General features: G+C 64.0%; 60 protein-coding genes (1 of these 60 cut by a window edge). 36 read left to right on the top strand and 24 right to left on the bottom strand.

Annotated features, from left to right (window positions below):
- On the bottom strand, positions 1-431 hold the start of the coding sequence (locus BWR18_RS12030) for an OmpA family protein (RefSeq protein WP_076630286.1). 1,486 nt of this gene lie to the left of the window's left edge; only the first 431 of its 1,917 coding nucleotides appear in the window; its start codon is at positions 429-431; the stop codon falls past the left edge of the window.
- A gap of 69 nt (positions 432-500) precedes the next feature.
- Positions 501-1,463, bottom strand: a complete 963-nt coding sequence (gene ubiA, locus BWR18_RS12025; protein ID WP_076628527.1) for a 4-hydroxybenzoate octaprenyltransferase — start codon at positions 1,461-1,463, stop codon at positions 501-503.
- Positions 1,464-1,475: 12 nt separating this feature from the next.
- Here ubiA and BWR18_RS12020 point away from each other — a divergent pair, with 12 nt between their 5' ends.
- The 9 genes from BWR18_RS12020 (at position 1,476) to BWR18_RS11985 (ending at position 10,482) form a co-directional block, all read left to right on the top strand.
- On the top strand, positions 1,476-2,198 hold the full coding sequence (locus tag BWR18_RS12020) for a 16S rRNA (uracil(1498)-N(3))-methyltransferase (protein ID WP_076628526.1): 723 nt from the start codon (positions 1,476-1,478) through the stop codon (positions 2,196-2,198).
- Complete coding sequence (locus tag BWR18_RS22285; protein WP_302622833.1) at positions 2,198-2,320, top strand: hypothetical protein; 123 nt, start codon at positions 2,198-2,200, stop codon at positions 2,318-2,320. Before BWR18_RS12020 ends, BWR18_RS22285 begins: the two co-directional genes overlap by 1 nt.
- Positions 2,320-2,853, top strand: a complete 534-nt coding sequence (locus BWR18_RS12015) for a hypothetical protein (protein ID WP_368073613.1) — start codon at positions 2,320-2,322, stop codon at positions 2,851-2,853. The genes BWR18_RS22285 and BWR18_RS12015 overlap by 1 nt, the downstream gene beginning before the upstream one ends.
- 107 nt (positions 2,854-2,960) lie before the next feature.
- A complete protein-coding gene (locus BWR18_RS12010) occupies positions 2,961-4,331 on the top strand; it encodes a glutamate--cysteine ligase (protein ID WP_076628524.1) in 1,371 nt (456 codons plus the stop codon).
- Between the two features lie 184 nt (positions 4,332-4,515).
- A complete protein-coding gene (locus BWR18_RS12005) occupies positions 4,516-5,220 on the top strand; it encodes a GntR family transcriptional regulator (RefSeq protein WP_076628522.1) in 705 nt (234 codons plus the stop codon).
- The gene (locus BWR18_RS12000) at positions 5,210-6,118 is read left to right on the top strand and encodes a dihydrodipicolinate synthase family protein (protein WP_076628520.1); all 909 of its coding nucleotides are present in this window, start codon (positions 5,210-5,212) and stop codon (positions 6,116-6,118) included. The genes BWR18_RS12005 and BWR18_RS12000 overlap by 11 nt, the downstream gene beginning before the upstream one ends.
- Entirely contained in the window at positions 6,115-7,593 is a 1,479-nt protein-coding gene (locus BWR18_RS11995) for an aldehyde dehydrogenase (protein ID WP_076628518.1), read from the top strand. Before BWR18_RS12000 ends, BWR18_RS11995 begins: the two co-directional genes overlap by 4 nt.
- Positions 7,590-9,140 carry a trimethylamine methyltransferase family protein gene (locus BWR18_RS11990; protein WP_076628516.1) on the top strand — a complete coding sequence of 517 codons (1,551 nt, stop codon included), beginning with the start codon at positions 7,590-7,592 and terminating at the stop codon, positions 9,138-9,140. The genes BWR18_RS11995 and BWR18_RS11990 overlap by 4 nt, the downstream gene beginning before the upstream one ends.
- 1 nt (position 9,141) lies before the next feature.
- Positions 9,142-10,482: an NAD(P)/FAD-dependent oxidoreductase gene (locus tag BWR18_RS11985; RefSeq protein ID WP_076628515.1), complete on the top strand. Its 1,341-nt coding sequence runs from the start codon at positions 9,142-9,144 to the stop codon at positions 10,480-10,482.
- A gap of 19 nt (positions 10,483-10,501) precedes the next feature.
- Here the strand turns inward: BWR18_RS11985 and BWR18_RS11980 are convergent, their stop codons facing one another.
- From BWR18_RS11980 to BWR18_RS11945, 8 genes are all read right to left on the bottom strand, one after another.
- The gene (locus BWR18_RS11980) at positions 10,502-11,125 is read right to left on the bottom strand and encodes a LysE family translocator (protein WP_076628513.1); all 624 of its coding nucleotides are present in this window, start codon (positions 11,123-11,125) and stop codon (positions 10,502-10,504) included.
- Positions 11,126-11,307: 182 nt separating this feature from the next.
- Positions 11,308-11,892, bottom strand: coding sequence for a hypothetical protein (locus tag BWR18_RS11975; protein WP_076628511.1), 585 nt, complete (start codon positions 11,890-11,892; stop codon positions 11,308-11,310).
- Between the two features lie 106 nt (positions 11,893-11,998).
- Positions 11,999-12,253, bottom strand: a complete 255-nt coding sequence (locus BWR18_RS11970; protein ID WP_076628510.1) for a hypothetical protein — start codon at positions 12,251-12,253, stop codon at positions 11,999-12,001.
- Positions 12,254-12,295: 42 nt separating this feature from the next.
- Positions 12,296-12,910: a glycerol-3-phosphate 1-O-acyltransferase PlsY gene (gene plsY / locus BWR18_RS11965; protein WP_076628508.1), complete on the bottom strand. Its 615-nt coding sequence runs from the start codon at positions 12,908-12,910 to the stop codon at positions 12,296-12,298.
- The gene (gene pyrC / locus BWR18_RS11960; RefSeq protein WP_157598907.1) at positions 12,911-14,188 is read right to left on the bottom strand and encodes a dihydroorotase; all 1,278 of its coding nucleotides are present in this window, start codon (positions 14,186-14,188) and stop codon (positions 12,911-12,913) included.
- Positions 14,188-14,730 (bottom strand): hypothetical protein, encoded by a 543-nt coding sequence (locus tag BWR18_RS11955; protein ID WP_076628504.1) that lies wholly within the window; start codon positions 14,728-14,730, stop codon positions 14,188-14,190. Before BWR18_RS11955 ends, pyrC begins: the two co-directional genes overlap by 1 nt.
- On the bottom strand, positions 14,727-15,194 hold the full coding sequence (locus tag BWR18_RS11950) for a hypothetical protein (protein ID WP_076628503.1): 468 nt from the start codon (positions 15,192-15,194) through the stop codon (positions 14,727-14,729). The genes BWR18_RS11955 and BWR18_RS11950 overlap by 4 nt, the downstream gene beginning before the upstream one ends.
- The gene (locus tag BWR18_RS11945) at positions 15,191-16,135 is read right to left on the bottom strand and encodes an aspartate carbamoyltransferase catalytic subunit (RefSeq protein ID WP_076630284.1); all 945 of its coding nucleotides are present in this window, start codon (positions 16,133-16,135) and stop codon (positions 15,191-15,193) included. Before BWR18_RS11945 ends, BWR18_RS11950 begins: the two co-directional genes overlap by 4 nt.
- A 129-nt stretch (positions 16,136-16,264) precedes the next feature.
- Here BWR18_RS11945 and BWR18_RS11940 point away from each other — a divergent pair, with 129 nt between their 5' ends.
- The 5 genes from BWR18_RS11940 (at position 16,265) to BWR18_RS21410 (ending at position 23,370) form a co-directional block, all read left to right on the top strand.
- A complete protein-coding gene (locus BWR18_RS11940) occupies positions 16,265-17,035 on the top strand; it encodes a uracil-DNA glycosylase (protein ID WP_076628501.1) in 771 nt (256 codons plus the stop codon).
- Positions 17,032-17,652 carry a LysE family translocator gene (locus tag BWR18_RS11935; protein WP_076628499.1) on the top strand — a complete coding sequence of 207 codons (621 nt, stop codon included), beginning with the start codon at positions 17,032-17,034 and terminating at the stop codon, positions 17,650-17,652. Before BWR18_RS11940 ends, BWR18_RS11935 begins: the two co-directional genes overlap by 4 nt.
- A complete protein-coding gene (gene moaB / locus BWR18_RS11930; RefSeq protein WP_076628498.1) occupies positions 17,649-18,191 on the top strand; it encodes a molybdenum cofactor biosynthesis protein B in 543 nt (180 codons plus the stop codon). Before BWR18_RS11935 ends, moaB begins: the two co-directional genes overlap by 4 nt.
- 94 nt (positions 18,192-18,285) lie before the next feature.
- Complete coding sequence (locus BWR18_RS11925) at positions 18,286-19,752, top strand: efflux RND transporter periplasmic adaptor subunit (protein WP_076628496.1); 1,467 nt, start codon at positions 18,286-18,288, stop codon at positions 19,750-19,752.
- Positions 19,753-23,370 carry an efflux RND transporter permease subunit gene (locus BWR18_RS21410; RefSeq protein ID WP_083957694.1) on the top strand — a complete coding sequence of 1,206 codons (3,618 nt, stop codon included), beginning with the start codon at positions 19,753-19,755 and terminating at the stop codon, positions 23,368-23,370.
- Here BWR18_RS21410 and BWR18_RS11910 read toward each other — a convergent pair.
- On the bottom strand, positions 23,367-24,179 hold the full coding sequence (locus tag BWR18_RS11910) for a protein-disulfide reductase DsbD domain-containing protein (protein ID WP_076628494.1): 813 nt from the start codon (positions 24,177-24,179) through the stop codon (positions 23,367-23,369). The two genes, BWR18_RS21410 and BWR18_RS11910, sit on opposite strands and share 4 nt — an antisense overlap.
- A 139-nt stretch (positions 24,180-24,318) precedes the next feature.
- Here BWR18_RS11910 and BWR18_RS11905 point away from each other — a divergent pair, with 139 nt between their 5' ends.
- On the top strand, positions 24,319-24,906 hold the full coding sequence (locus BWR18_RS11905; RefSeq protein ID WP_254684849.1) for a YqgE/AlgH family protein: 588 nt from the start codon (positions 24,319-24,321) through the stop codon (positions 24,904-24,906).
- On the opposite strand, the gene BWR18_RS11900 is transcribed toward BWR18_RS11905, so the two are convergent.
- Positions 24,903-25,838 (bottom strand): L-threonylcarbamoyladenylate synthase, encoded by a 936-nt coding sequence (locus BWR18_RS11900; protein WP_076628492.1) that lies wholly within the window; start codon positions 25,836-25,838, stop codon positions 24,903-24,905. The genes BWR18_RS11905 and BWR18_RS11900 overlap by 4 nt on opposite strands.
- A 135-nt stretch (positions 25,839-25,973) precedes the next feature.
- On the opposite strand from BWR18_RS11900, the gene BWR18_RS11895 reads away from it, so the two are divergent.
- The 5 genes from BWR18_RS11895 (at position 25,974) to BWR18_RS11875 (ending at position 30,072) form a co-directional block, all read left to right on the top strand.
- Positions 25,974-27,680, top strand: a complete 1,707-nt coding sequence (locus BWR18_RS11895) for an acyl-CoA dehydrogenase (RefSeq protein ID WP_076628490.1) — start codon at positions 25,974-25,976, stop codon at positions 27,678-27,680.
- Positions 27,680-28,726, top strand: a complete 1,047-nt coding sequence (locus BWR18_RS11890) for an MBL fold metallo-hydrolase (RefSeq protein ID WP_076628488.1) — start codon at positions 27,680-27,682, stop codon at positions 28,724-28,726. Before BWR18_RS11895 ends, BWR18_RS11890 begins: the two co-directional genes overlap by 1 nt.
- Positions 28,727-28,750: 24 nt before the next feature.
- A complete protein-coding gene (locus BWR18_RS11885) occupies positions 28,751-29,209 on the top strand; it encodes a DUF6173 family protein (protein WP_076628487.1) in 459 nt (152 codons plus the stop codon).
- Positions 29,210-29,287: 78 nt separating this feature from the next.
- Positions 29,288-29,422 carry an aa3-type cytochrome c oxidase subunit IV gene (locus BWR18_RS11880; RefSeq protein WP_076628485.1) on the top strand — a complete coding sequence of 45 codons (135 nt, stop codon included), beginning with the start codon at positions 29,288-29,290 and terminating at the stop codon, positions 29,420-29,422.
- Between the two features lie 44 nt (positions 29,423-29,466).
- Entirely contained in the window at positions 29,467-30,072 is a 606-nt protein-coding gene (locus tag BWR18_RS11875) for a hypothetical protein (RefSeq protein ID WP_076628483.1), read from the top strand.
- A gap of 27 nt (positions 30,073-30,099) precedes the next feature.
- Here BWR18_RS11875 and BWR18_RS11870 read toward each other — a convergent pair whose 3' ends face one another.
- Together BWR18_RS11870 and BWR18_RS11865 are read right to left on the bottom strand one after the other, a co-directional pair.
- Positions 30,100-30,420 (bottom strand): AzlD domain-containing protein, encoded by a 321-nt coding sequence (locus tag BWR18_RS11870; protein WP_076628481.1) that lies wholly within the window; start codon positions 30,418-30,420, stop codon positions 30,100-30,102.
- Positions 30,417-31,127 carry an AzlC family ABC transporter permease gene (locus BWR18_RS11865; RefSeq protein WP_076628479.1) on the bottom strand — a complete coding sequence of 237 codons (711 nt, stop codon included), beginning with the start codon at positions 31,125-31,127 and terminating at the stop codon, positions 30,417-30,419. The genes BWR18_RS11870 and BWR18_RS11865 overlap by 4 nt, the downstream gene beginning before the upstream one ends.
- A gap of 49 nt (positions 31,128-31,176) precedes the next feature.
- On the opposite strand from BWR18_RS11865, the gene BWR18_RS11860 reads away from it, so the two are divergent.
- Genes BWR18_RS11860 through BWR18_RS11835 form a run of 6 tightly spaced genes read left to right on the top strand, consistent with a single transcriptional unit; the run spans position 31,177 to position 35,902 of the window.
- Positions 31,177-32,064 carry a formate dehydrogenase accessory sulfurtransferase FdhD gene (locus tag BWR18_RS11860; protein ID WP_076628478.1) on the top strand — a complete coding sequence of 296 codons (888 nt, stop codon included), beginning with the start codon at positions 31,177-31,179 and terminating at the stop codon, positions 32,062-32,064.
- Entirely contained in the window at positions 32,061-32,675 is a 615-nt protein-coding gene (gene mobA, locus BWR18_RS11855) for a molybdenum cofactor guanylyltransferase MobA (protein ID WP_076628476.1), read from the top strand. The genes BWR18_RS11860 and mobA overlap by 4 nt, the downstream gene beginning before the upstream one ends.
- Entirely contained in the window at positions 32,672-33,163 is a 492-nt protein-coding gene (mobB, locus tag BWR18_RS11850; protein WP_076628474.1) for a molybdopterin-guanine dinucleotide biosynthesis protein B, read from the top strand. The genes mobA and mobB overlap by 4 nt, the downstream gene beginning before the upstream one ends.
- The gene (locus BWR18_RS22405; protein WP_076628473.1) at positions 33,160-34,035 is read left to right on the top strand and encodes a hypothetical protein; all 876 of its coding nucleotides are present in this window, start codon (positions 33,160-33,162) and stop codon (positions 34,033-34,035) included. The genes mobB and BWR18_RS22405 overlap by 4 nt, the downstream gene beginning before the upstream one ends.
- On the top strand, positions 34,022-35,266 hold the full coding sequence (locus tag BWR18_RS22400; RefSeq protein WP_076628471.1) for a molybdopterin-binding protein: 1,245 nt from the start codon (positions 34,022-34,024) through the stop codon (positions 35,264-35,266). The genes BWR18_RS22405 and BWR18_RS22400 overlap by 14 nt, the downstream gene beginning before the upstream one ends.
- 39 nt (positions 35,267-35,305) lie before the next feature.
- A complete protein-coding gene (locus BWR18_RS11835) occupies positions 35,306-35,902 on the top strand; it encodes a chemotaxis protein CheB (RefSeq protein ID WP_076628469.1) in 597 nt (198 codons plus the stop codon).
- A gap of 249 nt (positions 35,903-36,151) precedes the next feature.
- Here the strand turns inward: BWR18_RS11835 and BWR18_RS11830 are convergent, their stop codons facing one another.
- From BWR18_RS11830 to BWR18_RS11820, 3 genes are all read right to left on the bottom strand, one after another.
- Complete coding sequence (locus BWR18_RS11830; protein WP_083957693.1) at positions 36,152-37,162, bottom strand: hypothetical protein; 1,011 nt, start codon at positions 37,160-37,162, stop codon at positions 36,152-36,154.
- A gap of 4 nt (positions 37,163-37,166) precedes the next feature.
- On the bottom strand, positions 37,167-37,637 hold the full coding sequence (greA, locus tag BWR18_RS11825; RefSeq protein WP_076628466.1) for a transcription elongation factor GreA: 471 nt from the start codon (positions 37,635-37,637) through the stop codon (positions 37,167-37,169).
- Positions 37,638-37,797: 160 nt separating this feature from the next.
- The gene (locus BWR18_RS11820; protein WP_076628464.1) at positions 37,798-38,178 is read right to left on the bottom strand and encodes a VOC family protein; all 381 of its coding nucleotides are present in this window, start codon (positions 38,176-38,178) and stop codon (positions 37,798-37,800) included.
- Between the two features lie 91 nt (positions 38,179-38,269).
- Here BWR18_RS11820 and soxR point away from each other — a divergent pair, with 91 nt between their 5' ends.
- The 4 genes from soxR to BWR18_RS11800 all read left to right on the top strand — a co-directional run bounded on the left by soxR (position 38,270) and on the right by BWR18_RS11800 (position 43,189).
- On the top strand, positions 38,270-38,734 hold the full coding sequence (gene soxR, locus BWR18_RS11815; RefSeq protein WP_076628462.1) for a redox-sensitive transcriptional activator SoxR: 465 nt from the start codon (positions 38,270-38,272) through the stop codon (positions 38,732-38,734).
- A gap of 147 nt (positions 38,735-38,881) precedes the next feature.
- Positions 38,882-40,531 carry an electron transfer flavoprotein-ubiquinone oxidoreductase gene (locus BWR18_RS11810; RefSeq protein ID WP_076628460.1) on the top strand — a complete coding sequence of 550 codons (1,650 nt, stop codon included), beginning with the start codon at positions 38,882-38,884 and terminating at the stop codon, positions 40,529-40,531.
- Positions 40,532-40,689: 158 nt separating this feature from the next.
- Entirely contained in the window at positions 40,690-42,399 is a 1,710-nt protein-coding gene (locus BWR18_RS11805) for a tetratricopeptide repeat protein (protein WP_076630282.1), read from the top strand.
- The gene (locus BWR18_RS11800; RefSeq protein ID WP_076628458.1) at positions 42,389-43,189 is read left to right on the top strand and encodes a 4-(cytidine 5'-diphospho)-2-C-methyl-D-erythritol kinase; all 801 of its coding nucleotides are present in this window, start codon (positions 42,389-42,391) and stop codon (positions 43,187-43,189) included. Before BWR18_RS11805 ends, BWR18_RS11800 begins: the two co-directional genes overlap by 11 nt.
- Here BWR18_RS11800 and BWR18_RS11795 read toward each other — a convergent pair.
- Positions 43,186-44,184: a polyprenyl synthetase family protein gene (locus tag BWR18_RS11795; protein ID WP_076628457.1), complete on the bottom strand. Its 999-nt coding sequence runs from the start codon at positions 44,182-44,184 to the stop codon at positions 43,186-43,188. The two genes, BWR18_RS11800 and BWR18_RS11795, sit on opposite strands and share 4 nt — an antisense overlap.
- Before the next feature lie 56 nt (positions 44,185-44,240).
- Here BWR18_RS11795 and BWR18_RS11790 point away from each other — a divergent pair, with 56 nt between their 5' ends.
- The 3 genes from BWR18_RS11790 to BWR18_RS11780 all read left to right on the top strand — a co-directional run bounded on the left by BWR18_RS11790 (position 44,241) and on the right by BWR18_RS11780 (position 45,456).
- Positions 44,241-44,456, top strand: coding sequence for a putative signal transducing protein (locus tag BWR18_RS11790; protein WP_076630281.1), 216 nt, complete (start codon positions 44,241-44,243; stop codon positions 44,454-44,456).
- Positions 44,434-45,177, top strand: coding sequence for a tRNA1(Val) (adenine(37)-N6)-methyltransferase (locus BWR18_RS11785; RefSeq protein WP_076628455.1), 744 nt, complete (start codon positions 44,434-44,436; stop codon positions 45,175-45,177). The genes BWR18_RS11790 and BWR18_RS11785 overlap by 23 nt, the downstream gene beginning before the upstream one ends.
- Before the next feature lie 114 nt (positions 45,178-45,291).
- On the top strand, positions 45,292-45,456 hold the full coding sequence (locus BWR18_RS11780) for a YdcH family protein (protein WP_076630279.1): 165 nt from the start codon (positions 45,292-45,294) through the stop codon (positions 45,454-45,456).
- Here BWR18_RS11780 and yddG read toward each other — a convergent pair.
- From yddG to BWR18_RS11755, 5 genes are all read right to left on the bottom strand, one after another.
- Complete coding sequence (gene yddG, locus BWR18_RS11775; protein ID WP_076630280.1) at positions 45,437-46,321, bottom strand: aromatic amino acid exporter YddG; 885 nt, start codon at positions 46,319-46,321, stop codon at positions 45,437-45,439. The genes BWR18_RS11780 and yddG overlap by 20 nt on opposite strands.
- The gene (locus BWR18_RS11770) at positions 46,321-47,268 is read right to left on the bottom strand and encodes a transcriptional regulator GcvA (RefSeq protein WP_076628453.1); all 948 of its coding nucleotides are present in this window, start codon (positions 47,266-47,268) and stop codon (positions 46,321-46,323) included. The genes yddG and BWR18_RS11770 overlap by 1 nt, the downstream gene beginning before the upstream one ends.
- A gap of 353 nt (positions 47,269-47,621) precedes the next feature.
- Complete coding sequence (gene phbB, locus BWR18_RS11765; RefSeq protein ID WP_076628452.1) at positions 47,622-48,344, bottom strand: acetoacetyl-CoA reductase; 723 nt, start codon at positions 48,342-48,344, stop codon at positions 47,622-47,624.
- 161 nt (positions 48,345-48,505) lie between these two features.
- Positions 48,506-49,681, bottom strand: coding sequence for an acetyl-CoA C-acetyltransferase (locus BWR18_RS11760; protein WP_076628450.1), 1,176 nt, complete (start codon positions 49,679-49,681; stop codon positions 48,506-48,508).
- A 149-nt stretch (positions 49,682-49,830) separates the two neighbouring features.
- Entirely contained in the window at positions 49,831-50,679 is an 849-nt protein-coding gene (locus BWR18_RS11755; RefSeq protein ID WP_076628448.1) for an EAL domain-containing protein, read from the bottom strand.
- 119 nt (positions 50,680-50,798) lie between these two features.
- On the opposite strand from BWR18_RS11755, the gene BWR18_RS11750 reads away from it, so the two are divergent.
- The 3 genes from BWR18_RS11750 (at position 50,799) to BWR18_RS11740 (ending at position 53,000) form a co-directional block, all read left to right on the top strand.
- Entirely contained in the window at positions 50,799-51,389 is a 591-nt protein-coding gene (locus tag BWR18_RS11750) for a DNA-3-methyladenine glycosylase I (RefSeq protein ID WP_157598731.1), read from the top strand.
- Positions 51,390-51,577: 188 nt separating this feature from the next.
- Positions 51,578-52,198 carry a 30S ribosomal protein S4 gene (rpsD, locus tag BWR18_RS11745; protein WP_076628446.1) on the top strand — a complete coding sequence of 207 codons (621 nt, stop codon included), beginning with the start codon at positions 51,578-51,580 and terminating at the stop codon, positions 52,196-52,198.
- A 331-nt stretch (positions 52,199-52,529) separates the two neighbouring features.
- Positions 52,530-53,000: a DUF2867 domain-containing protein gene (locus BWR18_RS11740; protein ID WP_076628444.1), complete on the top strand. Its 471-nt coding sequence runs from the start codon at positions 52,530-52,532 to the stop codon at positions 52,998-53,000.
- Here the strand turns inward: BWR18_RS11740 and BWR18_RS11735 are convergent, their stop codons facing one another.
- Entirely contained in the window at positions 53,001-54,095 is a 1,095-nt protein-coding gene (locus tag BWR18_RS11735; protein WP_157598729.1) for a Hint domain-containing protein, read from the bottom strand. It abuts the gene before it with no gap.
- Between the last annotated feature and the right edge of the window lie 333 nt (positions 54,096-54,428).

Below are 54,428 nucleotides of genomic sequence, written 5' to 3'. Positions count from 1 at the left end.
ACGGGGGTGTCGCCCGCGATGGCCGTGATCCGGTCGATGACGGCGGTGCGGTCCGTCGCGGCCGGGATCAGCCCGATGATCGACAGGCCCGCGTCGTTGCGCAAGAGTTCAGCAGAAAAGCGGGGTGGCGCGATGGCGGCGGCGGCCTCGACCTGCATGTCGTCGATGACGCGGGCGGCGTCCACGATGCGGCCCGCGGTAGACAGCGCGGCAAAGCGCACCGCTTCGGTGGGTGCGATGCCCGCGAGCGTTACCTGCAGCCCGTCGGCTTGCACCTCGGCCCAGGTCATTCCCTCGTCATCCAGCGCGTCGCGCACGCCGATTTCCGAGTTTTCCTCGATCAACTGCACCGACAGGTTGGCGGTGACGAGTGCCAGGACGGCGGCCACGGAGAACGTGACAACAATGATCAGAAGGGACGACAATCGCATCATCGGAAAACCTGTCCTTGGGCGTCTTGCGCGGGCCTATGGTTTACGCCGCTTGGGCACCGGGTTCAATCACACGAGCAGGGCGGCGCAGAAAAAGACCAGCGGGATCACGCCCGTGTCCCGGTTGGCGCGAAAGAGTTGCAGGCATTTGGCTGGATCGTCGATGTCGAGACCGCGCAACTGCCAGGCCATGTGCCAGCCCATGGCCCACGGCCCGCCAAGCGCAATGACAAGGGCCAGCACGTTGGCCTCGTCGATGGCGGCAAAGATCACCGCGATGCCCATCAGACCCACGGTCGCCATCAGGAAGCGGCGCAGCCATTGCGGGGTTTGCGTGCCGAAGAGGCGCGCGGTGGATTTCACCCCGATCAAGGCGTCGTCCTCTGTGTCCTGATGGGCATAGATCGTGTCGTAGAACAATGTCCATGCGATCCCCGCGAGGTAGAGGACCACGGCGGGCGCCTCGAGCTGACCCGTATGCGCGGTCCAGGCCAGCAAGGCGCCCCAGTTGAAGGCGAGACCCAGAAACACCTGCGGCCACCACGTGAACCGCTTGGCAAAGGGGTACACGGCCACCGGCAGCAGGGCGAGAACGCCCAAGAGGATCGCGGCGGTGTTGAAGGTCAGGAGGATGCCGAAGGCCAGCACCGATTGTACACACATCCAGATCACGGCCCCGCGCACGGTGGCCTGCCCCGCGGGGATGGGGCGCGAGCGGGTCCGTTCGACCTGTCCGTCAAAGTTGCGGTCGGTGATGTCGTTCCACGTGCACCCGGCCCCCCGCATCAAGAGCGCACCGATGGCGCAGCCCACTGCGATCCAGAGATCCTCGAACCGCACCGACTGGTCATGCAGGATGGCCAGCGCCAGCCCCCACCAGCAGGGCAGCAGCAGAAACAGGACCGGCGTCGGACGGTCCAACCGGCTGAGCCGCAGGTAGGGCCGGGCGCCTTCGGGGGCGTAGCGGTCGACCCAGTTGCGATCTTCGGCATCGGCGACTTGTCCGTCTGGTGCAGGCGCGGGCTTGGTCATATGTAGGGGCTCATGAGTGACGCAAAGATACGCCTGTATGTAGATCACCCGCTGGGGCAGGGGCAATCGGTCCCGCTGTCGCGGGAGCAGGCGCATTATCTTTTTGGCGTGATGCGTTTGTCCGTGGGGGCGGCGGTTCTGCTGTTCAACGGCGTGGATGGCGAGTGGCGGGCGGAGGTGGCCGAGGCGGGCAAGCGCGGCGGCACGCTTGTCTGCGCGGCACGGACGCGGCCGGTGCAGATGCCGCCGGACCTGTGGTTGATGTTCGCCCCGATCAAGAAGGCGCGCACGGATTTCATCGTTGAAAAGGCGGCTGAGATGGGCGCGCGGCGGATCCTGCCGGTGCAGACCGAGTTCACGAATGCAGGCCGTGTGCAGCGCGACCGCCTGCAAGCCCACGCGGTCGAAGCGGCAGAGCAATGTGGCGGGACCTACGTGCCCGAGGTGGCCGACATGCAGCGGCTCGACCGCGCGCTGACGGGGCTGGGCGACCGGCGCCTGATGTTCTGTGACGAGGCGCTGGCGGGGGCGGAGGACACCTCCGCCTTACCGGACACGCCGGGCCCCTGGGCCATCCTGATCGGGCCGGAGGGCGGGTTTTCCGACAAGGAGCGTGCCCGGTTGCACAGGATGGACACGGCCCACGCCGTCCAGCTTGGCCCGCGCATCCTGCGGGCCGACACGGCGGCGGTGGCGGCGCTGACGGTCTGGCAACAGCGGTTGGGGGATTGGTGATGGCGCAGGATGCCTGCGCCTTACGATTGGCGCGCGCCTATGAAAGCATAGGCTTTCGCTGCATCGGCGCGTGCCGTGTGGTGATGTTCGATCCACCCGCAACGATCAAGGGGGACGTCTGATGTTCTTCCGACCCGAAGCAAAAGCCGCCCTCTGGCGCTGGCGCGAAGTGCTGGCCGGTGTTGTGCTTGCTGTCCTCGCCCTGTGGTGGCTGGCGCAGGCGCGCGGTGTGCTGGGCTATATCGCGCCGGTCATGCTGGTGGGCGCCGGGGCGCTGATCATGGTGGGGTTGCAGCGGGGGCGCTTTCGCGGTGCGGGCGGGGGTCTTGGCACCGTGCAGGTGGTCGAGGGCGAGGTGATCTATTTCGGCCCGCTGACCGGCGGGTCCGTGTCGTTGCGTGATGTGCAGCGCGTGATCCTCGACGGCGCGCAGAGCCCACCGCACTGGCGGCTTGACCAGCCGCAGCAACCCGCCCTGATGATCCCGGTGGACGCTGACGGGGCCGATGCGCTGTTTGACGCCTTCGCCGCGCTGCCGGGGCTCAAGACCGAACGGATGCTCGCCAAACTCAATGCAGGCGCCGACGCGCCTGTCCTGATCTGGGAACGCAGCGCGCCGACCCTGGCGCAGATGGAGCCGCGCGGGCACGCATAAATGCGCACATCTCCGTGACCCTGCGCACGACGCCTGCGCATTGACACCTCCGTAAATTCGCACCAAGGCTTGCACCTCAACGGCACGGCAAAAAGCGGAGCGCGCCCATGTCCATCCCCCAATCCGGCGGCGGCCCCATCGAACATCACGACCAGTTGGCGCAGTACCTCGCCGATGGCTGCAAGCCCAAGGAAGACTGGCGCATTGGCACCGAACACGAAAAGTTCGGCTATTGCCGCGACACGCTCAAGCCGCTGCCCTACGAGGGCGCGCGATCCATCGAGGCGGTGCTGAGCGCCCTGCGCGACCGCCACCAGTGGTCGGAGGTGCGCGAGGCTGGCAAATTGATCGGGGTCGAAAAGGATGGCGCGAATGTCTCTCTGGAACCTGGCGGTGCGCTTGAACTGTCCGGCGCACCGCTCGAGACCATCCATGAGACCTGCGACGAGGTGAACAGCCACCTGCGCGAGGTCATGGACATCGCGAATGAGATCGGCGTCGGCTTCATCGGCCTGGGTGCGGCCCCCATCTGGACCCACGAGGAAATGCCGCTCATGCCCAAGGGGCGCTACAAGCTGATGGATGCCTATATGGGCACGGTCGGCACGATGGGGCGCACCATGATGCGGCGCACCTGCACCGTGCAGGTCAACCTCGACTTCGGGTCAGAGGCGGACATGGTCCAGAAGATGCGCGTGGCCATAGCGTTGCAGCCGGCGGCCGTGGCGCTGTTCGCCAATTCGCCGTTCTTTGAGGGCCAGCCCAACGGGCACAAGTCCTGGCGCAGCCGGGTGTGGCGCGATCTGGATGCGTCGCGTACCGGCATGGTGCCGTTCGTGTTCGATGACGGTTTCGGCTTTGAACGCTGGGTCGAATATGCGCTCGATGTGCCGATGTATTTCGTCTACCGCGACGGCAAATATATTGACGCGCTGGGCCAGTCCTTTCGCGACTTTTTGCAGGGAAAGCTGCCCGCGCTGCCCGGTGAGACGCCGCTGATGAGCGATTGGGCGGATCACCTGACCACCGCATTTCCCGAGGCGCGGGTCAAGAAATTCATCGAAATGCGCGGTGCAGATGGCGGGCCTTGGCGGCGGCTTTGTGCGCTGCCCGCGTTCTGGGTGGGGCTGATGTACGATCAGACGGCGCTCGATGCGGCCTGGGATCTTGTCAAAGGGCTGGATGCCGAAACGCGTGACGGGCTGCGGGTTGCGGCGTCGGTCGACGGGCTGCAGGCCGAGGTGAACGGGGTCAGGATGCACGATCTGGCGCGCGAGGCGGTGGCGATTTCCCATGCCGGCCTGAAGGCGCGCGCCCGGCCCGGTGCGGGTGGCATGATCCCGGATGAAACCCATTTCCTGAATGCCCTACAAGAGAGTGTCGAGACGGGGAAAACCCCCGCAGATGAGCTGCTGGATCACTATCACGGCGATTGGCAGGGCGACATATCGCGCGTTTTTGCTGAGTATTCGTATTAGGCAGGGGCCGGGCCGACGGCGTCCGGCGTCTTTGCGCCAAAGGTTGCTTTTTCGCGCACAAACACCTCTTCGGTAGCGTCACAGCGGGTTCAAAAACCTGTGCTCAGCCCCGCCACTGGCGGGGTTTTTTGCGGTTGACGCGTGGAAAATTCAATTTGTATACAAAAAGTATCGGAGAAGTATTTTGACCAAACACAAAAAATCATTCTGCGCCGCCGACCTGCGCGCCCGCATCCTGACCCAAGACATCGCACCGGGCAGCGATCTGGACGAGGCGCGCCTGGCCGAGGAATATGGCATCTCGCGCACACCGTTGCGCGAGGTGCTGCAGCGTCTTGCCGGTGGCGGCTTTGTCCGGCTTGAGGAAAACCGCGGGGCCAAGGTCGAATCCATGGACTTTGCGACGCTGCGGATGTTTTTCCAGACCGCGCCGTTGATCTACTGCTCCACCGCACGGCAGGCGGCGGAAAACAGATCCTCGCGTCAGGTGGCGGATCTCAAGGACATCCAGCACAACTTTGCCAAGGCGGCCCGCGCTGGCGATGCTGCGGCGGCCGGTCTGCTCAACCACGACTTTCACGAAAAGATCGGGGACATGGCGCGGAACCCGTACCTTCTGGCCGGGCTCAGGCGGATGCTGATCGACCACACGCGGCTGGGGCAGACATTCTTTGCGCCGCAATCGGAGGCCGACAAGACGCGCGTGACAAAAGCGATCGACCAGCACGAGGCGATGATCTCGGCCATTGACGCGCAGGAGGCGAACCTTGCCACCGATCTGACCTTGCAGCATTGGGACCTCTCGCGTGACCAGTTGGAAAAATACGTCCGTCCGGACCCGCTGCCACTCGACGTCATCTCGATGAAAGACCGCCGCAATGCGCTTTGAGGGCATCTATACCCCCGTCGTCACGCCCTATTTCGACGACTTTTCCTGTAATGAAGACGCGCTGGCGCAGACCATTGAACATCTGATCGGCGCCGGGGTGCACGGGATCATCGTGGCGGGGTCCACCGGCGAATACTACGCCCAGACGGAAGAGGAGCGCATCTGGATGATGGGCCGGTGCGCCGATCTGATCGCGGGCCGCGTGCCCATGGTGGTCGGCACCGGTGCGATCCGGACCGAGGACAGCGTGCGCTTTGCCAGCGCGGCCAGGGCCGCCGGGGCCGACGCGCTGCTGGTGGCCACGCCGCCCTATGCCTACCCCACCGGGCGTGAGATCGCGCTGCACGCGCTGGCCATAGACCGGGCCGCGAACCTGCCTGTCATGCTCTACAATTACCCGGGCCGCATGTCCGTCAACATGGACGAGGACACGCTGGACCGCCTTGGCCGGTCCGCCAACTTCTGCGCGATCAAGGAAAGCTCGGGCGATATCAACCGGTTGCACATGCTGGCCCGCGACTATCCCCATATCGCGCTTAGCTGCGGGATGGACGACCAAGCGCTTGAATTCTTCGCCTGGGGCGCGCGGTCCTGGGTCTGTGCCGGGTCCAACTTCGCCCCCGAGGCGCATCTCGCGCTGTACACCGCCTGCGCGGTCGAGGGCGACTTTACCAAGGGCCGCGCGATCATGTCGGCGATGCTGCCCCTGATGCGCGTGCTCGAACAGGGCGGCAAGTTCGTGCAGTGCATCAAACACGGGCTGACCCTGCGCGGCATCGACGCGGGCCCACCCCGCAAGCCGCTGCAACCGCTCAACAAGGATGACAAGCGGCAGCTGGCCGAAGTGATCCGCACCATGAACGCGACAGTGTCCAACATCACCGGAGAGCCGATATGAGCGACCTGCTGACCCACGCCGAGTATCTGGCCCTGGCGCAGGAGATGGATTTTCCGCGCACCGCCTTCATCGACGGCGCGTATCGGCCCGGACGTGGCGCGCCCTTTGCCACCATCAACCCCGCAACGGGGCAGGAATTGGCACAGATCACCGGGTGCAATGCCGACGATGTCGATCTGGCGGTGGAAAAGGCGCGCGGGGCATTTGCGCAAGGGCACTGGGCCAAGCTGCACCCGTCGGACCGCAAGGACACGTTGATCCGCCTGTGCAAGCTGATCACCCGCAACCGTCGCGAACTGGCGGTCATGGAAAGCCTCGAAAGCGGCAAGCCGATCCGCGACTGCGAAATCATCGACGTGCCGGAAACGATCCATTGCATCAAGTGGCACGCAGAGGCGGTGGACAAGATCTATGACCAGGCGGGGCCCACCGGCGACGATGCTTTGTCCCTGATCGTGCGCGAACCGATTGGGGTGGTCGCCGCGGTGCTGCCCTGGAACTTCCCCCTGATGATGCTGGCGTGGAAGATCGGACCGGCGCTGGCGGCAGGCTGTTCGGTGATCGTGAAACCGGCTGAACAAACGTCGATGACCGCGCTGCGGGTCGCGGAACTGGCGCATGAGGCGGGCGTGCCGCGCGGTGTCTTGCAGGTGCTGCCCGGCGACGGACCATCGGTGGGCGAGCCACTTGGACGGCACATGGATGTGGACATGGTCAGCTTCACGGGCTCGACCGAGACCGGCAAACGCTTCCTGCGCTACGCCGCCGACAGCAATCTGAAAAAGGTCGTTCTGGAATGTGGCGGCAAGAACCCGGCGGTCGTCTTCGACGATGCCGAAAACCTGGATCATGTCGCCGAACATGTGGTCAATGCGGCCTTCTGGAACGCGGGCCAGAACTGTTCCGCCACCGCGCGGCTGATCGTACACAAGGATGTCAAAGCACCCCTGATGGACCGCATCCACGCGCGGCTGCGCGATTGGAAGCTGGGCGATCCGCTGGATCCGGCCAACCATATCGGTGCCCTGATCGACGCCGAACACTGCCGAAAGGTGCGCAGCTATCTGGGTGAGACGGACAGCGACGACGGGCCTTTTGTCCCGCCCCGCGTGATCGAGGTGGACGCCAGGGATGCGCGCGCGCGAGACGAAATCTTTGGCCCGGTGCTCTGCGTCATCGAAGTAGCCAGCAATGACGAAGCCATCGCGGTGGCCAACGACACCGACTATGGCCTGGCCGCCAGCGTGTTTACAGCGAGCACACGCCGCGCCATCCGCGCGGCCCGTGACATCGCGGCGGGCACCGTGACGGTCAATTGCTACGGCGAGGGCGATATCTCGACACCCTTCGGCGGTTACAAGCAATCCGGCTTTGGCGGGCGCGACAACGGGATCCATGCCCATGATCAGTTCACCGAACTCAAGACCATCTGGATTGACCTGACCGATCCGGCCGAGGGGGACAATATCGGATGAGTGTTGACGCCGTCGGACGCACCCGCCGGGGACGCGGTGCGCGCAAAGCGATAAGGCAAAGCCGCGACATCACGATGCTGCCCGCCCTGAAACACGGCCTGCCGCTGGTGGAGCCGATGACCGCCGAGCAGGTTGCGCGGATCGACGATGCCTCGATGGGGATCCTCGAGGATGTGGGCGTGATGTTTCGCGACCCCATCGCGCTCGCGGATTGGAAACGGGCCGGGGCGGACGTGCGCGGTGAAACGGTGCATCTGGACCGCGGCCTTGTCCGCGCGCTGATCGCGTCGATCCCATCGCGCTTTACCTATGTGGCGCGCAATCCGGCGAACAACCTGCCCTTTGGCGAGGATCATTCGATCTTTGTGCCGATGACCGGTGCGCCCTATCTGCGCGATGTCGATGATGCGCGCCGCAATCCGACGCTCAGGGATCTGGCCGATTTTCACAAGCTCAGCCACATGCTGCCCGCGATGCACTCGACCGCGCACCACATTGTCGAACCCTATGATCACCCGATCAGCCAACGGCATCTGCGCATCACCTATTCGTCGATGAAATACTCCGACAAGACGTTCATGGGCATGACCACAAGCCCCAAGAACGCCGAAGACGTGATGGAGATGTGCGCGATCCTGTTTGGCAAGGAGTTCATGCTGCAGAACCCGGTCGTGACCGGCAACTGCAACGGCAATTCCCCCCTTGTCTGGGATGAGACGATGCTGGGCGCGATGCGCGCCTTTGCCCGGTACCGACAGCCTGTGCTTTGCTCGCCCTTTGTGCTGGGCGGGGCGAACACGCCTGCGGGCGTGGCCCCGTCGGTGGCGCAACTCAATGCCGAGGCGCTGAGCGCGCTGGCCTATACGCAGGTGATCCAGAAAGGGACGCCCGCGATCTATGGCCATTACCTGTCCACCGTATCAATGAAATCTGGTGCGCCGATGGCAGGCACACCGGAAATCAGCCTGATGAACATGATGATCGGCCAGATGGCACGGTATTACGACGTGCCGTGGCGGACATCGAACACGCTGGGCGGGGCCAAGACCTTTGACGCGCAGGCAGGCTATGAAAGCGCCGCGACCATGATGGCCGTCCTGATGTCGGGGGCGAACTATATCTGGCACTCCGCAGGCTGGAACGAGGCGGGCATGCACTGTTCCATGGCCAAGTTCGTGGTGGATGCCGAACAATGCGCTATGGGCCACCGCATGATGTCCGGTGTGAACTGGGACGATTTTGACGAGGCGTTGCAGGCCGTTCGCGATGTGGGCCCCGGCGGCCATTACCTGGGACACCCCCACACGCTGGAGAACTTCCAGAGGGCGTTTTTCATGCCCGAGCTGTTCGACAACAACGCCATCGAACAATGGCAGGCCGACGGCGCGGTCGAGATCAACGAACGCGCGCTCACCCGCGTCCGCGACCTGTTGAACGACTACGAGGAACCCAGGCTGGACGCCGGAGTGGACGAGGCGCTGCGCGACTATATCGCCCGCCGGGAACGCGAGATCCCGGCCGCCGATGCGCTGAACCAGGATCACTGACATGGCCGCGATCAAGGTCAGCCAGCTGCCCGTGGATCCCGGTCCGGCCGCCTGGAACACCCTCTTGCCCCCGGCAGAGCCAGCGCGCCCGCTGGCAGGCAACACCATCTCCGACTGGCTGGTCATCGGCGCAGGCTTTGCCGGTCTTGCCGCCGCCCGGCGCCTGTCCCTGCTGTGCCCCAGCGACCGCATTGTCGTGCTGGACGCGCGCCGGGTTGCCGAAGGGCCCGCCGGGCGCAACTCCGGCTTCATGATCGACCTGCCGCACGACCTGTCTTCGGCAGATTACGGCGGCACGCTTGCGGCGGACAGGACGCTGACCGCCGACAACCGTCACGCGATCCGCTTTGCGGCCCGCATGGCCGCCGATTTCGGCCTCGGGCCAGAGGTGTTTTGCCAAAGCGGCAAGGTCAACGCGGCGGCCACGGACAAGGGGGACGCGCACAACCGCGACCACGCCGCGCACCTCTCTGCCATGGGCGAGGACCACACCTGGCTCGATCGGGCCGACATGGCTGCCCTCACCGGAACCGACTACTACCGCAGCGGTCTTTTCACCGCGGGCACGGCCATGATCCAACCCGCTGCCTTCGTGCGCGGCGTGGCGCGGGGCCTTGCGTCGAACCGCGTCCAGATCTTCGAAAACAGCCCCGTGACCACGCTCGACCGCACCGGCGGCTGGACGGCGACGACACCCGGCGGATCCGTTACGGCACCCAAGGTCATCCTGGCCGTCAACGGGCATCTCAACAGCTTTGGCTACCTCAGAAACCGCCTCATGCACGTCTTCACCTACGCCTCCATGACGCGGCCGCTGACGGCGCGGGAAAATGCGGCGCTGGGGGGGCAGGCGGTCTGGGGGCTCACCCCGGCGGACCCGATGGGCACGACCGTGCGGCGGATACCGGGGCCGGGGGGCGACCGGATCATCGTGCGCAACCGCTTCACTTTCGACCCGGCCATGCAGGTCAGCGACCGCCGGATCGCCCGCGTCGCGCGCGACCACGACCGCGCCTTCCGCGCCCGCTTCCCGATGCTGCCGGAGGTCGATATGCAGTACCGCTGGGGCGGGCGCCTGTGCCTCAGCCGGAACAATGTCAGCGTGGTGCGCGCGCTGGATGACGGCCTGTATGCCGCCTGCTGTCAGAATGGGCTGGGCACGGCGCGCGGCACCCTGTCGGGTATGCTGGCCGCAGAACTGGCCACAGGCACGCGGTCAGAGCGCCTCGACCGGGCGCTGGCCGCACCGGATCCGACACGGCTGCCGCCCACTGTGCTGGCCAAGCCGGCGGCCAACGCCTTTCTCAGATGGCAGGAACGCAAGGCGGGTGCCGAGCTGTGACGCCGCTGGCGCATCCCGCTCAGACCAGCCGCGCCGTCAAGATCCTCAGCGCAGCCGCGCCAAAGAACAGGGCAAAGACCACCTCGAAGCCGCGCTTCGCACGGGCATAGGCGCGGGTCATCGGCGCGCTGGAAAAGATCAGCGCATAGCCGTGAAAGACAGTAAAACTCAGCGCCCCCACGGCCAGAATGATGGTGACCAGCGCCGTGACCGGCGTGCCGGGCGGCACACCCACGGAATAAAGCGCACCAAAGAACAGGATCGCCTTGGGATTGGTCAGGTGCAGGGCAAGACCCTTTGCATACTGCCCCCGCACCGACCGCTCCGTGACCGGCGGCACCTTGAGCGCAGCACCCAGCCATGCCGAGCGCGCCGACCTGATGGCCAGCCACCCCAGATAGGCGGCCCCGGCATAACGCACGATCTCGAACAGCCACGAATTGGCCAGCATGATGGCGCCCAGACCGAACGCGGCAGAGACGGACCACATGAACGACCCCGTGGTCACCCCGGATGCCACGGCCAGACCAGACCGGCGCCCGGACGCCATGGACGTGCCCGCGATGGTCAACGTGGCAGGGCCGGGGCTGGCACTGGCCAACAGGGCCGCAAGCAGGATGAGGGAGAGGCTGATGTCGGTCATGGCGGAAGCCTAGGCCGCCGGAACCGTGTGGTCCATGGCCTCATTTGACCGCCGGGATTTGCATCTGGCGATTGCCGAAAGCCGACGTAGGGTGCGCATTCAGTGCGCACCAAACCGGGGACGCCGCGGTGCGACCACGCGGAAACGCCCGCTTCAAAGCCCATCCCCGACATTTCGGCGGTTCATCTCGTCCTCGCGAAATTGAGCACACGCCGACCACGGGCCGACAGTCTATAACCAGTTTGCCGGCTTTCGGTCAGCCCCAGTTCCTTGAGCTTGCGGATATGGATTTTGAGTTTCTGCCGTTCCATTCCGATGTGATCGGCAAGGTCTTGCGCCCGCCTGTCCGGCGATTGCGCGATCCAATTCAGGACCGTCAACGACAGGTCCTGAACCGGTGCCGCCTTGCCAATCCGCTTGATCCTTCTGACGATCTCGGCGCATTCCGCATCAGAGATGCCATCATCCTTGGCAAGCGTCTTTCTTCGATCATCCCCCTGATATCGCAACGCGATCCTGAACACGTCACCCTCTGACCGTTGCGACAATTCAGCTTTCAGGTCTCGAATATCATCATACCCGGCCCGACGCGCATCTTCGTCTGTTATGGAACTCACCGAAACATCACAGACCGCGTCAATCGCCAGTTCCCCGACCGCCGTACGCAATTGACTGCCCGGCTTGACAGTCGGCCGCGTCCACCGCCTGAACGCGAGGTCGATGTCTCCACTCGCAATTCTTTCGAGAATGGCGCGTTTGATAAGCATGTTGGAAACCTAGCCGGGTGCGGCGCGCGGAACAACTGTGTCCGCTTCGTTCCGCGTGCGCACCGTCGGCCCGCGACATCAGATCACGGACCTCACCTCGGGTGCTTCAGTCGACCACCAGATCGACCACAAATTCCCGCACCTTCGCCTCTGGCATCTCGCATGGTTTGAGGCGGCCGCCGGACGCCAGCGCATACCAGTTCAGGCTGATGTAGTCCGCACCACCCAGTTCCTCGGCCACCAGCTTTATTGACTTGTCCCCGGCGAACCGGCTCTTGGTCACGACATAGCGTCGGCCATGCGCGGTGCCCTGAAAGGTGCCACAGGGCAGCGCCCCAAGCGCGGTCTCAAAGGTCGACATGACCTGTCGGGTGTGCCGTCCCGGCGCAGCGGCCCATGTCGGTCACGTTGATGTCTCGCCAATTTTTGGCTCGGTCCCGGCCTTGATCCGCCGCATGTTTGCGCGGTGGCGCCAGAACACAAGCAGCGTCAGAATAACGCCCAATATCAGGGCGTTGGGTGCGCCCAACCCCATCATCAGAAAGGTCGACGCCGCTGCCGCCACGATCGCCCCCATGGACGAGATGCGCGACAGGCCCGCGCCCACCAGCCAGGCGATGCACGCGCCGATGCCCACCGGCCAGTGCAGCGCAAACAGCAGGCCGAGGAATGTCGCGACACCCTTGCCACCCTTGAAGCCCAGCCAGATGGGGTAGCAATGCCCCAGCATCGCAGCCAGCCCAGCAAGTTGCGCCGCATCCTCGTGCCCGGTCACAAAGCGCGCCAGCAGCAGCGCCGCCGCTCCCTTGCCAGCATCCAGTAGCAGCGTGAGGGCCGCGGCGGTCTTGTTGCCCGTGCGCAGCACGTTGGTGGCGCCGATATTGCCCGACCCGATCTCGCGCAGGTTGCCGAGGTTCATGGCGCGGGCCAGAACCATACCGAAGGGTATGGAGCCGAGAAGATAGCCGATCACGGCCCACAAGGCGAGCGCGGCAAGGGTGCTTTCGATCAGGGGCATTTAGTCTTTCTTGTAAACGGAACGGCCAGCGACAAAGGTTTCCAAAACCTTACCCTGCATCCGCGCCCCGTCAAACGGGGTGTTGCGCGATTTCGACTGGAGTGTGGCACGGTCCATCACAAAGGGTGCGTGGGGGTCGAAAAGGACCAGGTCAGCAGGGGCGCCGGCCGTCATACGTCCACAATCCAAACCCAGCCTCCTGGCCGGGTTCAGCGACATCGCCCGCCACAGCGTCGGCAGGTCAATCAGGTTGGCATGGAAAAGGCGCATCGCTGCAGGCAGCAGCGTCTCCAGCGCCACGGCCCCCGACGCCGCCGCCTCGAAGGGCAGCCGCTTGCTCTCCTCGTCCTGGGGGGTGTGCATGGAACTGATGATGTCGATCAGGCCCGACTGGACCGCCTCGGCGATGGCGATCCGGTCCTCCTCGTCCCTGAGCGGGGGCTTGATCTTGAAGAAGGTGCGGTAGTCCGCCACGTCCAGCGCATTCAGCGTCAGGTGGTGGATCGAGGTGCCCGCGGTGATGTCGAACCCGTTGCCCTTGGCCCGCTCCAGCGGGGGCAGGGCGCGTGCGGCGGTGATCTGGTCGGCGTGATAGCGCGCGCCCGTCATCTCGACCATCGCGATGTCCCGATCCAGCCCCATCCGCTCGGCCATGGGCGACACCGCTGGAAGGCCGCGGAGCGAGGCGAACTTGCCCGCGGTGGCGGCGGCCCCGGAACTCAGGCCCGGATCCTGCGGATGCCCCAGCACCAGCGCGCCGAGAGAGCGGGCATAGGACAGCGCACGTGCAAAGACCTTGCTGTCGGTCACCACCCGGTCGCAATCGGTGAAGGCCACGGCGCCCGCGTCGAGCAGGAAGCCGATCTCGGTCATCTCGCGCCCTTGCCGCCCCTTGGTCAGGGCCGCCATGGGCAGGACATTCACGGGGGCCGCCTCGCGCGCGCGGCGGATCACGAATTCAAGCGTCTCGGGGTTGTCGATGGCGGGGTCGGTGTCAGGGCGGGTGACCATGGTCGTGACCCCGCCCGCCGCCGCCGCGAGGCCCGCCGAGCCGAAGCTTTCCTTGTGCCGCTCACCGGGCTCGCAGACGTTGACCCCGATGTCGACGATGCCGGGGGCGAGGTGCTTGCGGTTGCAGTCGATGACCTGTGCGGCCTCTGGCAATGGGCTGTCATCGGTGATGATCGCACTGATCCGTCCGTCTGCGACAGCCAGCGCGCCGGTCGTCACGCTTCCTTCGGGATCAAGCAGTTTGGCGTTTTTGAGAAGCAGGTCCATCATCCGCCGATCCAGATCATCAGATATGTCAGAATGCCAAGTACAATGAGCGCAATCATTGCGATGCGGCCCGACATGGCGGCGTCCGATGGCTTTTTCTTCACTGTCTCGGACGGGGCGGAGTAGGGTTTGGCGCTGTCGGCCTCGACCTTTTCCGCGGCACCCCAATCGGTGCGCAGCTCGCCATATGTGCCGATCAACGTCAGCGAAGAGGCCGGGTCCAGTGTTGCCGCGCGATCCTCGAAGGCGAGTGAGAAGATGATCAGCACCCAGCCGCCCAGTTTTTCCAGCTTGGCGCGGTCAGGGGTGATTTGATCCATGGGCACGGCGTTGCCCTCTGTCAGATAGCCGACCAGGCCGACCCCTTCGAGGTCGGCGACGGGAAACACCTCGACCTGATCGGCGTTTACATCCGCGCCGAGGGCCATGTTGATGGCGGCGGGGTCATCCTTGAGCGCTTGCGCTTCCTTGTCCGTCATGGACAGCGCGAAGACACGGATGACACCGCGTTCGTTTGTTGGAATGTCGATCAATGCGGTCATGACCGCAATCTAGCTATGTATTCGTCGCGCGCATGAAGTATGCGGCGGCGCAGGTCTCGCGGGGATTGCGGAATGGGAAGCGTCATTGCTGTTCCGTTCTCGAAGCGAACGACCAGCGACCAAAATGGCCAGCGGTTGATGCGCTTGATTTCGTCTAGCGGGATTTCGGGTGCAAAGTCTTCGTTCGCGGATATGTGGATGGCCTCGTTCGTTAGATACCACTGGGTGTTCCGGTGGCGCCGCCAGACATCGAGTTCACCAAAAACCCACATATTGAACAAGACAATCACAGCCGAGGCTGGAACACCGAGAAGAATAAGCCAAAGAGCTTTCCCAAAATCGCCAAGCAAGCCAATGAACACCCAGATACCTGCAATGGCACAGACGCGAACGAGGTAGGAGCGTTTGGAGATTGTCCAACTGTGCAGCAGGACTTCGCCAGGCAGAAATGTGGGCGACGTCATGCGACCCCCCTCACGGCTGCCAGGTTGCGCGCCAGAAGGTCCATGGCGGCCATGCGCACGGCCACGCCCATTTCCACTTGTTCCTGAATGACCGAGCGGTTGATGTCGTCGGCCAGCGTGCCGTCGATTTCGACGCCGCGATTCATCGGGCCGGGGTGCATGACGATCGCGTCGGGCTTGGCGTGGGATAACTTGTCGGTATCCAGGCCAAAACGATGGTAATACTCGCGTTCGCTGGGGATAAACCCGCCGTCCATGCGTTCTTTTTGCAAGCGGAGCATCATCACCACATCGACGTCTTTCAGCCCTTCGGCCATGTCATCGTAGATCTCGACGCCGAATTCCGAGATGCCGGAGGGCATGAGCGTCGGCGGGCCGATCAGGCGGATGCGGTTTTCCATCTTGCCCAGCAGGATGATGTTAGATCGGGCCACGCGGCTGTGCGCGATGTCGCCGCAGATGGCAATCGACAGCCGGTGCAGTCGTCCCTTGGCCCGCCGGATCGTCAGCGCATCAAGCAGCGCCTGCGTGGGGTGTTCGTGCCGCCCGTCGCCTGCGTTCAGCACGGCGCAGTTCACCTTTTGCGCCAGAAGGTCCACGGCCCCCGAATGCGGGTGGCGCACCACCAGCAGGTCGGGGTGCATCGCGTTCAGTGTCATCGCGGTGTCGATCAGCGTCTCGCCCTTGGCGATGGACGACGCCTGCATCGCCATGTTCATCACGTCCGCCCCGAGCCGTTTGCCCGCCAGTTCGAAGCTGGCCTGCGTGCGGGTGGAGTTTTCGAAGAACATGTTGATTTGTGTCAGCCCCGCGAGCGCATCCTTGTGCTTGTCGGGCGCGCGGTTCAGCGCCACGTAGTCTTCGGCCAGATCCAGAAGCGTCACGATCTCTTCGGGGCGCAGGTGTTCGATCCCCAGAAGGTGGCGATGGGTGAAGGTCATGGGCATCCCTTGGCGTGTCTGGGCGCTTATATGCGGTGGGCAGGCGTGGCGGCAAGCGGTTGGAATTGCATATTTGAAGAACAATGAAGGGGCATTCCGGTTCCGGTCCGGCGGGCGTAGTGTGGTGATATGGATTCGGCGGAGTATCACAGCGCCCTTGCGGCCCTGGCCTGGCAGATCGAGCTGGGTGTGGATGAGTGCATCGCGGATGCGCCTGTGGACCGCTATGCCGTGCCTGCCGCTGTGCCGAAGCCGGCGAAACCTGCGGCGGTGCAGCCCGAGGCCGCGCCCGTTTTGCAGATGGGTGATGATCCGGTGGCCGTTGCGCGGGAGGCCGCTGCTGCGGCGCAGGATCTAGAGGGTTTGCGCGCCGCTTTGGCCGCCTATGAGCATTGTGAATTGAAGAAGGGCGCCCGCAATCTGGTGTTTTCCGATGGCGTGCCAGGTGCCCGTGTGATGATCGTGGGCGAGGCTCCCGGGCGGGACGAGGACATGCAGGGCAAGCCCTTTGTCGGCCGGGCCGGGCAGCTTTTGGACAAGATGCTGGCCGCCATCGGGATGAGCCGGGACGAGAGCGTCTATATCACAAATGTGTTGCCCTGGCGTCCGCCGCAGAACCGCGACCCCAAGCCCGAAGAGGTCGCCATGATGCAGCCGTTTCTGCACCGGCATATCGAATTGGCAGATCCGGATGTGCTGGTTGTCGTGGGCAACCATTCCTGTCAGGCGCTGTTGGGCAAGCGCGGCATCACCCGTTTGCGTGGCGACTGGACAGAGGCCCGTGGCAAGCCTGCACTGCCCATGTTTCACCCTGCTTACCTGCTGCGCAATCCGGCGGCCAAGCGCGAGGCCTGGGCTGATCTCTTGAGCCTGCGGGCGCATCTGAGGGGGGACACATGATTGATCCGATTTTGTATCTGGCGTTTTTGCCTGCCGCTTTGGCGTTGGTGCTGACGCCGGGGCCGGACATGCTGTTTGCCATGGCGCAGGGTTTGCGTGGGGGCAAGGGGCCTGCCGTCGCCGCCTCTGCCGGGATTGCGAGCGGGGCGTTTGTGAATGCGGGGCTGGCGGGCATTGGTCTGGGTGCCCTGGTGTCGGCGGCCCCGTGGGTCTTTGGCGTCGTGCGCTGGGTTGGCGTGGCCTATCTGCTCTATCTGGCGGTGAAGACGGTGATGTCGCCCCTGGTCGGTGAAAACACGCGCGCTGTGCGTCCGTCGCGTGCCTTTCGCGACGGGTTGATCGTGAACCTGTCGAACCCGTCGGTGATCCTGTTCATTCTGGCCTTCATTCCGCAGTTCGTGGACCCCGCGCGCCCGATCCTGCCGCAATTCCTGATCTATGGCGGGACGATTGCGTGCCTTGGCTTTGTGGTGAAGTCGGGCGTGGGCATGACCGCTGGCGGGCTGGGCCGGGCGTTGGCGCGCAACCCCGTGATTGAACGCGTGCTGCGCTGGGTGACGGCGGGGGTGTTTGGTGCGTTGGCGGCCCGCGTGGCCTTTGCCGGGGGGCGTCCATGAGCCGGATTGACGAGAGCCTTGATTTCATTGCCATTCGCATCGCGGTGTTGACGGTCAGCGACACGCGGAGCCTTGACGAGGACCGGTCCGGCGATGTGCTGGTGGGGCGTTTGACCGATGCGGGCCATGTATTGGCGGATCGCAAGGTGCTGCCGGATGAGCGGGACCAGATTGCGGCGCAGCTGCGCGCATGGTGTGACGATCCCGAGATTGACGTGGTGCTGTCGACGGGCGGCACGGGCCTGACGGGGCGGGATGTCACGGTCGAGGCGCACCGCGATGTCTATGAGAAGGAGATCGACGCCTTTGGCACCGTCTTTACCATCGTGTCGATGCAGAAGATCGGGACCAGCGCGGTGCAAAGCCGGGCGACGGGGGGCGTGTGCAACGGCACTTATCTCTTTGCGCTGCCGGGCAGTCCGGGCGCCTGCAAGGACGCGTGGGATGAAATTCTGGGCCGTCAGCTCGACTATCGCCACCGGCCCTGCAATTTTGTCGAAATTTTACCCCGTCTTGATGAACATCAGCGACGGAAATAGCGCGCCCATACGTAACAGCTTTGTTGTTTGGACAATTTCGTGGCGCGCCTAGATTATGATACGGATCCGGCGCGGCGACTAAGGGCGTGAAAGAATGAGATTTTTGAGGCAAAGCCTGATCGGCCTGGTGCTGGCGGCGCTCAGTCTGGGGCTTTTGGCCTATGCCGGGTCGATCGTGGGCGGTGCTGTGCAGTCGCGCCTGTCGGAAGAGCCGCGGACCCCGCCTGCGCGGGAACGCGTGTTTGCCGTGGCCGTGGTGCGGGCCGAGGCGGGGACGGAAACGCCTGTGCTCGAGGCCTTTGGCGAGATTGCGAGCCGCCGCACGCTTGAGCTGCGCGCTGCCGTGGCAGGCCGTGTGATCGAACTGGCGGACGGGTTCGAGGATGGTGGCGATGTCAGTGCCGGTCAGCTGCTGGTTCGGATTGATCCGGCCAATGCCGAAGCGGCCCTTGCCCGCGCCGAGGCCGATTTGCTGGACGCCGAGGCGGAAGTGCGCGACGCCGACCGCGCGCTGGTGCTGGCGCAGGACGAAGAACAGGCGGCACAGGTGCAGGCCGACCTGCAGGAACGCGCGTTCCAGCGGCAACAGGACCTGCAAGAGCGTGGTGTCGGCACCGCCGCCGCCGTGGAAGGCGCCGAACTGGCTGCGGCCTCGGCGCGGCAGGCGGTGCTTGCGCGCCGCCAGGTCGTGACCACGGCAGAGGCGCGGATTGACCAGGCCAAGACCCAACTGGCCCGCGCCCGCATCGCGCTGGACGAGGCACAGCGCACTCTTGACGATACCACCGTCACCGCCCCGTTCAACGGCACGCTCAGCGCCACCAGCGTCGTGGCCGGGCGCCTCGTGTCTGCAAATGAACAATTGGCGACGCTGATCGACCCCGGCGCGCTTGAGGTGCGGTTTCGCGTGTCGACGGCGCAGTTTTCGCGGCTGTTGAACGAGGATGGAGGCGTCATCGCGGCCCCCGTGACCGCAACACTGGATGTCGTGGGCATCGACCTTGCCGCCACCGGCACTGTCAGCCGCGCCAGCGCCGGCGGGGGCGATATGCAGACAGGGCGGCTTGTCTTTGCCCGTCTCGACACCGGACTGGGCTTCAAGCAGGGGGATTTTGTGACCGTTGCCGTCTCCGAACCGCCGCTGGAAAACGTCGTGCGCCTGCCGGCCACTGCCGTCGATGCGTCAAACACGGTTCTGGTGCTGGGGGAGGACAACCGGCTGGAGAAAGTCGATGTTGCGGTCCTGCGGCGTCAGGGCGATGATGTGCTCGTGCGTGGCGATGACATCGTCGGGCGCGATGTGGTCGAGGCGCGCTCGCCCCTGCTTGGTGCGGGCATCTCGGTGCGGCCCCTTCAGCCACAGGCGGCAGAGGCGTCCGACGCGCCCCTGGAGCCGGAAATGGTCGAACTGACCGATGAACGGCGCGCTCGCCTGGTCGCCTTTGTCGAGGCGAGCGAGCGTATGCCCGCGGATGCCAAGGAGCGGGTGCTGGCCAGCCTGGCTGAAACACATGTGCCAGCCCAGATGGTGGCCCGGCTGGAAAGCCGGATGGGGGGCTAGATGGCGCGGCGGATCCCAAAGGCGGCAGGCGGTATCCTCAGCTATTTTGTCCGCCACCGGACCGTTGCCAACCTCCTTTTGCTGATCATGCTGGTTGCGGGTGTGGCGTCGGTGCCGAACATGCGCGCGCAATTCTTTCCCGACGTCATTGTCGACAATGTCCGGGTCAACGTCTCCTGGGACGGGGCCGGGGCCGAGGATGTGGACGCGGGCATCGTTCAGGTGCTGGAGCCGGGTTTGCTGGCGGTCGAAGGCGTGGAAAGCACGGAATCGCGTTCGACAGAAGGCTCTGCGCTGATCACCCTTGAGTTCGAACCGGGTTGGGACATGGGCCGGGCGGCCGACGACGTGCAGACCGCCGTTGATGCTGTCACGACCTTGCCCGATGATGCGGATGAGCCGACGGTGCGTCGCGGGGCCTGGCGCGACCGGGTGACCGATGTGGTCATTACCGGACCCGTGGGCCCGCAGCAGCTGGGCCTGTTTGCCGATGAGTTCGTGGTGCGCCTGTTTGCCGCCGGCGTCACCCGCACCACCATTCGCGGGGTGGCCGCCCCGCAGGTGCTGATCGAGGTGCCGTCCCTTTCGCTGATCGCGAATGAAGTCACTATGTCCGAGATCGCAGCCGCCATCGCCGCCGAGGTGGACACCGACCCCGCTGGCGATGTGACCGGCGCCAATGCGCGTGTGCGCACCGGCACGCAGAAACGCACGCCCGAGGAGATTGCGGGCATTGTTCTGCGGTCAAACCCGGACGGGTCAAAACTGCTTGTCCGCGACGTGGCGACCGTCCGGCAGTTGGGTACAGCGCGCAACCGCAGCTATTTCGTGGGCGAGGACCCGGCCGTGTCGGTGCGTGTGGACCGGTCCAACAATGGTGACGCCATCGCGATGCAGGCGACGGTGACCGAAGTCGCGGCGGAGTTGCGCGCAACCTTGCCGCCATCGGTCACGGTCGAGTTGATCCGCACGCGGGCCGAGGCGATTTCCGCCCGTCTGAACATTTTGATCGACAATGCCTTTGTCGGGTTGGGCCTGGTCATCGCGCTGCTCTTTCTGTTTTTGAACGCGCGCACGGCGTTCTGGGTGGCCGCGGGCATTCCGGTGGCGCTGCTGGCTGCCATTGCGCTGATGTATCTGGGCGGGCTGACCATCAATATGGTGTCGCTGTTTGGTCTGATCATCACCCTTGGCATCGTGGTGGACGACGCCATCGTCGTGGGCGAACATGCCGATCACCGCCACCGCGCCTGGGGTGAGCCGCCCCTGGTTGCCGCCGAGAATGCGGCGCGGCGCATGTCCATGCCCGTCTTTGCCGCGACCCTGACCACGGTCATCGCCTTCTTTGGTCTGATCGCTGTCGGGGGCCGCTTTGGTGATTTGATCCGTGATATTCCTTTCACCGTGATCGCGGTGCTGGTGGCGTCGCTGGTCGAGTGTTTCCTGATCCTGCCCCATCACATGGGCCATGCGCTGGCTGCCTCTGACCGGCCGCGGTTCAGCCGCGTGAAGCTGGCTGTGGCGCTTGCCAGTGTCGCCGTGCTGTCTGCCGTTGTGTCGGGTGCTGTGGGCTATGTGATCTGGTCCGACAGCATTGCAGGTCTGTTCGATGCGTGGCCCTATCTGCTGGCCGGTCCCACGATCATGGCCGCCGTGTTCCTGCTGGCCCCGCGCCGGTTGAAGGCGCGTTGGGTCGGGGCGATGGGCACCAAGGGCCTCGATACACCCTCTGTCATCGTGAATGCCGGGTTCGAGTGGATGCGCGAAACGCTGTTCCGCCCGATGATGGCCGGTGTCATTGCCGCCCGCTATGTCGTGTTGGCCGGGGTCTGCGTGGTGCTCGCCAGCCAACTGGCCCTGTTCATCGAGCGCGACGTGCAATGGCGGTTTTTCAACGCGCCCGAGCGCGGGTCGGTGACCGGCAACTTCGCCATGCTGGAAGGCGCCAGCCGCGCCGATACACTGGCCATGATGCGCGAGATGCAGCGCGCGACGGAAGACCTGGGCGCGCAATATGAAGAGCGCTATGGCCGCAATCCCATCGACTATGTCATCGCAGAGATCGGCGGCAATGCTGGCCGGGGTCTGAGCGGTGTGGAAGCAAAGGACGCTGATCTGCTGGGCGGCATTTCCATCGAGTTGATCGACGCGGACCTGCGCCCCTATTCCTCTTTCGCCTTCGTCGCCGAGTTGCAGGACGCCGTGGTGCGTCATCCGCTGGTCGAAACCGTCAGCTTCCGCGGGTGGCGGTCGGGGCCGGGCGATGACGCGCTGGACGTGCAGTTCTTTGGCGCGGACACCGACACGTTGAAGGCCGCATCCGAGGACCTCAAGCGCGCGCTGCTCCAGTACCCCGAGGTGAGCGCGGTCGAGGACAATCTGGCCTACGACAAGGAGGAGTTGATCCTGGATCTGACCGCGCAGGGCCAGGCGCTTGGCTTTACCATCGACATGCTGGGCCGCGTGCTGCGTGATCGGCTGAACGGGATCGAGGCGGCGACCTTCCCCGATGGCCCCCGCAGCGCGGAGATCCGGGTGGAGCTGCCTGAGGGCGAGTTGACGGCCGATTTCCTGGACCGTACGCAGATGCGCACCCCCGACGGCACCTATGTGCCGCTCGCCGACATCGTGAGTGTCGAGCGGCGCACGGGGTTCTCGACCGTCCGGCGCGAGAACGGCATCCGCCTGATTTCCGTCACCGGCGACATCTCCGAAGACGATCCGGCCCGCGCAACCGAGATCAACCGCGCGCTGGAGGAGGAGATCCTGCCCAACATCGCCGCCGAACGGCAGGTGGAGTTCCGAAAGGCGGGCCTGAGCGAGCAGGAAGACGAGTTCCTGTCCGACAGCCTGACCGGCCTGATCCTGTGCCTGACGGGCATTTACCTGGTCCTTGCCTGGGTCTTTGCCAGCTGGACGCGGCCCATCGTGGTGATGGCGATCATCCCCTTTGGCCTCGTGGGTACGATCTATGGCCACCACCTGTGGGACGTGCCGCTGAGCATGTTCACGGTCGTGGGACTGTTGGGCATGACGGGTATCATCATCAACGACAGCATCGTGCTGGTCACCACCATCGACGATTACGCCAAGGATCGGGGGCTCTTCCCGTCGATCATCGACGGGGCGGCGGACCGGCTCAGGCCCGTGATGCTGACCACGCTCACGACCGTGCTGGGGATGACCCCGCTGCTCTACGAGACGTCGCAGCAGGCGCAGTTCCTGAAGCCAACGATCATCACGCTGGTCTATGGGCTGGGCTTTGGCATGGTGCTGGTCCTGCTGGTGGTCCCCGCACTGGTGGCCGTGCAGCATGACATCTCACGCCAGATTAAGGCGATGCGGCGCGGACTGTCTGCCCCTGCCGCAGCCGTGCGCTGGGGGTTCGTGGCGCTGTGGGCCGTGGTGCTGGGCTGGTTCGGGGCCACGATGGGCTACACGTTGATCACGGGCGGCCTGCTGCCTGCATTCACTCGGGCCCTGCCCGCACTGGGCGACCTGACTGCGTTGAGCGCGGCGCTGCTGCTTTTTGCGGGCGGCGTGCTGGCACTGGGATTTGTTGCCTATGTGATCGGAGCGCTGGTGTTCCAGATCACGCGCTGGCGGACGGCGGCCTAACCGCCGGTGCAGCCCTGCACGTCGACAGCGTAATCGGCACCCAGAATGGTGATCCGCACATCGGACCGGTCCACGGCAAAGGCACCGCCATCGGCGTGCATCATCTCGCTGACGGCCACCACCGTGTTGCCGCTGCGCGCGGTGCGCGCCTCGCTCACCCAGACGCCGGGCACGCCGGGTTCGATCACGGCCACTTCGGTCCCGCCGGTGTGGGGCAGGGCCACGCGCGCCTCAATCTGCATGCCGTGTTCGGTCGGGGACAACCGACAGGTGGCGGACTGCACTTCGGCCTCTGACGCTGAATAGGGCATGTCGGCAAGGGCTGCGACAATGGCAGGTGTCGGGGTCAGGTCGGGGCTGTCCAGCATCTCGTCAATCTTGACGCTGTGGGGGATGCACACATCCGAACATACGCCCATGGACAGGGTCGTGCGCAGGCGCATGGGCTTGCCCGCGCGCGCCGGTGTGATGTGCATGGGGATCACCACCTGATCGGTGTACCCGATGGAACGCATGCCGTTCTGCACATGCACCTCTGGCGTGGGCCATGACAGGCTGACGGCGCCAATATTGCGGGCACGGGACCAGTCGAAATGCGGCGGAATGCCCGCATCGCCCGGCGCGCGCCAGTAGGTCTTCCACCCCGGGGCCAGCACCAGCCGCACCGCGGCCAGCCGTTGCCCGTTGGGCAGGTCCCATCCTTGCAGCACCTCCGTGCGCACAACGTGATCGAACTGGCCCTGCGCATAGATCGGCAGGGCGGTCACAGCCGCAAGGGCGACGGCAAGGGACAGGGCACGTTTTTTCATTCCCTCTAAATGCAGGGTCGCAAGCGCGAAGCCAAGTCACGTCCCGGTCAACTTGCTGTAACGAAATGGTGCGCGATGGCTTGCCTGCGGCACATCCGCAGGTTGCTCTGACCGGGCCGCCACGCCATGTTATGTGTAGATGACACAGGAACAGACGATAATGGGGGCCATGACCCTGGACCTGACCGGGCAGCTTTTGGTCGCCATGCCGGGCATGGGCGATCCGCGCTTTGACCGGTCGGTGGTGTTTATGTGCGCGCATGGCGAAGATGGCGCCATGGGCCTGATCGTAAACAAGCCTGCGGTTGACATGAATTTGGGCGAGTTGCTGGACCAGCTCGACATCAAGGGCAGCACGCCTGCCCGCACTCATCCCGTGCATTTTGGTGGCCCGGTTGAGACGCAGCGCGGTTTCGTGCTGCACGGGGCCGATTATACCTCGCGCCTGCAAACGCTTGAGGTCGGGGCCTTCGGCATGACGGCCACGCAGGATGTGCTTGAGGATATTGCCACCGGCGAGGGGCCGGAACGCGCGCTTGTGATGCTGGGCTATGCCGGCTGGGGGCCGGGCCAGTTGGAGGGCGAGATTGCCCGCAATGGCTGGCTGACCGTGGGCGCCACGCCGCAGCTTGTGTTTGGCACGGGCGATACGTCGAAATGGATCAAGGCGCTGAATGCGCTTGGGATTGATCCGCTGGGGCTGTCGGGCGAGGCCGGGCGCGCCTAGCCGCGCGGGGCGGCAGCGCGTCTCAACCGGTCGTTGATCGCCTGACCCAGCCCACAATTCGGGATCGGGGCCACTGCAATGGGGTAGCCCGTGGCATCCAGCATGTGCAGGTGGTCAAAGAGGTTTGCCGCTGCTTCCACCAGATCGCCCGCGACCGACAGGTTCAGGTCCGACTGCATCGGCCCAAAGCCCAGCAGCACCTCGCCCGGATTGGCGCAATTCGCGTTCAGCCGGACGGTGGCGTCGGGCGCGTAATGCGACAGCATCTGTCCGGGTGCGGTGATCGCGTCCCCTGCATGTTCGAGCGGTCCAACGGCGGCCTCGATGTCTTCCTGCGCAAGGCCACCGGGACGCAACAGTGCCAGCGGTGCGGCCCCCACGATGGTGGATTCCAGTCCGACCGGGCAGGCGCCCGCGTCCAGCACCGCCTCGATCTTGCCGTGCAGCCCGGCCATGACATGCGCCGCGGTCGTAGGGCTGATCCGCCCCGACGGGTTCGCCGATGGCGCCGCCACCGGCCCTCCGAACGCCCGCAGCACGTCTTGCGCGACCGGGTGTGATGGCACGCGGATGGCCAGTGTTTCAAGGCCCGCCGTCACCAGTGGCGACAGCCCGTGCCCGGTTTTCAATGGCGCCACCAGTGTCAGCGGGCCGGGCCAGAACCGCCGTGCGAGGGTCTTCAGCGCGCCGGATATGTCCGCGTAGCGCTCTGCCGTGTCGAGGTCCGGCACATGCACGATCAGCGGGTTGAAGCTGGGCCGCCCCTTTGCCTCGAAGATGCGCGCAACCGCAGTGCCGTTGCGGGCGTCGCCCCCAAGGCCATAGACCGTTTCCGTCGGGAAGGACACGAGGCCCCCCGCGCCCAAGAGCCGCGCCGCCTCGGCGATGCCGGTGGCGTCGGGCGCAAGACGGGCTGTTTCAATATTGGACATCGTTGCTGATCTACGGTCCCGTGACGCCGCGTTCGAGTTGCGATATGCCGCCCCGCGCCGCATCTATGATTTCAGACACGCCCGTTTAAGCGCCCTCGGGCCGCTTGCCAAGACATTGATATCCGGAGCTGACCCATGCCGTATCGCGCCCCCGTTGATGACTACACCTTTCTCTTTGACCATGTGGTGGGGCTGGACCAGGTCGTGGCGACCGAGCGGTTTGCCGACGCAACACCCGACGTGACGACGGCGATCCTGACGGAAGCGGGCAAGCTCTGCGAAGATGTGATTGCGCCGTTGCAGCGCGCCGGGGACTTGCACCCCGCGCATCTGGAGAATGGCGTCGTGCGCACGTCGCCCGGCTATGCCGAAGGCTACAAGGCCATTGCCGAAGGCGGTTGGGTCGGCATCGCTGCGGACCCCGAATATGGCGGCATGGGCCTGCCCATGACCGTCACGACGGCGGTGAACGAGATGATGTCGGCGGCCTGCCTGTCGCTGCAACTGGCGCCCCTGATGACCCAAGGGCAGATTGAGGCGCTGGAACACCACGCCAGCGACGCCATCAAGGACCTGTACCTGCCCAAGCTGATCTCGGGCGAGTGGACCGGCACCATGAACCTGACCGAGCCTCAAGCCGGATCGGACGTGGGGGCGCTGTCGTCCAAGGCCGAGGACAACGGTGACGGCACCTATGCAATCACAGGGCAGAAGATCTACATCTCGTGGGGCGACAACGACTTTACCGACAACGTGTGCCACCTGGTGCTGGCCCGCCTGCCGGGGGCGCCTGTGGGGACCAAGGGGATTTCGCTGTTTCTGGTGCCGCGCAACCTGCCGGACGACAACGGCAATGCGGGTGTTGCGAACACGCTGAAAGTGGTGAGCCTTGAACATAAGATGGGCCTGCACGGTTCGCCCACCTGCGTGATGCAATATGACGGTGCCAAGGGCTGGATGGTCGGCCCCGAAGGCGGCGGCATGGCGGCGATGTTCACCATGATGAACAACGCGCGCCTTGGCGTCGGCGGGCAGGGCGTAGGGGCCGCCGAAGGCGCCTACCAACATGCGCTCGGCTACGCGCTGGATCGTAAGCAGGGCAAGACCGAGGGCGACACCGGCACCATCATCGACCACGCCGATGTGCGCCGGATGCTGATGACCATGCGCGCCGAAACCTACGCGGCCCGCGGCATCGCGCTGATGTGTGCGGTCGCCATCGACATGACCACGGCCACGGACGACGCCACGTGGAAGTCCCGCGCGGCCCTGCTGACGCCCATCGCCAAGGCGTTCGGCACGGACATCGGCAATGAGGTCGCAGGCATGGGCATCCAGGTCCATGGCGGCATGGGCTTTGTCGAGGAAACGGGCGCGGCGCAGTACGCCCGCGATGTGCGGGTGACGACCATCTACGAAGGCACCAACGGCATTCAGGCGATGGACCTTGTCGCGCGCAAGATGATGGACGGGGGCGAGGCGGCCGCCCGCATCTTTGACGAGATCGAGGCGGCAGCCGAAGCGGCCCGCTCGACCTTCCCCAAGATGGCCGAAGCCGTCTGGCAGGCGAGCGAGACCCTGCGTGAGACGACCGAATGGATGATCGCGCAAAACCACCGCGTCCGCTTTGCCGGCGCCGTGCCCTACTTGCGGGCGTTCGCGCGCGTGCTGGGCGGGCATATCCACCTTGCCTCGGCCCTCAATGACCAGGGCGGGGCGCATGAAAAGGTGGCGCGCTTCTACATCCAGCGGCTCCTGCCCGAACATGACAGCCTGCTTGCGCAGGCGCATGCGGGCGACTACGACGTCTATGCACTGACACCGGAAGAGTTCGCCGCCTGATGAAAGACGACCCGCCCACCGGATTGCGATACCCATGGGCGGAGCCACCGGAGCACGGAACCGCAACGGAAGTGGCCCCCGGCATCCTGTGGATGCGGCTGCCGCTGCCGATGAAGCTGGACCATGTGAACGTCTATGCGCTGGACGATGGCGACGGCTGGACGGTGATCGACACGGGCTTTGCGTCGAAGAAGACGAAAGCCATCTGGCAATCGCTGATGGATGGCCCCTTGGGCGGCAAGCCCATCACCCGCGTCATCGTCACCCATCACCATCCCGATCACGTGGGCCTGGCCGGGTGGCTGCAATCCGACTTTGGCGCAGAACTGATCACCACGCGCACCGCGTGGCTCTTTGCCCGGATGCTGACGCTGGATGTGCAGGAAACCCCGACCGAGGAAACGCTCGCCTTCTACCGCAGCGCCGGGATGGACAAGGCCATATACGACCAGCGCGCGACCGAACGCCCCTTCAACTTTGGTGACATCGTGGCCCCCATGCCGCTGGGCTATACCCGGATCAAGCAGGGCGACACGATCACCATGGGCGGGCGCACATGGGACATCCACATCGGCAACGGTCATGCCCCCGAACACGCGACGTTCTGGAGCCGGAACGACAATATCGTCCTGTCGGGCGATCAGATCCTGCCGTCGATCAGCCCGAACGTTGGCGTCTATGCCACCGAACCCATGGCCGACCCCATCGGCGACTGGTTGGAGGCGTGCGAACGGCTGCGCCTGCTGGCGCAGGACGACCACCTTGTCCTTGGCGGGCACAAGCTGCCCTTCACCGGCCTGCCGACGCGGATGCGCCAGTTGATCGACAACCACCATGGCGCGCTCAAACGGCTGATGGAATACATCGACACGCCCAAGGCGGCCTCCGAATGCTTTGCCCCGCTTTTCAAACGGACCATTGGAGACGGGGAATATGGCCTCGCGCTGGTTGAAGCCGTGGCGCATCTGTCGCACCTTTACCAAGAGGGGCGGGCGACCCGTACCAAACGCGATGATGGCGCATGGATCTACCAGCGCGTCGAATAGGGCCCCGGATACAGAGGCAACGCCATGAACGACGACATCAAGACAGCAGCCGAAGCGGTCGAGGCCGACGCGCTGCCCCGCGCGCATGAGGTGCATTGCGAACCGGGCGTGCGCAACGCCGCGGATCAGCCCGTGCCCAAGGGTGTGTCCAAAACCCCGGCAGAACAGAAAAGCCCGGCGCAATGGGCCTATGAGCGGATCATTCTCTACCTCAAGAATTTCGAAGAAAGCCTTGATAACGAACACGAGGTGGCGTTGGGCTTTACCGGCGGCGACGCAGGCGTGTTGCGAATCGAGGGGATGGGATATTTTCCGCCCGACATCGTGACCTTCTATGGCTCGGATCCTGCCGGGGCCAAGACGCAGGCCATCCAGCATGTGAGCCAGTTGAACGTGATGCTGCGCGCGCTTCCCAAAGCGGTGGAACAGGCCGAACCGCGCCGCATCGGCTTTCGGCTTGCGCAGGATCTCGAAGACGAGTGAAACGCGCCGCAAAGACGCAGTGACAGCCCGCAAAAGATGCGGTATGGCGCGGGCAAGCGAATACGAAAGGGACGTGTTATGGCAGACCATAAAATCGGCGAAATGGATGTTGAAACGCAGGAAAAGACCTTTGACGGGTTCATGTCATGGGTCACGTGGTCTGTGGTTGTGATCCTTGTCCTGCTTGTCGGCATGGCGATCTTTATTTCTTAAGGCGCGCATTTTTCTAGGCGTTTGTGACTGGGGGAGTTCCGGGAATGCGGTTGTTTGCAGCCCTTGTGGCGTGCGGCGTGCTGATCGGGTGTGCGCAGCCGCCGGAAATCCCTTACGCCTCTGACGAGCGGGTCGCCTCGGTTGCCTATCGCGCACCGGGACCCGCGACCATCACCGTCATGACCATGGTCAGCAACCGCAGCGGATCGGGGGCGCATTCCGCGCTTTTGATCAACGGCAGCGAGCGGGTGATCTTTGACCCGGCAGGCTCTTTCGTGAACGACCGCGTGCCCGAACAGGCGGATGTGCTGTATGGCGTGACGCCCGCCGTGTTGCAGGGTTATCGCAGCGCGCATGCCCGCAGCACCTTTCACGTGGTCAGCCAGACAATGGAAGTGACGCCCGAACAGGCCGAGACCGCCTTGCGCCTGGCCAAACGCAACGGACCCGTCGCGCGCGCCTTTTGCACGAATGCGACGACGATGCTGCTGCAGCAGGTGCCGGGTTTCGAGGACACCAAGGTCACCTATTTCCCGACCAAGCTGATGGCGCAGATCGCCACGCGCCCCGGCGTGATCGAGGACAAATATTACGAAGATGACGAAGGCACCATTCTGGACGGTGTCGCGGGGATCGTCCTTTCCGACTGACGCACGCGGTCGCGGGACGTCATGGCGTCAGATCACATAGACCAGCACAACCAGTGTCGCGGCACCCGCGCCAATGGCCGCAAAGACGTTGCGCGTCCACATGCCCACGCCCAGTGTCGCCAGCGCCGCCACGACACGGCTGATGTCGGTGCTGCCATTCTCGCCCGAAAAGACGACCAGTGGCGCCACGAGCGCCGGCAGGATCGCCACGGCAGTATACCGCAGATGCCGCAGCAACCACGCGGGCAGGGGCCGGTCGCCCACAAAGCCCAGAAAGGTAAAGCGCAACAGAAAGCTGCCCACGCCCAGCCCAATGATCACCGTCCACAAGGTCGCGCTGTCACTCATGGTTCCCGTCCCTTGAGCATCAGTTCCGCCTGCGCCCCGGCCATCATCCCCGCAGCTCCAGCGATGATCAGGCCCAGTGAGTAGGGGACAGACACCGCCAGCAGCCCCACGACCACAGCGACAACAGCGGCAATCAGGTGCGGCAGCGTCCGCACCATCGGCGCCACCATCGACAGGAATGCGATGGGCAGCGCGAAATCCAGCGGCAGATCCTGCGGCAGCTGCGTGCCCACAGCCGCGCCCAGATAGCTCATCCAGAACCAGAAGATCAGGACCAGAATGCAGGTGCCGAAATAGTAGGCCATGCGCTGCGGCACGCCCAATTCCGGCTCCGCCTCGAACTTCGCATGGCTCAGGGCATAGCTCTGATCGACCAGCAAGTAGGCCGCAAACACCCGCTGCCACAGCGGCGCGCGGCCCAGGTACGGGGTCAGGGCCGCCGAATACATTGCCACCCGCAGATTCACCGCCAGCGCCGACAGGATCACCACCACCGTCGGTGCGTCATTTGCCATCACCTGCAACGCCGTAAACTGCGCCGCCCCCGCAATAACCACCAGCGAAAAGGTCATCACCTCAAACACGTTCAACCCCGCCTCGGTCGCGAGCACGCCAAAGAGCAGGGCAAACGGGCCAGCCACGAAGACAAACGGTGCGCCGTCGCGCACACCCGCCCAAAAAGCGGATTTGGTGGTGGTGATGGGCATGAGGGGGCCTTAATGTAGTCCGGCAAGATGTAGGCGCTGCCCGGGGAGGATGCAATTGGCACGTGACAGCGACACGACCGGATACCTGATCGCACCCGATCCCGCGGCGCCCCGCCTGACGCGGGCGGTGACCGGCCACGACCACACCGGGGCCGAGACAAAGATCAGCGTGGTCGAAGAACGGCCCCTCACCATCTACCTGAATTCACAGGAAATTGTGACGGCGATGACCATTGGTGACTACCCCGACTATCTGGCGCTCGGCTTCCTGCGCAACCAGCGGATGCTGACGGATGCGGATACGGTCACCCGCGTGGATTATGACGAAGAGCTTGAAACCGTCGTCGTCCGCACGGCCAATCCCACCAATCACGAAGACAAGCTGAAGAAAAAGACCCGAACCAGCGGCTGCGCCGTCGGCACGGTCTTCGGTGACATGATGGAGGGGCTGGAGGACGCGCAACTGCCCGCCGCAGAGGTCCGCACGTCATGGCTCTATGCCCTTTCGGCGGCCATCAACCGCACGCCGTCGCTCTACCTCGAAGCGGGGGCCATCCATGGCACGGTCCTATGCCACCAGACCCAACCGCTGGTCTATATGGAAGACGTGGGCCGCCACAACGCGGTCGACAAGGTCGCAGGCTGGATGCTGCAAAACGGATCCGATCCGGCAGACAAGATCCTTTACACCACCGGCCGCCTCACCTCCGAAATGGTGATCAAGACCGCTCTCATGGGCATCCCCGTCCTCGCCTCCCGCTCCGGCTTCACCGCTTGGGGCGTCGAAATCGCACGCGAGGTCGGTCTGACCTTGATCGGACGCATGCGCGGCCAACGCTTTGTCTGCCTCAGCGGAGAAGAACGGCTGATCCGCGACACCGACCCGGCCAGCATCACCGACGAGCCGCGCAAAAGCGGACGCAAGGGCGCCGCATGATCCCACCTCTGGGCGTGATCCTCGCGGGCGGGCAGGCCACGCGCATGGGCGGCGGCGACAAGGGGCTGCTGCGGGCGGGTGACACGCGGCTGATCGACCACGTGATCGACCGTCTCAGCCCCCAGGTGGCGGGCCTCGCGCTGAACGCCAACGGTGACCCGGACCGCTTTGCCGACCTCAACCTGCCCATCCTCCCCGACAGCATCGACGGCTTCGCAGGCCCCCTTGCAGGGGTCCTCGCGGGCCTCGACTGGGCCGCGACCCTGGGGGCCGACACCATCGTCACCGCCGCCGCCGACACGCCTTTTTTCCCCTGTGACCTCGTCCCACGCCTGCACCTCGCGACCGAAGGTATGGCGCACCCCCTGGCCCTCGCCGCCACGCCTGATCCCAAACGTGGACAGGCCCGACACCCGACCTTCGGCCTCTGGCCTGTGGCCCTGCGCGAGGACCTGCGCACGGCATTGCAAGACGGCCTGCGCAAGGTGGTCCTATGGACCGACACACATGATGGCCGCACAGCGCTCTTCCCGGATGAGGCCGCCTTTTTCAACGTGAACACGCCCGACGATTTGAAGCGGGCAGAGACTATGGCCAAGGACATACAATGAAGATCTACGGCGTCGTGGGCTGGAAAAACGCAGGCAAGACCGGCCTCATGGAACGGCTCGTGACCGAGATCACCGGGCGTGGCATCACCGTCTCGACCGTGAAACACGCCCATCACAGCTTTGACGTCGACCACCCGGGCAAGGACAGCCACCGCCACCGCGTCGCGGGTGCGTCCGAGGTGCTGCTGTCCTCCCGCAACCGGGTGGCACTGATGCAGGAATTACGCGACCAAGACGAACCCACCCTCGACCACCTCCTGACCCGGCTCAGCCCCGTCGATCTGGTGCTGGTCGAAGGGTACAAACGCGACGCACACCCCAAGGTCGAGGCGCACCGGTCCGAGACGGGCAACCCCCTGATCGCTCCCGAAGATCCCACGATCCGCGCCATCGCCAGCGACACCGCGCTGACCATGGACCGCCCGGTGTTCGACCTGAACGACACCAAATCCATCGCCGATTTCATCCTGTCAGAGGTGGGTCTTTGACGTCGTTCGACACCATCCTTGTCGCCGACTGGTCCGCAGGCAAACGCCGCCCCGCAAGGCCCAGCAAGGACGCTATCTGGTTGGGCATCGCACGCAGCGGGGTGGCCGACGCCCCGATCTACTGCCGGTCACGGCAAGAGGCCGAAGCGCAGATCACCCAGATCATCGAAGACGAAGTCGCAGCAGGCCGCCGGTTGCTGCTGACCTTCGACTTCCCATTCGGCTACCCGCGTGGCCTCGCCCGCCAGATCACGGGCAGCGACGATCCCTTCGCCCTCTGGGACTGGATCAGCGCACGCATCACCGACGCCCCGGACGGGTCCAACAACCGTTACGCGGTGGCCGAAGAGATGAACGACAAGTTCGACGGCCCTGGCCCGCTCTGGGGCAAACCCAACCAGACGGACTGGCCCGGTGTGCCCTACCGCAAAGCAGGGATCGTCTACGACACGGTGCCCGAACGCCGCGCCTGCGATCTCGCGGCCAAGGCCGCCTCCAGCTGTTTCCAACTTGCCTTTCCCCCCACCGTCGGCGGTCAAATCCTTATGGGCCTGCCCACGCTCAACCGCCTCCGTGCCCGCCCAAATGTGGCCGTCTGGCCGTTTGAAGACTGGACAGACGCGCCCGTGGTCCTGGCCGAAATCTGGCCCGGCCTCATCGAACCCGCCGTCAAAGCCGCACAAACCGATGCGATCCGCGACGCGGTCCAAGTCCGACTCCTTGCAACCGCCCTCTCGCGCTTGCCTGCTGCAACCTTGCTGGCGTGGATGACCGACCTTCCCGATGCCGCCCGCGAAGAGGCTTGGATTCTGGGTGCAGGTCACAATGCCACTCTCGTTTCATACGCGGAGGACACCGATGCCGCCGCTTAAGAACGACTGTTTCGCCCTGCCGCCCGGCGTGCACTGGACCCCGGTAGACGACGCTTTGGCCGACCTGCGCAGCCGCCTGTCCTGCGTGGTGGGCACCGAAACACTGCCCGTGGCAGGCGCGCTCGACCGCATCCTTGCCGCTGACATCACCGCCCCGCGTGCCCATCCCCCGCTGCCCAACACGGCCGTGGATGGTTACGGTTTCCTTAACGGACGCGGGGAAGGAGACCACCACATCCCGCTTGTCGCGCAACATATGCCCGCCGGAGCGACCCCCGACACAAGTGTCCCCGCGGGGACAGCCATCCGCATCCTGACCGGCGCCGCCTTACCACCGGGCGTCGACACCGTCATCCTGCAAGAGGATGTGGAGCTGCGCGACGGCGCCATCCACTTCAGCGGCCCGATCAAGCAAGGCGCCAACACCCGCAAGGCAGGCGAGGACGTGAACGTTGGCGATGTGATCGCGAAAGCGGGCCGCAAACTGACTGCCGCCGACCTCGCGCTGCTCTCCGCTGTGGGTGTGCAAAATGTCGAAACGCGCCGCCCCTTGCGGGTCGGGATCCTGTCCACGGGCGACGAGTTGGTGCAGCCCGGCGAGGATGCAGGGCCGGGCCAGATCTACGATTCGAACCGGCCGATGCTGCGCGGATTGATCACCCGTTTGGGGCACGTGCCCATCGACCTTGGACCCGTACCCGACGACCGCGACGCCTTGCGCGCGCGGTTGGATGAGGCGGCCACCAAAGCGGATGTGATATTCACCAGTGGCGGCGCATCGGCGGGGGATGCGGACCATGTCTCGGCCTTGTTGAACGAGGCGGGCGCCATGGCGCTCTGGCGCATCGCGATCAAGCCGGGACGGCCACTGGCGTTGGGGATATGGCAAGGCAAGCCGGTGTTCGGGCTGCCGGGCAACCCGGTGGCGGCGATGGTTTGTACGCTGGTCTTTGGCGCGCCTGCGCTGGCCACGCTCGCTGGGGCTGCGTGGGCGGAGCCGGAAGGTTTCATGGTCCCCGCGGCGTTTTCCAAGGCGAAGAAAGCCGGACGGCGCGAGTTCTTGCGGGCGCGGATCCGGGGTGGGCGGGTCGAGGTCTTTGCCTCCGAAGGGTCCGGGCGGATCAGTGGGCTCAGCTGGGCGGAGGGCCTGGTCGAGTTGCCGGACGAGGCGATGAGTGTCGCGCAGGGAGACATGGTGCGTTTCATTCCCTGGGGCGGTTTCGGCGCTTAATCGTGGCAATCGGCGCACAACCGCCTATGTGTCCACGACATGACCCAGGCGCCTGATCCAGAGTACATCATCGTCATCGGCGCATCGGCAGGGGGTCTGAAACCCATGTGCGAGGTACTGAGTGTCCTTCCACGCAATCTGAACGCCCCCGTTGTTGTCGCGATCCACGGCGGCCATCTCAGCCAATTGACCGAGGTTCTGACCCGCACAGCGTCGCTGCCGGTGCAGAAGGCGACGGACGGGCAGGCGCTGGAGCCGGGGGTGATCGCGGTCTGTCCCGGCGGGGAACACACGCGGATCGAGGGCCGCGTGCTCCGGTTGGGCCGCTTGCCTGATGCGGCGCGCTTCCAACCTTCGGTCGATCTGCTATTTCGCAGCGCGGCGGAGCATTACGGGACGGGGACGGTGGCGGTGGTGCTGTCGGGCAACCTGAATGACGGGACTGCAGGGGCCGAGGCCGTCCACCGCGCGGGCGGGGTGCTTCTGGTACAATTGCCGCGCGAGGCGGATTATCCGTCGATGCCTGCGAGCGTTGTGCTGCATGACCATCCTGACGCGATTTTGTTGGCCGAAGATATTGCCCAGCGTCTGTTCGACTCGGTCGGAGCGCGTGGACTGCTGCATGTGCCGCTTTGAGGCGCGGGCCTTTTGCGCCCCGGAGTTGTTTTGACAGGCATCCAGAATTCTTTGGAGAATGTCAAGAAAATCAAATAAAAACAATATCTTAAATCGGAATTGGGTCGAATGCCTGACACGTTGGTGATGGGCCGACGTCACGTCTGCTGGCGGCTGGGATTGTTTGAAAACTGAACCTGATTGGCGCGGGTGAGCCCCGTTTACACCGCAGATTTGACGTCTGTGGCGCCTTTCGGGCTGGAAACAACCCTAGTCGAAGGTACCGGCAACGCGTCCCAAGAGCATGAAGGCGCGAGCGGTGCGGGTATCGCTGAGCGCTGAGATTTCGGCATCTGTGGCCGTTTCTGTGAAGGCTGACACCGTTTGGTCGAAGCGGCGCAGGAAGTGGTGGGCGGCGTCGCGGAAGATCGGGTCCTGTTTCATCCGGCCCGCCGACAGAGCGAGCGAGGACCGGTCGCGGACACCGCCCAAGGCGGCGACGGCACGGCCCCGCGCGCCCTGGGCAAACTGGCGCCAGACCTCGGGCCGGGCGCGGTCGGGGCGCAGGTCGTCCATATAGATGCCGTCCTGGCTGAGCAGGGTCAGAATGTCCTGGGCCGCCTGCACCAGTTGCGCGGTCGTGCGATCCTTCATCGCCTTGCGCAGCGCGGCGAACCCTTCCTCATCTTCGGCGGTTTCGGGGAAGTTGAGGGCGCGGATGAAATCCTCGGCCGCGAGCGGCGGCGCGATGTCTTCGGCGCTGGTGCCGAGAGCGAGCGCGGGCTGGTCGCCCGTTGGTTCGGGCGCGGCCACTTGCTGCGGGGCGGGGGCCTGGTCGCGGCGGCTTTGGAAGGTGGCGAGCGCGCTTTCGGTCTTGCGCGTGGCGGCTGCAATCTCGTCCAGCTTACGGGCGACCGACGGCTCATCGGCCACGTTGCGGCCCTGGTTCTGGGCGATATAGGCCTGCCGGATCGCGTCAATGGCGGTCTGTAGCCGCTGGCTTTCCTCTCGCATCACCTTGCTGGAGCGGGCGGCGGTTGCCGCGACCCAGATCATCGCCACCGGCATGAAGATGGCGAGCATGGTGATCAGAAAGCGCAGGCCCTCGCCCGTGCCCGTCGGATCATCGCCCGCCAGCAGGAAATACGCTGCCGCCCCGACCAGCCAGATGGCGGTCAGGATCAGGGCTGCGATCTCGATCCCCGTGACACCTTCGGCGCTGGGTTTGTCGTAGATGCCCAGAGGGGTGGGGCGCGATTGTGGTTCGGGCTTCTCGGCCATGGCCTCAGCTATAGCTGATTTTCAGGACTTCATAGCCCTTTTCACCGCCGGGTGTCCGCACCTCGACGCTGTCGCCCTCTTCCTTGCCGATCAGCGCCCGCGCGATGGGCGATTTTATGTTCAAAAGGCCCTTTTCGATGTTGGCCTCGTATTCGCCGACGATCTGGTAGGTCTTTTCCTCGTCCGTGTCCTCGTCCACCAGCGTCACGGTGGCGCCGAACTTGATGGCGCCCGACAGCTTGGCCGGGTCGATCACCTCGGCCAGCGAAATGACGCCTTCAAGCTCCTTGATCCGCCCTTCGATGAAGGACTGCTTTTCCTTGGCCGAGTGGTATTCGGCGTTCTCGGACAGGTCGCCATGTTCGCGCGCCTCTGCAATCGCCTTGATGATGGCGGGGCGTTCCTCGGTCTTGAGGTGCTTGAGTTCCGTTTCCAGTGCGGTGGCACCGGCGCGGGTCATCGGGATCTTTTCCATCGGCGTCGTCCTAAGAACATGCGGCGGCCCGCGTTGGAGCCGCCGTTCATTGCGATGGGGATTAACTGACCCAATGAAGCGGGGGATTGCAAGGGGGTATGGGGGCCAGCCCCCGTCGCTGGCGCGACTCCCCCCGGCATATTTTTCGAACAATGAAGGGTTAGTCGTATTGCACCACTTCGAACTCGATATTGTCGGCGTCGTGGAAATAGAAGCGTCGGCCCGGTTCGTAGTCGTGGTGCTGGCCGACCCGGAAGCCGCGGGCGCGGGCCGCCGCCTCGATCCCTTCGAGGTCGTCAGTGACGATGGCGATGTGGTTCAGACCGCCGATGGTGGCGTAGGAGCTTTCATGGCCCTTTGTCGCCGCGTCCTGGGTGTAGAGCGCGAGATAGTGTTTGTCCGTTCCGACGTGGACGGTGCGCCCGACCTCCATCGCGTTGCCGGCCCACCGGATGTGCCAGCCAAAGAGGTCGCACATCCATGCGGCGGTTGTATCGGGATTCGAGACGGTGAGATTGGTGTGTTCGAGCATCGCGGGCATTGTCGGGTCCTTTCTTCATTTGACCTTTCCTTCGGTCGTCGGTGAGGGCATCCTGCGACCTCAAGTCAACTTGAGGTCAAGAGGTTTTTTCATGGCGCCGTCGGACGGGTTGAGCATTGGAGAGATTGCGGAGCGGACCGGTTTGGCGGTCTCGGCGATCCGGTATTACGAAGACGAGGGGCTGGTGGCCCCGTGGCGCAACGCGTCGGGGCGGCGGCGGTTTCAGCGGGCGGACATTCGGCGCCTGAGTTTCATCATGGTTGCCCAGCAGTTCGGGTTCACGCTGGCCCAGATCAAGGCCGAGCTGGATCTGTTGCCCCGCCACCGTGCCCCCAACAAGCGGGACTGGGCGCGCATCAGCACGGAGTTTCGGGACGGTCTGAACGCGCGTATCGCGCGGCTGGAGAAGCTGCGCGATACGCTGGATGGCTGTATCGGGTGTGGGTGTCTGAGTCTGGAGGCTTGCGCGCTGTATAATCCGCGCGATGCCGCAGCCGAGAAGGGGCAAGGGCCGCGATATCTGCTGGGCGATCGCCCGTCAGATGTCACGTCGTGACGTTATTTTGCGTAACGTGTCGTCGTTTCGTGAATTTTTGATAGATTTTTTCATGGGGACAGTTCACCACATTGCGAAAGCCCTATCTAAAGGGTAGCGACGATGAAATTTGCGCGTCACGCGCCGGGAGTAAGAGGGAGCCGCCGGATGGCCGAGATTGAACGCGAAGCGATGGAATATGACGTGGTGATCGTGGGGGCGGGCCCTGCCGGTCTGTCGGCTGCCATTCGCCTCAAGCAGTTGGATGCTGATCTGAATGTCGTGGTCCTTGAGAAGGGATCCGAGGTGGGGGCGCATATTCTTTCGGGCGCGGTGCTGGATCCGGTGGGGCTGGACACATTGATCCCGGATTGGAAAGAGAAGGGCGCGCCGCTGAACGTGCCCGTGAAGGACGACAACTTCTACATGCTGGGGGAGGCGGGGCAGGTTCGTATCCCCAACTTGCCCATGCCGCCGCTGATGAACAACCACGGCAATTACATCGTGTCCATGGGCAATGTGTGCCGCTGGATGGCCGAGCAGGCCGAGGAAATGGGTGTTGAAATCTTTCCCGGCATGGCCTGTTCCGAGTTGGTCTATGGTGACAATGGCGAAGTGAAGGGCGTTGTCGCTGGCGTCTTTGGTCTCGAAGAAGACGGCTCGATTGGCGAGAACACCGAGCCGGGCATGGAACTGCACGGCAAGTATGTCTTCTTGTCCGAAGGTGTGCGTGGGTCGCTGTCGAAAGAGGTCATCGCCAAGTATGACCTGTCAAAGGGCAAGGAGCCGCAGAAATACGGCCTGGGCATGAAAGAGATCTGGGAGATTGATCCCGAGAAGCACCGCGAGGGTTCGGTCACCCACACGATGGGCTGGCCGCTGGAATCCAATGCAGGGGGTGGGTCGTTCATCTATCACCTTGAGAACAATCAGGTTTACGTGGGTTTTGTGGTCCATTTGAACTACAAGAACCCGCATCTGTTCCCCTACATGGAGTTCCAGCGCTTCAAGCATCATCCGATGGTGGCGGACCTGCTGAAGGGCGGGAAGCGCGTGGCTTACGGTGCGCGCGCCATTTCCGAGGGGGGCTACCAGTCGATGCCGAAGATGGTGGCGCCCGGTGTGGCGCTGCTGGGGTGTTCGGTGGGCATGGTCAATGTGCCACGCATCAAGGGCAATCATAACGCGATGCTTTCAGGTATTCACGCAGCCGAAGCCGCGTTTGTCGCGATCAATGAGGGCCGCGCGGGTGACGAGCTGGACGGCTACGAAGCGCTGGTGCGCACCGGGCCCATCGGCAAGGACCTGAAGAAGGTGCGCAATGTAAAACCGATCTGGTCGAAATACGGGTTGACGGCAAGCCTCGTGCTGGGTGGTCTGGACATGTGGACCAACACGATGGGCTTTTCGCTGTTCGGTACCGTGGGACACGGCAAGAACGACGCTGATGCGACCGAAGAGGCATCAAAGCACAAGCCGATCGACTATCCCAAGCCTGATGGCACGCTGTCCTTTGACCGGCTGACCAACGTGTCCTTCAGCTTTACCAATCACGAGGAAAGCCAACCTGCGCATTTGAAGCTCATGGATGCCGCGATCCCGGTGGCGCAGAACCTGCCGAAATATGCGGGCCCGTCGGCGCGCTATTGCCCTGCGGGGGTCTATGAGTTTGTGGAGGAGGAGGGCAAGGACACGCGCTTTGTCATCAACTTCCAGAACTGCGTGCACTGCAAGACCTGTGACATCAAGGATCCGGCCCAGAACATCAACTGGACCACGCCGCAGGGCGGAGACGGGCCGAACTATCCGAACATGTGACGCGGCGCGATCTGCCAGATGACGAAGAAAACGCCGGGCCGCATAGCCCGGCCTTTTTTATGGCGTGCATTTGCTGACCATTTCGCGAGGTCGGATTGCACATATGCCCAGACGTGCTAGCCTTTAACGCAAACAGAGAAAAGGCAGTGCACCCCTTGATCAGATCGCTTTTGTCCAGTGTCGCCCTCGCCGCCGTCTTGGCGACCGCTCCGCATGTTGCGCCCGCCCAATCGGTGGCGGGGGCCTACCTCGCCGGGCGCCAGGCGGCGATCACGAGCGATTTTGAGGCGGCCGCACGCTACTACACCGCAGCCTTGGCGCGTGATCCCGGCAATGTCGAACTGATGGAAGATGCTGTCATTGCCCAAATGGCGATGGGCCGCATTGATCGAGCCCTGCCCATCGCACAACAGATCGAAGCGAGCGAGGCGCGCAGCCAGGCCGCGCACATGATCATCATCGCCGATATACTGGCGCAGGAGGATTACGAAGGCTACCTCGCACGCGACGTTGACACCCAGGGGATCGGCCCGCTGGTCGATGGCCTTTTGAACGCCTGGGCGCTGGTGGGTGCCGACCGCGTGGACGAGGCGATGGCTGGTTTTGACGCGGTGTCCGAGCAGCGCGGCGTGCGCGGATTTGCCATGTATCACAAGGCGATGGCGCTGGCGGGACTGGGCCGGTTCGAAGAAGCGAGCGAGATTTTTGAAAGCGAAGGGTCGGGCCCGCTGCAACAGACGCGTCGGGGGGCCATGGCGCGGGCCGAAGTTCTGTCGCAACTTGGCCGGAACGACGAGGCGGCGGCCTCGCTCGAGGCGGCGTTCGGCACGGTGACGGACCCGGAACTGGATGCGATGCACCTGGCGCTTGAGGCGGGGGAGACGCTGGCCTTTACCCATATCACGTCTGCCCGCGATGGGATGGCAGAGGTTTTCTATTCCCTTGCGGGGGCCTTGAGGCAGGATGCAGGGGCAGATTACACGCTGCTCTATGGTCGCCTTGCCCGTCATCTGCGCCCCGATCATGTGGATGCGCTGCTGCTGAATGCGGACCTGTTGGAAACGCTGGAACAATACGATCTGGCAAATGCCACCTACAAACAGGTGCCTGCAGATCATCCGGCCTTCCACGCCGCTGAATTGGGCCGGGCGGCGGCCCTGCGCGAATCCGGCAAGCCCGATGCGGCGATTGAGGTGCTGGAGCAGTTGGCCAAGCGCTTTGGCGATCTGCCCCTTGTCCATTCCACGCTGGGCGATGTGCTGCGCCAGCAGAGCCGGTTTGAGGAGGCGGTCGCCGCCTATGAGCGGGCGCTGGATCTGACGGATCCCGAGGCGCGGGGCGCTTGGTTCCTGCACTATGCCCGCGCGATTTCCTATGAACGGTTGAAGGAATGGCCGCAGGCCGAGGCGGATTTCCGTCGCGCGCTGGAACTGAACCCCGGTCAGCCGCAGGTGCTGAACTACCTTGGGTATTCGTTGGTCGAGAAGCAGATCAAGCTGGACGAGGCGCTGGCCATGATCGAGGAGGCCGTCGCGGCCAGCCCTGACAGCGGTTACATCGTCGACAGTCTGGGCTGGGTTCTTTACCGGCTCGGCCGCTACGAAGAAGCGGTGGAGCATATGGAGCGCGCAGTCGAGCTGATGCCCGTTGATCCGGTTGTCAATGATCATCTGGGCGATGTGTATTGGGCTGTGGGTCGCGAGCGTGAGGCACGGTTCCAGTGGATGCGCGCGCTGAGTTTTGTCGATCCTGCCGATACCGATGGAGAGGCGGACCCGGACCGGATGCGCCGCAAGTTGGAGGTCGGCCTGGATGCCGTGCTGGCCGAAGAAGGTGCGGATCCCCTGCGGGTGGCGAATGACGATTGAGGCCTTTGCGCCCGCCAAGATCAACCTGACCCTGCATGTAACCGGCCAGCGGAGTGATGGCTACCATCTGCTTGATTCGCTTGTGGTTTTTGCGGATGTTGGGGATCGGTTGCGGTTTGAACCCGCGCCGTCGATGGCGCTGGATGTATCAGGGCCATTTTCGGTTGGTGTGCCGACGGACCGGCGCAATCTGGTCTGGCGTGCGGCCGTGTTGGCGGGCGTGACCGGTCGCTTTCATTTGGAAAAGAATCTGCCGCACGGGGCGGGGATCGGTGGTGGGTCTTCGGACGCGGCTGCGGTGCTGCGCCTGTTGGGGGCGGAGGCGCATGCGCTGGCCCTTGGGGCGGATGTGCCGGTGTGTTTGTTGGATGTGCCGCAGCGGATGCGCGGGATCGGTGAGGATGTGAGGCCGTTGGGCGGTGTTCCGGGGCTGGATCTGGTGCTGGTCAATCCCGGTGTGCACGTGCCAACGCCGGAGGTGTTCAAGCGGTTGCGGCAGAAGGACAATCCGGCGATGGAGGGTCGGCTAGGCTGGCCGGATCGTGCGGCCTTTGTGGAATGGCTGCGCGGCCAGCGGAACGATTTGCAGGCGCCTGCCGCGTCCGGGAACCCGGCCATATCCGCGGCGCTGGCGTCACTGCATGGGGCCGAGATTGCACGCATGTCTGGGTCGGGTTCGACCTGTTTCGGGCTCTACGCTGATGCCAAGGCGGCGCGGACGGCGGCGGACAGCGTTGCGGCCAGGCAGCCGCGGTGGTGGGTGCGTGCCGTCAGGACGATTGGCGCCTAGTTGATCCTTTCGACCACGTAGTCCGCCAGATCGATCAGCATGTCGCGCAGATCGTGCCCCGGCAGGGTGCCGAGCGATGCTTTGGCCTTGTGCGCCCAAGCAATGGCGTCCTGTTTCGTGGCCTCAAGCGCGCCGTGTTTGTGTAGGAGCGACAGGGCGTGGTCGAGGTCGCCGTCCTCTTGCCTGCCCTTCTCGATGGTGCGCGACCAGAACGCACGCTCTTCGGCGCCCGCCTTGGCCACCGCCTTGATGACCGGCAGCGTCAGTTTGCGTTCGCGGAAATCGTCGCCCACATTCTTGCCCGTCGCCGCCGATTGCCCCTGATAGTCCAAGAGATCATCCACGATCTGGAAGGCGATGCCGAGCGCGTCGCCATAGTCGAAGAGCGCTTGGGTCGCCGCCGCGTCTTTGCCTGCGATCACCCCGCCCACTTCCATGGCGGCGGAGAACAGCGCCGCCGTCTTGCCGCGCACCACTTGCAGGTAGATGGCCTCGTCTGTGGCCAGGTCCTGGGCTGCTGTCATTTGCAGCACTTCACCTTCGGCGATGGTGGCGGCGGCGTCGGACAGGATGCGCAGGACGCTCATGTTGCCTGTTTCGGTCATCAGCTGAAAGGAGCGGGCGAAGAGGTAGTCGCCCACCAGCACCGAGGACTTGTTGTCCCAGAGCAGGTTCGCCGTGGGCCGTCCGCGCCGCTGGGCGCTTTCATCCACCACGTCGTCATGCAGCAGGGTCGCGGTGTGGATGAATTCGACCGTGGCGGCGAGGTGCACGTGATAGGGGCCATCGTAGCCGCAGAGCCGAGCGGAGGCGAGGGTCAGCATGGGCCGCAGCCGCTTGCCGCCGGCTTCGACCAGGTGGCGCGTCACCTCGGGAATGCGGGGTGCATGTTCGGAGGCCATACGGTCCCGAATAAGGGCATTCACCCCCTCCAGATCATCTGCCAGATCGGCCGCCAAACGATCATGCGGCTTTGCGATTGTGGACGCGTCCATCACTTTCCCCATTGCACCCCTCGACAGCTAGGCCGGTGTGCCCCTACATCCATGATATGAAGGAACTTTTGCGCACGACTGACCCGACGATCATCGCCTTTGCCTCGGCCCTTCTTGAGGGCGAGGATATAGACTGCTTTCAAATGGACGTAAATATGAGCATCCTTGAGGGTGGGATTGGCATTTTCCCCCGGCGCCTGATGGTGCGGACGGATGATTATGACGCGGCCCTGCGGGTGATGACGGACAATGACATCGACCTTGGACGCTGATCTGACGCATGACGCGTTTCTGGGCGGGCGGCTGCATCTGTGGCAGCCGCGTGCGGGGTATCGGGCTGGGGTGGACCCGGTGCTGCTGGCGGCCTCCGTGCCTGCGAAATCAGGACAGGCGGTGCTTGACCTGGGCTGTGGTGTGGGCACTGCGGCCTTGTGTTTGGGCGCCCGGGTACCGGGGCTTGCGCTGGTTGGGGTCGAGAGGCAGCGCGATTATGCCGCACTGGCCGCGCGCAATGGGCTGGAGACGTTTGCCGCTGATCTGACGGATTTGCCAGACGCGGTACGATACCGTTCGTTCGACCATGTGCTGGCCAATCCGCCCTTTTTCGACCGGGATTCCGGGCACGTGGCGGCGGATCAGGGGCGCGAGGCGGGCCGTGGGGCGGAAACGCCCATTGCCGCCTGGATCGACGCGGCGGCGCGGCGGTTGCGGCACAAGGGCTATCTGCACATGATCCACCGGGCCGAGCGCGTGCCAGACCTGCTGGCCGGGGCCCACGGCCGCCTTGGCAGCCCAGAGATCTGGCCGCTTTGTCCACGGGTCGGAAAACCGGCAGAGCTGGTGATTTTCCGGGCGCGCAAGGACGGGCGCGCAGATTTTAGGCTGCATTTTCCGATCATTTTACACGAAGGCGCCCGGCACGAGCGGGATGGCGAAAGCTATACGCCTGAAATCCAAGCGATTTTGCGCGCAGGGGCGGCTCTACACCTTTAACGGGAAGTTAACCGTTCCTACATTTAGCTTATCCACATGCTGCGCCTGCGGCGTGACTTGTACGCAAAGCTGTGCTTGGCTGTGGGGGCAACTTTATCAGCAAGGAGGACCCGTATGAGCGTGACCGCCCATCTCGAAGAGTTGAAAAAGAAGCATCAGAACCTGAGCGAACAGGTTGATATGGCCCAACGATCGCCAGGCATTGATCAGATGCAAGTGGCCACCATGAAGAAGCAGAAGCTGAAGCTGAAAGAAGAGATTACCCGACTTTCGAGTTGAGGGTCCCCTTCAGGCTGGCGCGGGCTGCCAGCAGTGCTCCGCCCGTGATCAGGAGCGCCGCAAGCGCCAATGACCACGTTGGTACAGCCACGCCAGCCACCACCAGGACCACCGTCGACAGAAGTGGCGCGGCATAGGACGCGGTGCCGAGCATCTGTATGTCGCCGCGCTTTACCCCGATGTCCCAGACGTAGAACGCAAGGCCAACGGGGCCAAGCCCCAGCAGGATCGCGCTGAGCCAGCCCAGCTGTCCTGCGGGCCAAACCGTATTTTCCAGCGTCAGGTGGAAGGGCACAGACAGCGCGGCGCTGGCGATGCAAAACACGGCGACGGATGCGGTGGGCACGGTGCCAAAGCGCCGCGACAGAACGGAATAGCTGGACCAGGTGAGCGCGCAGGCCATGGCCAAAAAGTAGCCGGGCAGGGCATTGGGATTGAACCCGGCGGACCCGCCCGTGATGATCAGCGCAGCCCCTGCAAATCCGATCAACGCGCCTATGATGTGGCCGGATCGCAGTGTTTCCCCCGGTAAGAGGCCGGAGAACAGCACGATCAGCAGTGGCCAGAGATAGGCGATCAAGCTCGCTTCGGCGGCGGGCGCGAGGCGCAGGGCCGAAAAATAGAGCGCGTGGTAGCCAAACAGGCCCAGCGTACCCATGACGTAGACATGGAGCGGGACAGCGCGCAGTTGGTCGAGCCCGCCACTATATGCGGTCCAGACCAACCCCAGCGTGCCGCCGATTGCAAAGCAGATGGCGTTCAGCAGAAATGGCGGCGTCGGCGCGGACCCCACGGTCAGCAGCGCCAGCACGCCCCATAGAAGCACGGCAACAAAGCCGATGAGCGTGGCGGTGCGGCGGGTCATCATGCGGCTTGAAAGTCCGAGGAAGGCTTGCGGATCATGCGGTTGGTGATGTGGCTGGTCTTGGCGATTTCGGTCAAGATCCAGTCGCGGAAGGCGGCGATTTGGGGGCGGTTTTCCGCCCCTTCGGAGCAGAGGAAACGGAAGCGGACCCCGGTGTCGAGCGCATATGGGAACGGCGCCACCAGCCGCCCGTCATCCAGGTCCTTGACCACGAATGCCCGGCGCCCGAGCACCACGCCAACACCGGCCAGCGCGGCATCGAGGGCGTGGTCCGCCTGGCTGAACCGGGGGCCCGCCTTTGGTTCGAAATCCATCCCCATCATGCGGAACCATGTGTCCCATTCGCTGGCGGGTTTGAGGAAAGAAATGCTGTCGTCAAAGATCAGCGTGGCGTCGCGCAGGCTTTCCGGCGTCGGGTATTTTGCGGCCATCTCGGGCGTCATAACGGGGCACACCCATTCCTGGGCAAGCGGCATGGAATAGACCCCGTCGTCCGTGCCGGGGCCGAAACGGATGGCGACATCGACCTCGTCGCGGCTGAGATCACATAGTTTGAGTGTCGCGGAAAAGCGCAGCTCGATCTCTGGATGGGCTTGCGCAAATTCGTAGAGGCGGGGCGCGAGCCACTTGGCGGTGAAGGCCGGACCCGCCGTAACCGTCAGTGTTTCATTGTTCAATGTGCGTTCGGCGGCGCGCCAGGCGGTGGCGAGGGTTTGGAACCCGTCGGCCATGCCGGGGGCCATGGCGCGGCCTGCTTCGGTCAGTTCCACCGCGCGGTTGAGGCGGCGGAACACTTGGGTGCCCAGATGTTCCTCGAGCGATTTGATCTGGAAACTGAGGGCAGCGGGCGTGACATTCAATTCCTCTGCCGCCTTGGCAAAGGACATGTGCCGTGCGGCGGCATCAAAGGCGCGCAGGGCGGTGAGAGGGGGCAGGCGGTCCGGCATCTTCGCTTAAATACAGCTTAAGTGAACCTATGGAAAGTCTCGTTTGTCGGCTGGCGGATAACGGCGCATATTCAGATCAATTCAGAAACACTGATCCAAAGGATACCGCCCATGTTCGAGACATCCGCACACCCCGCCATCCGCCAAGGTCTGGAACGCGCCCACGCAGAGCGCGGCGCCGCATTGGCGGGTGCCTGGACCTGGCTGTTCGGGAGCAAGACTTCCCGCTGATGGGCGCGCGCCATCTTACGGGATAAAGGAAGGGCCGGTGCAGCGACGCACCGGCCCTTTTTTGTCGAAAATGGCTGTGCACAACCTGTGCACCGAACGTGCACAGACCGTACACCGTTTTGTCACACGAAGAACTGCGCGCCGTTGGCCGAGATGGTCGAGCCGTTGATGAAGCCCGAATCGTCCGATGCCAGGAACACCACGCAGCGTGCGATTTCTTCCGGTTCGCCCAGACGGCCCGCAGGGATTTGTGCGATGATGCTTTCACGCACTTTTTCGGGCACGGCCATGACCATGTCCGTCCCGATATAGCCCGGGCAGATCGCGTTGGCGGTGATGCCAGCGCGCGCGCCTTCCTGCGCCAGCGATTTGACGATGCCCAGATCACCTGCCTTGGTCGCAGCATAGTTCACCTGCGCGAACTGGCCCTTTTGTCCGTTGATCGACGAGATCACGATGACGCGGCCGAACTTGCGCTCGCGCATGCCGGGCCAGAGCGGGTGGACGGTGTTGAACACGCCGGTGAGGTTCGTGTCGATGACCTGGTGCCATTGCTCAGGCGTCATCTTGTGGAAGGGCGCGTCGCGGGTGATGCCCGCGTTTGCGACGACCACGTCGATGGGGCCGAGATCGGATTCGACCTGTGCGAGGCCCGCTTTCGATTCGTCGTAATCGGCCACGTTCCACTTGTAGGTTTTGATGCCGGTTTCGTCCGTGAACTTCGCGGCGGCTTCGTCATTGCCCGCATATGTGGCGGCGACGGCATAGCCTGCGTCTTTCAGGGCTTTGGAAATGGCTTCGCCGATACCGCGGCTACCGCCGGTGACGAGGGCTACACGGGACATGGGGAGACTCCTTCTGGGGTGTGTTTCGCATTGTTTCGCTCAAATGCGGGTTGAGCGCAACATTATTACGCGCCTACTTTGGTGTTAGGTCAGGTCGTGTCGAAAAAGAATAGGCGGCGCGGGGATGCGCCGCCTTGATTTGCGTCAGCCGCAGCGGCGGATCAGTCGCGCTCGAGGCACATGGCGACACCCATGCCGCCACCGATGCAGAGCGTGGCGAGGCCCTTTTTCGCGTCGCGGCGCTTCATCTCGAACAGCAGGGTGTTGAGGATGCGGGCGCCCGAGGCGCCGATGGGGTGGCCGATTGCGATGGCGCCGCCGTTCACGTTCACGATCGCCGGGTCCCAACCCATGTCCTTGTTCACGGCGCAGGCTTGCGCGGCGAAGGCTTCGTTGGCTTCGACAAGGTCGAGGTCTTCGGGTTTCCACCCGGCTTTTTCCAGTGCCTTGCGGCTGGCATAGATCGGGCCCACGCCCATGATGGACGGGTCGAGGCCGACGGTGGCGTAGCTGGCGATGCGCGCCAGCGGTTCGATCCCGCGTTTTTCTGCGTTTTCGGCGCTCATCAGCAGGGCCGCGGCGGCGCCGTCGTTCAGGCCGGAGGCGTTGGCGGCGGTGACCGACCCGTCCTTGGTGAAGGCGGGGCGCAGCTTGGCCATCGCTTCCATTGTGGCGCCGTGGCGGATGTATTCATCGGCGTCGACGATGGTGTCGCCCTTGCGGCCCTTGACGGTGAAGGCGGTGATTTCGTCTGCGAACTTGCCGGCCTTTTGCGCGGCTTCGGCCTTGTTTTGCGATGCAACGGCAAATTCGTCCTGCGTGTCGCGGGTGATTTGCCACTGATCGGCAACATTCTCTGCCGTCTGGCCCATGTGGTAGCCGTTGAAGGCGTCCCACAGACCGTCGCGGATCATCGTGTCGATGTATTTCATGTCGCCCATCTTGTGACCGGCGCGCAGGGCGGCGGCGTGGGGCGAGAGGGTCATGTTTTCCTGGCCACCGGCGGCCACGATATCGGCGTCACCCAGCGCGATGTGCTGGGCACCCAGCGCCACGGCGCGCAGGCCGGAGCCGCAGACCTGGTTGATGGACCAGGCCGCGCTTTCCTTGGGGAGCCCGGCGTTGATATGCGCCTGGCGGGCCGGGTTCTGGCCCTGGGCGGCTGTCAGCACCTGGCCGAGGATGGTTTCAGAGACGTCGGATTTGTCGATCCCTGCGCGCTCCACCACCGCTTCGAGCACGGTTGCGCCAAGGTCATGGGCGGGGGTGTTGGCGAAAGAGCCACCAAAGCTGCCAACGGCAGTGCGGGCGGCTGAAGCGATGACGATGTTGGTCATGGGGGTCGGGTCCTCTGTCAGTTACCTTGAGGACCACTCCGAGACTTTGCACGTCCAAGGGCGCTTCACGCCGGTGCGGGCCTCAGAATGATCCCGCGTCGCGTGTGGACGTACCGGATTCGCCGCTGTGCGGCAACTGACGTTATGTCTCAGGCCTGTTGGCCTGCGCGTTTTGCTGCTGGCTGTTTGTCCATCAGCCAATTGGGCCGGACCTGTGGCGCCTGGAAATAGAAGCCCTGCAAACAGTCGGCCCCCAATTGCGTGAGCATTTCTACATCTTCGGCGCGTTCGACCCCTTCGGCGACGACGAGCATGTCGAAATGGTGCCCGATCTGGATAATCGCCGCGGTCAGTGCCTGCGTGTCCGGGTCGCCCGCGATCCCGTGGCAAAATTCCATGTCGATCTTGAGGACGTCAAAGAAGAAATCCTTGAAATACCGCAGTGCCGTGTATCCCGCACCAAAATCGTCGAGTGCAAAGCAGATGCCGCGGCTGCTGAGACGGTCCATGAAGTCAACGACCAGTTCCGGCTGGTCCATGGCCGACCCTTCGGTGATTTCGAGGATCAGGCGTTCACCGACGCTGGCATCCTTTTTCAGCCAGCGGTTCATCGTTTGCATCCAGCTTTGGTAGCCGATGGAGCGGGCGGACATATTGATGGACAGGCGGATATCGGGATGTTCGTGCAGTGTCCGCAGCCCCATGTTCAGGGCCACGACATCAATCTCGCGCCCCAATTCCGCACGTTCGACGACGGGCATGAAATCCTTGGCCGGGATGATGCGGCCCGTGTCGTCCATGACCCGAATGAGCCCCTCGTAAAATCCGACGCGGCGCTGGTCGTTTGCAATCACGACAGGCTGGAAGGCAAGGAGTGTCTGCTTATGCTTGACGGCCTGTTCGACCATGGACAGCGTGCTGCGGTCGCGGGCCGATACGGCGGCGTTCAATGGGTTTTCGGCACCCGCAGGTACGTTTTGGAACCGTTTATTCTTCATGGGCTGGCAGCGACCCTTGTGTTCGAAATCTATGGTCACCTTTGCGTTAAAGCCGTAAAAGCAGTCTTAATGTTTGCATTTTGTTCTAATTTTATCGGTTAACCAAGACGGGGGTGCGCATGGTGGAAAGGTGTGGATGGGAGGGGCAGGCCCCGGACTACGTCGCCTATCACGACACGGAATGGGGCGTGCCGGAATACGATCCGCGCGCGCTGTGGGAAAAGCTGATCCTTGACGGGTTTCAGGCAGGGCTGAGTTGGATCACGATCCTGCGGAAACGCGAGGCGTTCCGCGCGGCCTTTGCTGGTTTTGATCCGATCGTTGTGGCCACATGGGGCGAGGCGGACGTGCAGCGGTTGCTGGGTGATCCGGGCATCATCCGCCACCGGGGCAAGATCGAGGCGACGATCACCAATGCCCGCGCCTATCTTGAGGTTAACGCGGCGGTGGGGTTCGATAAATTTCTATGGAACTATGTGGACGGTCGCCCGCTTCAGACCAACTTTTCCAGCCGCGATCAGGTGCCGCCCAAGACGACGCTGAGCGAACAGGTGTCCAAGGACCTGCGTGCGAAGGGCTTCAAATTCGTGGGGCCGACGATTGTTTATGCGTTCATGGAAGCGTCTGGGCTGGTCAACGATCATATCACACCCTGTTTTCGCCATGCGGACTGCGCCGCGATGGGTCGTCGGACCGACAGTGCGCAGTAGTCGTTGACACTGCGGATTCGGCGCGTATAAGCGCGGCTTCATTGGTGTTGGTGGCCCGCGCGAGCGGATCCCTGTCGTCCCGGCCACATCCGGGAAGAGGACAACGCCCTTCCGCTGTCCACGACCCCAAAAGTGGCACGCATTTTTGGGACAAGTTGTGGAAGCACAATAAGAGAAGGAGATCAGCCGTGACAAAACGCACGTCTGCCAAGTACAAGATCGACCGCCGCATGGGCGAAAACATCTGGGGTCGCCCCAAATCCCCCGTCAACCGCCGCGAATACGGCCCCGGCCAGCACGGCCAGCGCCGCAAGGGCAAGCTGTCCGACTTCGGTATCCAGCTGCGCGCCAAGCAGAAGCTCAAGGGCTATTATGGCGACCTGACCGAAAAGCAGTTCCGCCGCATCTATGCCGAAGCGGAGCGGGTCAAGGGCGACACCGGTGAGAACCTGATCGGCCTGCTGGAGCGTCGTCTGGACGCAGTGGTCTACCGCGCGAAATTCGTGCCGACCGTCTTTGCCGCCCGTCAGTTCGTGAACCACGGCCATGTCCGCGTGAACGGTCGCAAGGTCAACATCCCTTCCTACCGCGTGAAGGAAGGTGACGTGATCGAGGTCCGTGACCGGTCCAAGCAACTGGCCGTGCTGCTGGAAGCAACCCAACTGCCCGAGCGTGACGTGCCCGACTATATCGACGCCGACCACTCGAAAATGACGGCCACCTTCACCCGCACCCCCACCCTGGGCGATGTGCCCTATCCGGTGATGATGGAACCGAACCTGGTCGTGGAATTCTACGCCAAGAACTAAGTTTGGTGGGCAGATGGCCCACCCTACATGTGTGGCCTGGGGGCTTCCGACCACACAGACGTTACGAGGGCCGCTCCGATCCGGGGCGGCCTTTTTCTATGCGTTTTCGATGGTGATCTCTTCGCCGCCCAGCGTGACACGAAACGCGAAGGCCGGCAGGGGCCATGTGACCTGTGACGCGGGGGTGTTGTCATCGCTCATTGTCCGGCTCCTGCTGCGGTGGCTTTGCGCGATGTTAGCAGGGTTTGGCGGAAACTTGTGATGTCATGTCGCGGGGCGATCTGCCGCCTGCGTTGCTAGGGTGACGTCGGACAGATATTGGAGGCCGACGATGTCCGCACCGCGTGTCACCGCCACCCGACTATCCCCCGACAGTGCCCTGCACGCGCAGATGCAACGCGGCGACTTTCTGGATTGCTATTCTGTTGCCAGCGACATGCCGCCGCGCGCCGCTGCCGAAATCATCACAGCCTTTCCCGGCTGGGCGCAACTGTTGGTCAAGCTGCGTGCGCTGATCACCGCGCCCTTTGGGCTGTCGCAGGACGGGCCGGAGGCCGATGACAAGCTGGGTCCGTTTCCTGTCGAACGCGAGACGGGCCAAGAGGTGATCGTTGGTTTCAACGACAAACACCTGGATTTCCGGGTGTCCGTCCGGTCCGAGGGCGGGACCGTGTCGCTGGCCACATGGGTGCATACGCACAACATAGGCGGCCGGATCTACCTCGCGACCATCATGCCGTTTCACATCCTGATCGCGCGCAACGCGTTGGCGCGCGTGGCCCGCGCGCCGCATCCCGTCTGATCAGAGAGCGGTCAGCGTCGTCTCGCCCCGCACGGGCGCCGCGGCCCGCAATTCATAGCCGCGCACCCGCGGCCTTGCGCGTGGGAACGGCGCCGGTGCCTGTGTGTCGGACAGGCTGGGGTGCAGGGCAACAAGCCGGGCGTGTGCCATCGGGTCAAGGCTTTGCCGTGCGACGGGGCCGGGATAGAAGGTCTCGGCCAGCATCCCGTTGGCCCAGATCAGCGCGTGTCCGTCGACCATGAGATGGAAGTATTCTATGGCCTTGCCCTCAAGCTCTTGCGTGATGGTATCGCCATCCACGCAATCACGGGCGGCGACCAGAACTTCGGGCATGTCGAACATGATCTGGAATGCCGGGTCGCGCCGCAGCAGGCAGTGGCGCGGGGACAGGCCCGTGGACGCATAGGGTTGGTCCTTGCCGAAGGTGTGCGGCGCCACCCAGACGGGCAGGTCATCACCTTGGGGAAACAGGATCATGCGCTGTGCGGCCCATGTGATCCGCTGCGCCCCTTCATCGAGCGTCAGGATGCGGTCGCCGACCGCCAAAGTCTCAACCGGGACGTCACCGGCGGGTGTGCGGATCAGGGTGCCGCGGGTAAAGCACACGATCTCGCCATAGGGTGTGCCGCCGCCGTCATTCTTGAACGAAATGTTGTATGTCGTGCCGGGCACCAGTGGCGCCGTTGATACCACGAGCGTCAGATCGCCCTGGTTTTCGCCCGGACCTGCCGCGACAAACAGCAGGTCGATGGGCGCGCCGCCGCCCACGGGCGTGGCCGTCAGGGTGAATTCCACCTCGAGCACCGCGCCTGCACCGATCTGGACCGCGTTGCCCGCCGCATCGGTCGTGTCGATGCCGTCGCGCAGGATCTGGTTCAGCGGCGTTCCGTTTGGATCGTCCTGAAAGCCGTCGTCGAATTCGTCATCATCATCCGTCACGTTGATGTCGATGGTCGTCGCCCCGTTCGCAAGCGTCGCCTGTGCATTACCTGGCAAGGAAAACGGTCCGTTCTGGCCCGGATTGAGCTGCCCGTTGTCATTCACAAAGCTGAAGTCCTGAAACAGGAATCCCGTGATGGATCCACCATTTGGCATCTGCGCCACTCCCAATGCGGACTGCGTTCTAAACGATGAGACTCAATACTACACGGTAGGCGAGAATTCACCTACGCCACCAACACGTCGCTGGGGAAACACTCTGTTTCCAGCTTGAAATGTCCACTACGCACGCAATGTGGCGGTTTTTTGCCTGCTTTAAGAGCAGTTCAAGGCGTGTGCCTTTCTGCCCGTCTGAGCGGTGGGCACCCGACTGGTATTTTGGGTGAACGATTCGTGCGGCATCCCTGGTGATTGGCGTCGCCAGCGGCCCTCTCTGCCCGCCTGCGCAGCCATTTGCCGCGACATAAAGATTTCATCCGACACCCCTGC

It is taken from the genome of Tateyamaria omphalii, assembly GCF_001969365.1.
Classification (GTDB): Bacteria; Pseudomonadota; Alphaproteobacteria; order Rhodobacterales; family Rhodobacteraceae; genus Tateyamaria; species Tateyamaria omphalii_A.
The sequence above is the reverse complement of the archived record's forward strand: the minus strand, read 5'-3'. Positions and strand labels throughout refer to the sequence as shown.

Coding starts and splice junctions, on each gene's coding strand:
- BWR18_RS11980 (WP_076628513.1), bottom strand. CDS start 11,125: ATGACCGACATCAGCCTCTCCCTCATCCTGCTTGCGGCCCTGTTGGCC.
- yddG (WP_076630280.1), bottom strand. CDS start 46,321: ATGACCCGCCGCACCGCCACGCTCATCGGCTTTGTTGCCGTGCTTCTA.
- soxR (WP_076628462.1), top strand. CDS start 38,270: ATGGCGCCGTCGGACGGGTTGAGCATTGGAGAGATTGCGGAGCGGACC.
- BWR18_RS11780 (WP_076630279.1), top strand. CDS start 45,292: ATGAGCGTGACCGCCCATCTCGAAGAGTTGAAAAAGAAGCATCAGAAC.
- BWR18_RS21410 (WP_083957694.1), top strand. CDS start 19,753: ATGGCGCGGCGGATCCCAAAGGCGGCAGGCGGTATCCTCAGCTATTTT.
- BWR18_RS11955 (WP_076628504.1), bottom strand. CDS start 14,730: ATGACCGCATTGATCGACATTCCAACAAACGAACGCGGTGTCATCCGT.
- BWR18_RS11860 (WP_076628478.1), top strand. CDS start 31,177: ATGCAATTGGCACGTGACAGCGACACGACCGGATACCTGATCGCACCC.
- BWR18_RS11820 (WP_076628464.1), bottom strand. CDS start 38,178: ATGCCCGCGATGCTCGAACACACCAATCTCACCGTCTCGAATCCCGAT.
- BWR18_RS11750 (WP_157598731.1), top strand. CDS start 50,799: ATGGTGGAAAGGTGTGGATGGGAGGGGCAGGCCCCGGACTACGTCGCC.
- mobA (WP_076628476.1), top strand. CDS start 32,061: ATGATCCCACCTCTGGGCGTGATCCTCGCGGGCGGGCAGGCCACGCGC.
- BWR18_RS12015 (WP_368073613.1), top strand. CDS start 2,320: ATGTTCTTCCGACCCGAAGCAAAAGCCGCCCTCTGGCGCTGGCGCGAA.
- BWR18_RS11950 (WP_076628503.1), bottom strand. CDS start 15,194: ATGACGTCGCCCACATTTCTGCCTGGCGAAGTCCTGCTGCACAGTTGG.
- BWR18_RS11740 (WP_076628444.1), top strand. CDS start 52,530: ATGTCCGCACCGCGTGTCACCGCCACCCGACTATCCCCCGACAGTGCC.
- BWR18_RS11900 (WP_076628492.1), bottom strand. CDS start 25,838: ATGTCCAATATTGAAACAGCCCGTCTTGCGCCCGACGCCACCGGCATC.
- BWR18_RS22400 (WP_076628471.1), top strand. CDS start 34,022: ATGCCGCCGCTTAAGAACGACTGTTTCGCCCTGCCGCCCGGCGTGCAC.
- BWR18_RS11880 (WP_076628485.1), top strand. CDS start 29,288: ATGGCAGACCATAAAATCGGCGAAATGGATGTTGAAACGCAGGAAAAG.
- BWR18_RS12010 (WP_076628524.1), top strand. CDS start 2,961: ATGTCCATCCCCCAATCCGGCGGCGGCCCCATCGAACATCACGACCAG.
- BWR18_RS11875 (WP_076628483.1), top strand. CDS start 29,467: ATGCGGTTGTTTGCAGCCCTTGTGGCGTGCGGCGTGCTGATCGGGTGT.
- phbB (WP_076628452.1), bottom strand. CDS start 48,344: ATGTCCCGTGTAGCCCTCGTCACCGGCGGTAGCCGCGGTATCGGCGAA.
- BWR18_RS11895 (WP_076628490.1), top strand. CDS start 25,974: ATGCCGTATCGCGCCCCCGTTGATGACTACACCTTTCTCTTTGACCAT.
- BWR18_RS11985 (WP_076628515.1), top strand. CDS start 9,142: ATGGCCGCGATCAAGGTCAGCCAGCTGCCCGTGGATCCCGGTCCGGCC.
- BWR18_RS11830 (WP_083957693.1), bottom strand. CDS start 37,162: ATGGCCGAGAAGCCCGAACCACAATCGCGCCCCACCCCTCTGGGCATC.
- BWR18_RS22285 (WP_302622833.1), top strand. CDS start 2,198: ATGGCGCAGGATGCCTGCGCCTTACGATTGGCGCGCGCCTATGAAAGC.
- BWR18_RS11975 (WP_076628511.1), bottom strand. CDS start 11,892: ATGCTTATCAAACGCGCCATTCTCGAAAGAATTGCGAGTGGAGACATC.
- BWR18_RS11925 (WP_076628496.1), top strand. CDS start 18,286: ATGAGATTTTTGAGGCAAAGCCTGATCGGCCTGGTGCTGGCGGCGCTC.
- BWR18_RS11800 (WP_076628458.1), top strand. CDS start 42,389: ATGACGATTGAGGCCTTTGCGCCCGCCAAGATCAACCTGACCCTGCAT.
- pyrC (WP_157598907.1), bottom strand. CDS start 14,188: ATGGACCTGCTTCTCAAAAACGCCAAACTGCTTGATCCCGAAGGAAGC.
- greA (WP_076628466.1), bottom strand. CDS start 37,637: ATGGAAAAGATCCCGATGACCCGCGCCGGTGCCACCGCACTGGAAACG.
- BWR18_RS11760 (WP_076628450.1), bottom strand. CDS start 49,681: ATGACCAACATCGTCATCGCTTCAGCCGCCCGCACTGCCGTTGGCAGC.
- BWR18_RS11865 (WP_076628479.1), bottom strand. CDS start 31,127: ATGCCCATCACCACCACCAAATCCGCTTTTTGGGCGGGTGTGCGCGAC.
- BWR18_RS11790 (WP_076630281.1), top strand. CDS start 44,241: ATGAAGGAACTTTTGCGCACGACTGACCCGACGATCATCGCCTTTGCC.
- BWR18_RS11990 (WP_076628516.1), top strand. CDS start 7,590: ATGAGTGTTGACGCCGTCGGACGCACCCGCCGGGGACGCGGTGCGCGC.
- BWR18_RS11940 (WP_076628501.1), top strand. CDS start 16,265: ATGGATTCGGCGGAGTATCACAGCGCCCTTGCGGCCCTGGCCTGGCAG.
- BWR18_RS11995 (WP_076628518.1), top strand. CDS start 6,115: ATGAGCGACCTGCTGACCCACGCCGAGTATCTGGCCCTGGCGCAGGAG.
- BWR18_RS11795 (WP_076628457.1), bottom strand. CDS start 44,184: ATGGACGCGTCCACAATCGCAAAGCCGCATGATCGTTTGGCGGCCGAT.
- BWR18_RS11935 (WP_076628499.1), top strand. CDS start 17,032: ATGATTGATCCGATTTTGTATCTGGCGTTTTTGCCTGCCGCTTTGGCG.
- BWR18_RS12000 (WP_076628520.1), top strand. CDS start 5,210: ATGCGCTTTGAGGGCATCTATACCCCCGTCGTCACGCCCTATTTCGAC.
- BWR18_RS11870 (WP_076628481.1), bottom strand. CDS start 30,420: ATGAGTGACAGCGCGACCTTGTGGACGGTGATCATTGGGCTGGGCGTG.
- mobB (WP_076628474.1), top strand. CDS start 32,672: ATGAAGATCTACGGCGTCGTGGGCTGGAAAAACGCAGGCAAGACCGGC.
- BWR18_RS11885 (WP_076628487.1), top strand. CDS start 28,751: ATGAACGACGACATCAAGACAGCAGCCGAAGCGGTCGAGGCCGACGCG.
- moaB (WP_076628498.1), top strand. CDS start 17,649: ATGAGCCGGATTGACGAGAGCCTTGATTTCATTGCCATTCGCATCGCG.
- plsY (WP_076628508.1), bottom strand. CDS start 12,910: ATGCCCCTGATCGAAAGCACCCTTGCCGCGCTCGCCTTGTGGGCCGTG.
- BWR18_RS12020 (WP_076628526.1), top strand. CDS start 1,476: ATGAGTGACGCAAAGATACGCCTGTATGTAGATCACCCGCTGGGGCAG.
- BWR18_RS11770 (WP_076628453.1), bottom strand. CDS start 47,268: ATGCCGGACCGCCTGCCCCCTCTCACCGCCCTGCGCGCCTTTGATGCC.
- BWR18_RS11755 (WP_076628448.1), bottom strand. CDS start 50,679: ATGAAGAATAAACGGTTCCAAAACGTACCTGCGGGTGCCGAAAACCCA.
- BWR18_RS11835 (WP_076628469.1), top strand. CDS start 35,306: ATGACCCAGGCGCCTGATCCAGAGTACATCATCGTCATCGGCGCATCG.
- BWR18_RS11970 (WP_076628510.1), bottom strand. CDS start 12,253: ATGTCGACCTTTGAGACCGCGCTTGGGGCGCTGCCCTGTGGCACCTTT.
- BWR18_RS11735 (WP_157598729.1), bottom strand. CDS start 54,095: ATGCCAAATGGTGGATCCATCACGGGATTCCTGTTTCAGGACTTCAGC.
- BWR18_RS11905 (WP_254684849.1), top strand. CDS start 24,319: ATGACACAGGAACAGACGATAATGGGGGCCATGACCCTGGACCTGACC.
- BWR18_RS11890 (WP_076628488.1), top strand. CDS start 27,680: ATGAAAGACGACCCGCCCACCGGATTGCGATACCCATGGGCGGAGCCA.
- BWR18_RS11945 (WP_076630284.1), bottom strand. CDS start 16,135: ATGACCTTCACCCATCGCCACCTTCTGGGGATCGAACACCTGCGCCCC.
- ubiA (WP_076628527.1), bottom strand. CDS start 1,463: ATGACCAAGCCCGCGCCTGCACCAGACGGACAAGTCGCCGATGCCGAA.
- BWR18_RS11910 (WP_076628494.1), bottom strand. CDS start 24,179: ATGAAAAAACGTGCCCTGTCCCTTGCCGTCGCCCTTGCGGCTGTGACC.
- BWR18_RS11810 (WP_076628460.1), top strand. CDS start 38,882: ATGGCCGAGATTGAACGCGAAGCGATGGAATATGACGTGGTGATCGTG.
- BWR18_RS11785 (WP_076628455.1), top strand. CDS start 44,434: ATGACATCGACCTTGGACGCTGATCTGACGCATGACGCGTTTCTGGGC.